The sequence below is a fragment of the Lactiplantibacillus sp. 30.2.29 genome (assembly GCF_018991255.1).
Classification (GTDB): domain Bacteria; phylum Bacillota; class Bacilli; order Lactobacillales; family Lactobacillaceae; genus Lactiplantibacillus; species Lactiplantibacillus pentosus.
On record NZ_JAGYGU010000012.1, the window covers coordinates 55,863 to 113,533 of the forward strand.

Here is a 57,671-nt window from a genome sequence, read left to right on the forward strand (position 1 = left end):
GGACTGCTGAGATGTGGGCGCAGTTATGGAATTTGATGTATTTCAATATTGGTGTACTAGTAGATCATGAGCTTGATTTTTGCATGGCCACTGATGATGTAAAGAAGTATAAAGAAACTAAGATTTTACATAATGCCGGCGTGGTTAAAAGTGATTCTGATCACTTATTTTTTAAGGGTCAATATGTACGAAAAACACCGTTCAAAACAGATTTAAGCTTTGTAGATGAACACCGGTGCTCAGCAAAGTATGTGCACGCAATTAATCAGGTCAAATAGAAGGAGAAATTAACCATGAAATTAACTTTAAACAACGTAGGAATTAAGAAGACTGTCAATGTAACTATCACTAACCGTATCGCCCGCAACGCCCTGCAAGTTGCCAAGACAGCTAATGCAAGTGAAGCGGCTGACAGTGAAGATGTAGCCTTATCAGGTCAAATTTCAATGATTGGTGAAGTCATTGACTTCTTGGCTAATGTTTTCAAACTCAATGAAAAACAAATTGATCGTATCTGGGACGCAGGCTTTGTTGAAACGCAAAACGCTTTTGCTGATGTTTCAGCCGCTATCTTTGGTGCACAGCCTATGTCTCCAACGGAGGAAAAGGCAAAAAAATAGCCGCCCGCAAAAGGCTGCGTGAAACAAAAAATGCACTTGAAGACATGGACTATAACTATCAGCAGGCCATGATTCAAATGGGTATTCCTATCAGTGTTTATGAGAGTGAAGACTTCTTCAAAATTAATCGGGTTATGCTGGCCAAACCACGTGAAGAGCGGGCACAAGACCCACTTGCTGCACTACGCAGTGCAGGCTTGTCAATTGGTGGTTCTATCAAAGCGTAGGAAGGGGGAAAATAATGGAAACAATTTCAGGCTATCGGTTCAGATTTGATATTGAACAGAGCAGCTTCAAGACTGCAATTAAGCAAATGCGGGAACAGTTGCGTTTCTTAAAAAGCGACACGAACGCAAGCTTCAAAGAAATGCGGTCAGCAGGTAACACTACTGAAGCATACAGTGAGAAAGCTAAGAAGCTTGCTCAGCAATTAAAAGTGGAGAAAGAAATTCTTCAGCAATCAAGAGAGCAGGTCAAGGAACTCACTAGTTCTTTTAACCGGCAGGAAGACACACTGAAGAAAGAATCTGAAGCACTTAGCAGCGTAGGCACAAAGCTAAAGTCCGAAAAAGAACGGCTTGAGCAGGTCAAGGAAAGTCTGGGGACTAATTCGAGCGCCTACAAGAAGCTAAAGAGTAATGTAGAGAGCCTAGAATCAAGTTATAAATCACAAGTGAACGTTGTTTCAAAGGCCAATTCTAAGTATGAAAATACACGCAAGTATTTAAATCAAGCTACTACTCAGGTAACAAGAGCCCGCAAAGAGATTGCGTCACTGACTGCGCAACAGCAAAGGGCTAATGAGAAGGCTGAACTTTACAAGACGGGCATTACTCAAGTAAAAGCCGCTATCAAGAGAACCAGAGAAGAAACATCTAGCTATGTAGACAAGCTCAAATCTGAAGGCAATGTCTATAGTGCTCAAAAAGCCAAGCTTAGCGGTCTGAAAAAAGAGCATACTTTGCTTGATGAACAACTGACCAAAGAAAAAAGCTTGCTTAGCAGTCTTAATGCCCGTTACGGCACAAGTTCTGATAAAGCTCAGGAACAGCGTACCCGCATTAATAAGCTCACCACTGCTTATAACAAGCAGGCAAGTGAAATGCGTAGCTTAAATAGTCGGTACGGTAAAATGTCCACTGGCATGACTAAAGTGCGTGACACGGCTTCTAAGACCGCTTCTAAGATAAGCTCTACTTTTTCACGTTACCGCAATGCAATTCTGACAGTTACGGCAGCAACTGCTGGGCTGGGGGCTGCAACGGTCAGCGGTACTAAGAAAGCTTCTGACTTACAAACCACTTATAAGACCGTTACAAACGTTTTAGTTAAAGGTGGTGAAAGTGCCAAGTCAACTGCTAAGCAGGTTGCAAAAATGCAGTCAGACGCAACAAAATACTCAGTGAAGTACGGTAAATCACAATCATCAATTGCTGAAGCTTATCTTGATCTGGTCAAACGTGGCCATACCGCAAAAGAAGCTGTAGCAGTTATGAAGTCTGAACTTCAAGCGTCTGTTGCAACGGGTGATAAATTCTCTGATGTCGTTTCAGTATCATCTCAAGTTATTGAGTCTTTTGGTATGAAGACCAACAATACAGCCAAGATGACGGCTAACACAAAGAAAGTTGTTAACGAATTAGCTTACACGGCTGATATGACCGCCACAGATTTTCATAGCTTAGGTAAGGGTATGGAGTATGTCGGTTCGATTGCAAAGACAACTGGCGTTAGCTTATCATCAACGTCTGCAATGCTTGGTGTGCTTAGTAATCGGGGCTTGGAAGCGGACAAGGCCGGAACTGGTGTCCGTAAAGTTTTGACTTCACTTTCAAGCAACGCTTCAGCACTCAAAAAGTATGGTATTCAAGTCAAAAACTCAAATGGTAACTTAAAGTCAATGAGCAACATTTTCACTCAGATTAACGACAAAACCAAAAATTGGGGCACGGTTAAGAAGAACGCATTCTTCAAAGCTATTTTTGGCACAACTGGAATGAATGCTGCTTCAATCCTTTCTGAGAATGCTAATCAACTTGGCAACCTAACTAAAAAAATTGGTGCTGCTGGTGAGAAGGGCACTTATGTTGCGTCACTGGCCAAAGCTAACATGAAGACTGCTAAGAATGCCTATGCTCAATTTAAGCAGGCAGGGCAAGCGCTGATCACTTTGCTGGGTAAAAATTTATTGCCAGCACTTTATAAGTCATCAAAAGAGTTAACAAAGACGTTTTACAATACGCAGACAATGGCAGGACTAAAGCAGTTAGGTAAAGCTGTGGGGAGCTTGGCTAATAAGATTGCTGATCTGTTCGGCTATTTAGCTAAGCATTCATCTGCGTTAGCTGGGATTGTTAACAATCTGGGTACAATCACTGGGCTGATTGCTAAAGGTGCATGGTCAGTTTTCGCTGGCACACTGAAGACTATCGGTACAATGTTTGGAGTTGTACATAAGAATGGCAAAAATTCTAGCGGTGTATTGGAAGACATCAACGGTATTCTAGGGAAAATTGCCAAACATCAAACAGCGCTAAAAGCTGTTGGTGGCGTATTGATTACATATTTTGCCAGCAAGAAATTACTAACATTTGCTACTTCACTAAAAAGTAAATGGTCAGGGCTTTTTGACTTGTTCAAGAGCTCAAAATCAAAGGTAGCTGTGACTGCTACTGAAGAAACTGCTGCAATTAACACTGAAACAGGTGCTGTGAAGCGTCTTACAGTGGCGTTAAAGGAAAAAGAAGCGGTAGGCTCTTCAAGTAGCGTCACCAGTGAAGTTGAAGATACGGTCAGTACTACGTCTACTTCTACTGGTAGTAGTAGCTGGTCAAAAGCTGAAAAGGAAACGGCCAAGACTGCTAAAAACGTAGAGAAGGCTGAAACGGCTACTGAAGGTGTGGTCACTAAAACTGGCCGCTGGTCTAAGTTGCTTACTGCTTCACGTAGTGTGGTTAGCAAGGTGGGTTCAGTCGCTCTGAAGGCAGTCAATGTTGTGGCGTTAGCTGCTGAAGGTATTAATCTTGGCAAGAATATTTATACTTCTTTGACCAGTTCTAACACAAAGACTAAAACTAAGGCTGGCGCAAAAAGTATTGGTACGGTGCTTGGCGGTGGAATTGGTGCGGCTCTGGGCTCTGTCGTTCCCGGTCTTGGTACGGTTGCTGGTTTAGCGTTAGGCGCTTCAATCGGTGACGCACTTGGAGGCAGCAAGACTACTAGCAAGCTTATCTCAGCTTCTAAAAAGAGCATAGATAAGCTGAATAAGTACAACAAGACTCACACGATTAAGACCGTGGTTAAGGCTGACGGTACAACTGAGACTGTTGTTAAGCTCACAAAAGCTGCTAAGAAGGCCAAAGAATTACAAAAGACCTTCAGCTCACTGCCTAAGTCGGTTCAAAGCTCTGTAAAGAAGGCTAACGCTTCCTTCAAGACAATTAACAAGAGCCGCTTGAAGCTCAGCGTCAGCTATGACAAGACCAGCTTCAACTCTGCTAAAAAAAGCATTATTGCTAGTGTCAACAGCTTGTACAAGCAAGTTAAGAATAGTAGTGCAAAACAGGCTAAGAGCCAACTTGCTCAGGCTAAAAGGATGTACAAAAATGGCCTAATTAGCAAGAGTGATTTAGCTAAAACAGAAAAGCTAGTCAAGTCGCATTATAGTGAGACTACTAAGAGTGCTAAAAACGCTGCTTCAAGTATTAAAAAGATTACCAAGCAGGAAACTAAGCGGCTGGAAACCGAAACTACGAACCGCAACAAAGCAATCAACAAGGTTGAAAGTAAATACAGCGGAAAACGTAGCTCAATGGCCACTGAAGAAAAGAGTAACATTGCAAAAATAAAACGTGGCCAGACAGTCACTCTTGACGGCATTGAGTACAGCGGTCAAAAGGGCATTAACAAGATTCAAAAGTCTTATAAAGCCAAACGTGAACAGCTCTCTGTAAAAGAGGGCGAAGCTGTTAACCGCACCAGCAAAAAATACGCAAAGAAACGGCAAAGTATTGTTTCTGCTTATGCTAAAAAGTACGCTGACAAAGAATCTGACCTAGCAAAAACCATTTCAAAGACGCTGACTAGTAGCAGTAAGAAGCAAGAAGCTATTATGTCTAAGCTGAAGTCTTCTAACGGTAAAATTTCAAAGCAAATGGCAGACAAATTGATCAGCGAATCATATCGAACAGCTAAGAAAAATATTCAACAAGCTGAAGATGATTATAAGTCTGAAAAGAAGACCGCTGCTAACAAGCGTGATGACATTATTGCGTTTGCTAAGAAGACTTACACAGGCAACAGCGATTATGCTGTTAAAATGCGTAAAAAGCTGACTGATGAAGCGAATACTCAGTACAAAAATTCTGTGTCTGCTGCAAAACAGACCAAAGAAAAAACTGAGTCTCAAATTTCTGCTCAAGAAAAGTCAGTTGTTAAGACGGCCAAGAGTCAATCTAAGGGCGTTACAACGCATATGGTCAAGCAAGGCAATAATACCATTGAAGCTGCCGGTAAAGGTGCAAGTGGCTCATCAAACATCTTCTCAGGCTTTATCAAATGGCTTAGCAAAATCAAATGGCTCACTGGTGTAAGTGGTTCAACTGCCAAGTACAATGCCACCATGACTAAAGTGGGCGGCATGACGTATGCAAAGGGTACTGGCAATGGCACGGTAGGTAAGACGGGCACGGCACTTGTTGGTGAAGAAGGTACAGAGTTAGCTTACAGTCCTACACGGGGTACCATGCGCTTGCTTGGTACTCAGGGGGCTGAAGTAACACAGGTCTACTCTGATGAACATATTCTGAATGCTAAAGACAGTGCCAAAGTTTTAAATGGTGGTTATGGTGAAGGCAAGGTATTACCCGGCTTTGCAAGCGGTACTGACACGTTGTCTAGCTTTGTAAAGTCACTCACTAAAAATGCAAGTAAGATATACAAGAGCCTAAGCGAGACAGTAAAATCTGCAATCAGTCACCCTATCAAAACAGTTGAGAAAATGCTGAGCGGCATGACTAGCATTAAAGTTCCTAATAAAGGCTGGGTGAAGTCAAGCACTTGGAATAAGGCATACAACAATGTTGGTAAGTCAGTCATCAAGAATGCTGAAAAGAGCTTCAAGAAACTTGCGTCAGCGATTAATGGTGGTAGCAGCGGCAACGCTAATAACCCCACTGGCTCAGGGGTAACACGTTGGAAACCGGTTATCAAAAAAGTTGCTGCAAATATGAATGTTGATCTAACTTCTAGCGGTATGTCAGCTGTATTGAGTCGAATTAAACAAGAGTCAAACGGTAGTGCCACTGTAGAAAATGACTGGGATTCTAACGCAAAAGCGGGAACTCCTTCAATTGGTCTGCTTCAATATATTCAGCCTACTTTCAAATCATGGTTGCCTACAAAAGCGGGGCATAAATACCCGAATAACATCAGACATGGTGCTTCTCAGATTGCCGCAATGTTTAATGATTCAAGCTGGTTATCTGATATTAGCGTATCTGGTGGGTGGGGGCCAACTGGCCATAAACGCTATGCTAACGGGGGTTTCAGCAATGTTGAGAAACTTGCTCACATTTCTGAAGGTAACCAATTGGAAGCCATTATTCCTATGAGTTCTCAAAAGGGTAGCCGTGGTTATGAGTTGCTTGGTCAAGTTGCCACAATGTTTGCTTCACGTGATAAGAATAAGTTGAGCGCAGCTAGTGGTACATCATCAACTTCAAGTGCTAGTGATTCTACCACCACAGCATTGCTTCAAAAAGTGGTAGATGGCCTTGATAATCTGTACACTGCGCAATATGATACAGCGCTGACTAAGAACGACATTTACAAGATTAACAAGAGTGTATCTAAGAAACAGACTAGGATTAAAAACTTTGCAACAGACTAGGAGGGGTGATCTTTGGAATTAACAAGCAGTGATTTTCAGTCTAATAACATTTTGAGTATTGGTACTTTGACCAATTATGATATGGGTTTCTTGGTAAATAAATTCACCAGAAACATAACGCCTGACATCACTGAAAATACGCAGACAATTCCCGGCCGTGTGGGACTGGGTTACATGTCTAATTCGTATGGTGGACTTCAGCTCACGGCTGAGTGCACTGTTATTGCAGATAAGTCTGATGACGTATATCAGATTATGCGTGATATTAGTGAAGGTCTTTGGAGTGATAAAGCTGATGAAGAAGAGCAGCCTATTACTTGGTCAGGTGACAACAATGATGGCATTATTGTTTATTTTGGCCACGTTACTGATATATCTACACCGTCATGGACTGATGAAGCAAGCTACTATATGGCAACTTTCACAATTACTTTTAAGTGTAGTGACCCACATGGCTTTGGTGCACAGCACTGGGTTTATCCACGTTACTACACTTCAGGTAAGCTTTTACAGCTAAGTGACGACGCTTTGGATATTAAAACGGTTGCTTCCAGTAACTATCTTGAAGATACCGTTAATGAAGTTGGTGATGACACTGATACTCAGCGTGACTACGGCAGTGATGACTATGCTGAAGGTGTTGCTGTAGAAAGTGCTAGTGTTGCTGATGACTTCATCACAGACGCTCAGGGCAGTGACGTGCAGCTTCAGTTTGACTACATCATAGACGCACCGTCTACTACAGCAGTTACATCTAGTGACGCTACAGGTGACGCAACTGCTACAACTTCAGTAGGATCAACCAGTGAAGTTTATGCCACATTTACGGTGACATACTCAGACGGCACTACACAAGATGTTACAGCAACAATTGCAATTGATAGCCCTGACGGTACAAGCACATATTCAGGGACGGCAATAGGGACAGCAACGCTTTCAAGCACACTGTCAATTGCCAGCGTTTCTGATTGCTCTTTGTACATTAACTTGTTTGCTGAACGTGTCACTCTGAGCGGTCTTCAGTTGATGATTCGGGCTCAACCTACGGCCACACACTTTGGTTGTTCATGGAATAGTGACGCAGACAGCGTGTCTAACACGTTCAATATTCAGTTAGCTGAGTACGATAGTAGCGGGGAACTTGTTGCCACTAATACTGTTGCAACGGTTACCCCTGACGCTGATGACACTGATGAATATGGTAATTATGAAGGCACGGTTGATACAGATTTTTCTTGGCCGTCTTTGAATAGTGCCACTGAAAGCCTGTATTTGTATCTATCTCAAGGAAACACGGACACTATCACCATTGACAGCTTCAAGTTCTACGTCACAAACTCAGACGCTACGATCACAACCCTATTTGATGACTCAGACACGGCTTACTACACTCAATTTATTTTGACTAACAGCACAACTTTCAGCGTTACGCCAGACGGGAATGCAACCACTGAGCCTGTATTCACCGTAGTGCCAACTGAAAGCATTAACCGTGCAGGAATTGTTTATGATGACGCATATAATAGCAAGCAATCATACAGCTACGTTGGTGAAGATGTTGATACTGAAACAGGTACTGAAGCAGCAACGGGTGATACGTTGATTCTTCATGACCCTATGGACACCAGAAACCGGTGGAGCACCTTAACTAGTACATCGTTTGAACTGGAAAACAGTTCAGTTGATGGTAAAATGGCCACGCTATCAACTAGCGGGTTCCGTGTGGCAACACATACGGTAAAGGTGTACAACTCAAGCGGTTCATATACTAATAAGAAAGTCGCTAATTTTGGGACAGCTAAGAACCATTCTTATACGGAATTTTACGGGCCGGTTGTCATGAGAACCCTTTCAACTGCACCTACTGATTGGCAAGTTGATGTGCGTATGTCAATGCACGTTAAGCAGTCTTATGCTAAAGGCAAAATTGAGTTTTACTTATTAGATGAAGATGGCGCACGCCGTGGCAAAATTATGCTGAAAGATAATACTGATAGCGGCAAGGTAATGGCACAACTTCAAATTGGTACACACTCTGCTCATACCCATCTTTATGAAGGCTATGGCACGACTTCTAAGGGGAAGGCTAGCACAAAAACGATCAAGTATTATGACAGCTCAACGACTAAGAAAACAGTGAAGAGCAAAGTGCGCTATAGTGCTTCTAAAATCAAGTCATACAAGGCTACACTGAAAAAACTTGAGAACAAGAAGAAACTGACTACAGCTCAAAAGAAACAGCTAAAAAAGTTGAAGGCGCTGGCTACAGCAAATTGGTACTACACAACCACTAGCAGCAAGAGTGTTGCTCAGGCTAAAACTGTGACAACGCCTGTAAATACTAGTACATCATCATTTAGTGATTTTTATGGCCTGTTCAGAATCAGAAAAGTGGGTAACAAGTACACCTATAAGATAGAAGAGCTTGATAGTAGCACGCACAAAGCCAAGAAGAACGGATTTTCAAAGAGCGGTAGCAAGACACTTTCATCTAGCTACGCTTTTTCTTTGGCCAAAATTGCTATGCACACGGCTAAGATGAACATTAAAGGCTTAGACACCTATGACAGCACTTCTAAGGGCAACGCCGTTTATTACAAAAATGATGTGATGTCTGGGTATGATTTGAAGGTTTATCAAGCCGTTGACACTGAAGATGTAACGCCAATTGCTGACAGTGACAACACACTTAAATTTGATTTTCAAGAGCACAAAATCTATAAAGATGACGCTGAATATATGGACAAGCTATCTATTGGTAGCTCTTGGCCAAGTCTACAAGGCGGTGAAGAGACTGAGATTGCTATTTCACCAACGATTGCTACAGCAGACTGGGCTATGACATATAGACCAACGTACAAGTAAGGAGATTTGAAATGTATTATGTTTTCAATAACGCTTTAGATAAAATCATCTCAACCGCAACGCCGGTGGGTGGCCATAGTCAGAGTGATTGGTTCGTGAATGATGAAATTCATACAGAGATTGCGTCTGAGGACTCCACCAGTGATGACGACACGTCTGTTAGTGAGATTCTGAATGGTAACACTAAAGAATGGAATAGCTATGTAACTATGGACGTGCCACGGCCGTCTTCACTTTATCCAATTATGGAAACAGGTGTACATCTAGTTCACCAAAACGCTGATGGGTATTTACACTGTTACCGTGTTTCTGAAGTGGAAGTTGACAGGTCAACTGGTCTGAAGAGTATTACGGCGTATGATTTGTTACTTTGGAATTTAAAGCACCTTGTACCTGATTCAAAGACAATGGTGAACCCTACGTCTCAAGACGTTATGGAGTACCTGCTGGGAGACTCAGACTTCGTCATCAATTCTGATGAATACACTGGTGAGAGTGAAGATGACAGCGGGCGTGCTAGTTATGAGATTAACGGTACTTCTACTGCGAACTCTTTACTACAAACTGCTCTTCAAGACTTTGATTTAGAGATTCGTTCGTATGTCGAAGTTAGTCAGGGTAAGGTAATCAATAAATATGTTGATATTGTCAGTGAGCTAGGCGATCAGAGCACGGGAAAACGAGTAGAATATCGTTTCAATGCTGAAAATATTCAGCGTGAAACAATTGATACAAGCTTAATTACTGCGCTTAAACCTCTTGGCGGTTCAGATGGCACTACAACGATTGCAGATGCAAATAGTGGTAGTGAGTGGATTTTTGACGCTACCGCGAATGATGAATATAACGCAGGCAATGCCAATTATCTTGAAGGTGTTACTTCAAATACCAACATTAACACAGCGGCGGGGCTATTGACGTGGGGGAAAAAAGTTCTGGCTTATTACAATCACCCACGATCAAATTACACTGTGACTATTTCACCTGATTTTTCTGCTGCGATTGGTGACAGCGTGCGGGTGATTGATCTTGAAGATGACCCACAACAAGCACTTTCTTCACGGGTAATTCAGCAAGTTGAATCTGAAGCAACTCCTTCAAGTAACTCAGTTGTTTTAGGCGAATTTACAACGTTAGCACTGATCACACCAAGCTTGATCAATTCACTAGAAAACAAATTGAATACCAGCATTTCTGATTTGATTCAGGATGCTCTGAGTGACAACACGGCTTTGGTGGCTACGATTTTACAGCCTGATGGTGCTGACTGGTCTTCTTCAGAATCAACTAAGCGGTTTATTGGCCATGTAGAAATTTATGGCACTGATGTCACCAGCTACTGTGAAGCGCCAGCTTTTGTATGGAATGTGTACAGCAGCTCAGGTAGTGCTGATACGGACTTTTATACGACTCACCGCAATGATGGTTATTTGCTGGAATTATCAAAAGATGAATTGAGCAGTGGTTCATTGACGCTCAGCATTAATACTGACTACATCAGTGAAACGAATGTGCTGGGAATGAATGAAGATAATGGTTCAAATCTATTACAATATAGTTTAAGTGATGGTTCGGATGATTCATATACTGGGAGTGCCAAGGCATTTCAATATGTGCAACCTATTACTTCAGGAACGTATAAAGGCTATTACATTGCGTCAAGGGCGTATAAAGATAGCCCGAGTACAACAGTATCTTTGTCAGTTACTCATGATTACGCAGTTGAATTTTTACTATTGGATAGCAATGGCACTTATCAATCATCAATGGTTCTTGACGGTAGCCGTCACGGTGCCAACTTTGGCATTCAAGTAGTTGATGACCTACCGTACATCTGGACGCAAGTATATGATGACTCCAACTACTATATCAGCCGTGTTAAGTATCAGGCGAACACTATTGTAGCCGTGGACAAGCTAACTACTTATTACAAGAGCGAGCGCCACATTACTTGCAACTATGACGCAACAAATAACATGGTTGGTATTCGTCTCACATATCTTGGTCAACTTTCAGTGATTGACGCAGATGAATTAATGAATGGCAGCACTGACCTCAAATACTCTATCCTGGTTACCGACTTTGGCTACTCACTTACTGATCAGACTTTTCAATCTTTCACTGTATATGGTGACTATGTTCTTTGGAATTCAGGAAAGGTTGACATGTCGGATAAGAGAATGCTTTATTGCGCCAATCTTGTAACTAATTCGTTAGTATTTAGCTATGAGTGGGGGCTGGCAGACATTGCGGCCAGTAATGACGTTTATGAACCAGAAACTACGTATTATGACGGCACTAATTTATATGCTGGTTTCAACGTCAAAAGTAGCACTACATCAACTGATAAAGTGGAATATTTGCAGCAATATCCGCTGACTTTTAGAACCGATAGCAGTGTTTCATTTAGTGATGATGATGATTCTGAAGATGAGACAGAATAAATGAAAGGAGGTGAAATAAATGTCAACTCTTGGCACTGTGTCTGTGTCAATCACAGACGCTTCAACAACTGCTGAAACTGCACAAGCAACTGCAGACACGGCAAACACAGGCGTCACCAATTTAAATACTAGCAGCATAATGTCAGTTATCGAAAAGCAGCAGCTTGAGTACTCTTTGACTGTGGCTACAATTCAATATACGGCAATTGTCACCACAGCTAAAAGCAGTAGTATTAGTACAACGGCATTAACCACAGCTTACAACGCAATGAATACATATGAATCAAGTCTATTAGCAGATTTGACGACTGCAAGCACGGTTGACCGCGATAACTTGACTACGTTGCAAAGTACATATAACACCGCCTATTCAAATGTTCAGACGCTGATCAATGATAGTTTTAGCGACTCAATTAGTGAAGCCGCAGCAAGTGCGGCAACAGCAAGTACGGCTGCAAGTACCGCTTCAGCGGCTGCAACCAGTGCCGGTGTGGTTGGTAGTAACGCTTCTAGCACGGCTTCAGTTGCTTCAGCAGCCGCAAGCCAAGCAAGTGCAGATTACACCACGCTTAGCACAGGAGTTTCAGACGGTTCATTAATTCACATCACAACTAAGACAGCTATTGATGAAGCTGTAATTGGAACGGCAGAGTTAGCAGACGCAGCTATTACTAATGCAAAAATTGGCAGTGTGTCTGCAAGCAAATTGACTGCGGGCACGATTGACTTCAGCACTATCACTGGTACAAACATCAATGCCACCAATATCACCACAGGGACACTAGATGTAGCACGCTTGAATGTCGGTAGTTTATCAGCCTTATCTGCTGATCTAGGGACAGTGACAAGCGGCACGATTAAAGGTAATACAATCACCGGTGGCACAATCAGTGGGGCTACAGTTTCTGGTAATACAATCACCGGTGGCACGATCAGCGGTACTACAATCACGGGCACAGTCATCAATGGTGGCACGATTAACAGCGGTGTGATCAACAGCGGGACTAAGAGCACTAGTAGCTATAATACCGGCGGCTATTACCCGCTCACTATTAATGCTAGTGGCGTGTACACATCTACTATGTTTGATAGCAGTGTGGGCTTGCAAGCCGCAATTGATCAAGCGTCACTCACAACAAGCGTAAGATACTTTACTGCTTCAAGTGACGGTACGTATTATGCAAATCAAACTTCACTGAGCAATGGCCAATTGACACTTACTGACGGTTATACAGCAGCTTCAGATAATACATTTTCAAGCGGCGTTACTGCTACTGGGAGTGTCAGTCTTAGCTCTGTGTATGGTATTAATTTGTATGGCAATACGCAGACTATCACTTTTAACGGCCTGATCACTGACACTAACAAGGGTATTACTTTTACTACATACGGCAACATTAAGAGTAATGGTAATCAGGGTACTTGGTATGTTGGTTATAGCAATGGTAGTCAAACCGCTAACTTTGGTATTGATTCAGCAGGAAGTAACCCTATCACTTTCAGCCGTGAGCTGTGGGTCAGCAATATGGGGCTGGGTCTTAGACATCAGGTCAGATCTAAAGACGGCGGAGGTATCTATTTCACTGACGACAGTTCAGCACGTGTAGACACTTACCACAAGAACATTTATTATTCAGGCTCTTCTTCAAAGTCATTGCTCTCTGAGAAGACTAATGTGACGGCCGCTGACGTTAATTACTGGTCAAATCTTGCTATGAGCATTGATCTGGCCACGTACAATTATGATACAGATGATTACACTGACCCGCTGCGCTTATCAGGGATTATTGATGACGTAAACGCAACAAAAGAATGGGTTTTACCTGAAGCATTCTATGCCCGTGATGAAGACGGCAACATAGTTGGTATTGATAACGGTGTGCTTTTAAACGCTGTACTAGCTTTATCGCAGGAACAGGCAAAGCAAATTGACGAATTAAACACTAACGTTTTAGCTATGGAGGCAAAAATCAATGGATAGTTTATTAATCACGAATTACAAACCAGACTATAACAACAACATCATGACTATTTCTTTCACTATTAAAAATCTTGCGATTAGCTCAGAAAGCACAATTGCAATGGACGACTTCAACACGGCAATTGCAAACGGCGTTGAAGCTATCAAGAAGATGGTTCTGAATAGCTTGATTACCGCACTCAGCGCAATGTTGCCTGATGACACAACGACTACTACCACAGCTGAAGAAACAACAACGACAACTACTGAAGCGACTGCTGATAATACGACTGAAAGCACTACTGAAGCAGAAAGCGGGGTGACTGAATAATGAAAGTTGACGGGCAAGCATTAGTTGATAAAATGCGTGAAAATTTTGCACAAAAAATTGCGATTAGCGAACAGGAAATTGCTATGCTTCAGGTTCAAAATGACAACCTGCAACATGAATTAAACGCTTTAAAAGGGAAGAAGGAATAAGGATTGAACGTTAAAAAGTTAATTAAGGGCGGGCTGTTAACTGCGGCCGCTCTTTTCTTTTTGTCTGGGTTAAAAGTTACCGCAAACGCCGCAACACAACCTGTGCTTGACCTTTCAGAATGGCAAGGCCAGATCACAACTAGCCAAGCCAAGCTTCTAAAAGGTGAAGTGAAGGGCGTCATCTTGCGTGTGCAATATGGCTCAAACTACAAAGATAAGTATTTTGTACATAATGTGAAGGTACTGAAAGCAGCAGGTGTTCCATACGGCGTGTATGCCTTCAGTCAGTATGTCAATGCAAGTGACGCTAAACAGGAAGCAAAAGATTTTTACAATCGTTCTAAAACATATGCACCAAAGTTTTACGTGAATGACGCTGAAGAATTGACAACGACTTCAGGTACATACAGCGCTGCAACCAAGGCATTCGCCACAGAATTGCAGTCGTTAACTAGTAAGAAAGTTTATCTCTATTCATATCAAAGTTTCTACACTACGAACATTAGTTCAAAGTCTGGTTATGACGGTATGTGGTTAGCAGCCTATCAGACAAGTGCACCTTCAACCAGCTTCAGCTACCAATTGTGGCAATACACTGACAGCCGTTACAGCACTTCACTAAAGGCTTCAACAGACGCTTCAAAGTTCACTGGTAGCAATAACTGGTTTGGCACCACTATTAACAAGTCAAATTATCCTTATGGTGGTCACATTCTGAAAGAAGTGGTACGTGTTAAAGCGGGCACTAAGTTTTATGGCACTAGCAAAACTATTGATAGCTCACTCACTAAGGTTAACTTGAGAGTACATTCAATCAAGACTGTGTACACGGGAAAATCAAATCAAGTTTTAACGCTATACAACGGCAGTACGGCAATTGGTCAAGTTCGCGCGCAAGATATTAAGGCCAGTTATTTTTCAAATCCTAAAATCACTAAGGCGAAAGTAGTGAAGAATAACGGTATCTGGACGTATAAAAACGGTAAGAGACAAACTCATATTAAGAAAGGTACGGTCTTAAAAGTAGATGGTTATGAAATTAACAGTGGCGGTTATCGGAGATTTAAACACTCTGGCCACAAGACTAATTTCACTGCTAACAAGGCTAATATTAAGGTAGTGAAGTAAATGGCACAGGGCGATATTAGTGATGAAACCCGTTTATTAATGGAGATTAAAGAAAATCTAGGCCGTCTAAACCAGAAATTTGACGATATGGGAAGCATTGATGAAAAGGTCAACCAAGCGTTAGCTTCTAGTAATGAAAACAGTCGTCGGATTGATCGACTAACAGCGATTCAAAATTGGCTGATTAGTGTATTGGTGGGCGGTGGCTTAATAACCTTATTAGTTTACATTGCAGAAAAATTTATTTAGGAGAGACAATGATGACAAAAATAAAAAAAGCAGTAACCAAATTCTTTCAGACCATTGCGGCAACTTTTAAGGCTAACTACACTAAAGCTTCTTACTGGGCCCAAATCATTGGTTCAGTATTAGTGATTGGACTGGCCGTCGCCACGGTATTTTTTAACGATAGTATTGATACCAATACGGTTTTATTGATCATTACCGGCGTCGGATCACTATTAGCATTTTGGGGCGTGATTACAGATAATTCCATTTTGGAGGATACGGGTAACATAATCAAAACCAAGTCGAACACGCTAGCTTCTACGGAGCAAACGGTCGTGGAAGCCTTGTCAGAAGCCCAGGCTAAGATTGCGGCAGCTAACTCAGCAGTGGCCAGTCAAGCCGCAGTCGAGGCATCACAGGCAGTAGTGGCGGCTTACAGTCAAGCTGCTAGTGCGGCGGCAGTTGGTGACACGGCCACGGCTAGTTCAGCAGCCACTTTAGCGTCATCGCTAGCGGCTAATTTGGATAGCAATGCGCAATCAGATGCCGAAACGACGTCAGAATCCGCCTCACAAGCAGGCGAAAAGTAGTATAATTAAATATTGAATTTGCTAATCTCCTGCGCTTCGGCGTGGGGGATTTTTAGTTTGGCAGAAGTATACAAAAAAGGACCAGTCAAGACTGGCCCAATGCTTAAAGTAAAATAGGTGTTTTTCTGTTATCCCCTCCCTAAAGGCCAAGGGAAAACGTTAATAATTATACATCAAAGCTGGCAAATGTAAAGAGGCTTATAGGCTACTTCGAGTATTGCGATAGCGTTGTCATTTCTCGATCAAGCTTTACAAAACGGTAAATAATAAGTATAATGCCAGCTGTCTCTAGGGTGTTTCTAGATGATAGTTATAACTTGATTAATTCCCCTGCGTTTCGGCGCGGGGGAATTTTCATGAATTTAATCAAGCCGGATTAGTATTATTGATATTAAGAAGATGTTGTGAAACTATGTAAACTTGGCCCCTCACAAGAGCGATACTAAAAGCGATACTGAGAAAACTTAATAGGGCCTAAACACAGTGGTATCAAAGGGCTTAGACGTTTTACTATGAAATCTTCTTGGCCGCACTAATGAATGTAAGAGCTCTTGAAATGCTGGGTTACTGGTGTTTTGAGAGCTTTTTTAGTATTCAAACCTATATTCGTTCGAATGATGTATTTTTGGATAATCGGGTAGGGATTAACGGCAGGCGTTGCAAGGAACAGAGGAGTTTTGAATGTCACAAGAAAAGTATTCTAATAATAAAGAATCTTCAGATAAAAATGAAAAACCAGTTAAACCAGTTAAACTAGTTAGACCAGTTAAACTAGCTAAACCGGTAGTAGACAAAAAATTAGTGCAACGCATTCGGAAGATGTCCGAAAGGGATGGTTGTACAAAAGATTTTGCAACAATTTTTGTGAAATGGTTTGATATTTACCCGACCCATATTAGTGTTACAACTTTGAAAATAAATGATAATCTCTATTGGAGTTGTAAGTATCAATGGGCACAATGGATAGCTTTCATTAGTTTGTACTTAATAGTATGGTTTTTTTATAGGAATGCAATACCAGCAATGTTTGTTTCTATTCTGGTATGCATGTGTGCATTTAGATATGCATATAACTTAGTCAACAGATGTGCGCGAAGTAAGCCAACTCAGAAAGAATTCGTTGACATACTAAAAGAGGTAGGAATAACAGATCTGACGATGTTACAGCAATATATTGATGATATGCAAATCATATATCCAAGTCGTAAATATGAGAACAAAAGAATTAATTATGTAGCACTTTTGTCACTGGTCGTTTCAGCAACTCTTTTATTAGCTGTTTTGACCAAAGATCACAATGAAAAGGCTGAATTTGTCGAAGGAATGCTTAAATTAATCGGATTGATCATATTCATTGTTGCTGCGATTAAAACTGCATGTTTACTTTTGGGCTACAATACTGCCAGCAAGAGCTCCAGACTTAAAGAATTAAGAGCTGAAATGATTCAATTACAGCATGAGTGGACATTGAGAAAGATACATCGCATCTAAATTAGGCGTACAGATTCATAATCAACAATTAAGCAGTATCCGTAATTATTAGTTACTGATATTATTTAGTTACAATTTTAGTTCGAATTTTGAATAATTGACTGAGTTTCAAGAAAGCATTAATCAGAAGAAACGAAGAGCGGTATTGTTAAGATTGTCTCATTTAGAGGATGGTGATGATTAAAAGCTGGCCAAATGAGATGTTTTCTCCTGAGTGTACTCAAAACAAAAGTGTTTTAACGATTGCAATCAGCTGCTCAGCGTTACACTCGATTAGTACCATCATTATTTTTAGCCGGTTTCAACAGCACCAATCCAAATGAGGTAAAACAGATGAACAAAGCAGAAGAACCGAAAGAACCGAAAGAACCCACCTATGATGAACTCATCCAAAAAATCTCACACAAGTCGTGGTTTGGCGGCATGAGTATGCCTACCAGGGAAGAAATTAATGCGCTACTAGCAGCGCGGTGGCGAGAACGTGATGAAGCGGAACGGAAGTTAAAAGCTTCGAAGCAGCATGAAGACTAACTGAATCTGAATACAAAGCCGGCTGTTCGTGGGGATCAGTCGGCTTTTGTAGTGAATAACACGTATTTTGAGATATGGGTTATCATGAATTATGAGTCTGCCATAACGGGGCGGTATTGCTGAATGCTTGGGTCGTTGAACGATTCAAGAAAGCTGACAACCAAAAATGGACATCACACTTAAGTGATATCCATTTTATTGAGGGCACCGTCCACATATTTCAGTGACTATCACCGCCCAGTGGTCTTAAGACCATATGATAGTTCTTCCATGATTAAATACTAGTATTTTGTAACCACCGAGTCAAGTAGTGTTTAACAACGCTGTCACTCTGCATGTATGAATTAGCTATGATACATAAATACCATTTGATTGCTTAAATCTTTGAATTAACGCAGACCTAGATTTTCAAGAACCAACACCCCTAACGTCCACCAACTTTGCCGTATTTTATATTTCAATCTCACGCTTACCAGCATTATAATGTAAACGGTTAATCGATTGGCTAGCAGTTAATGGAAGGTGAGGGGCAGTAATTGACTAAAATCAGCAGATTATGGGGTATACTCGGTAGTTTATTGGTTGGTGTAGGGCTGGCGCAAACGGCACATGCTGCTAATCCGCCACGGGCCGCGACCACCTATCCCATCCGTGCGATTCAAGTGACCCCAGCACGCGTTTATCAGATCAAGCGTCAAACGGGTGTTGGCTACCATCTAACGGTTTTGCCGGGACAGCGGGCGCAATTGCGCGTTAATTTGCATTTGAAGTATCATCCACAGACCAAGTGGACGCGAACTGAACAAGCTGACATCTATCGTCACGGTCAGCGGCAACGCTACTATTACGTGCATAACGCTGCTCATCAGAGTGGCTGGGTTGCGGCGGCCGACTTGAAACCAGTTACGACGGACGCCGTACAGTTAAAGGTCCCACTCATCAATCAGTTGCCAGAATTGCCGACGGGCTGTGAAATGACGGCGGCCACGATGCTGCTGCAGTATGCGGGTGTCCGAATCGATAAGTTGGCGTTAGCGGCGTTAGTGCCACGTAGTTCCAATCCTAACACGGGGTTTGTTGGCGACCCGACGTCTGAATACGGTGTCGGTCTCTATATTTATCCGCAGGGGCTGTTACCGACGATGCGGCATTTCTTACCAACCGCGGTCGATTTGAGTGGCGTCAGCCTGCTCACAATCAAACAACGATTAGCTGCTCGGCACCCCGTGGTCGTGTGGGTCAAAGGACTAGATGGTTTTGCCAGCCACACCATCACGTTAACGGGGTACACTGCGACGACGATTCGTTACAATGACCCCTGGAATGGCCAGCATGGCGAGCTGACCAATTCGGTCTTTGAAGCGATGTGGCAAGGTAATGGGCGCCGGTCACTGAGTTATTAAGAAATTAATACCATCGTTAACTTTAGTTACTGTTTCGTAATTTTAGGTTAAAAAATACGCTATTTGATACACAAAAACTGGAATTTGATACTGTATTGCTTTTGTGTATCAAAAAGGCCTTTGTTATATGGGCTTTTACCGCTAGTGTATTTTGGCACGGAATTTGCATGTATATTAGTGAGTGCGAAAAAGATTGCGCTTACAGTATCAAAAAACATAAATAGTTACAGGCAATTTTAGATATTATTTATTCGTTTTATATGACTGTAACGAAAAAATAGGAGGTACAAAGATGGTAAGCATTATCATTGCTAGTCACGGCGAATTCGCTAAAGGCATCTATCAATCCGGATCAATGATTTTCGGCGAACAAGAAAACGTTCAAGCTGTTACATTGATGCCTAGCGAAGGCCCTGACGACATCAAGGCTAAGTTGGAAAAAGCCATTGCTTCATTCGACGATCAAGAGCAAGTCTTATTCTTAGTCGACCTTTGGGGCGGAACACCATTCAACCAAGTCAACGGCTTGTTTGAAGCACACAAGGACAAATGGGCAATCGTTGCCGGTTTGAACTTGCCAATGTTGATTGAAGCATACGCTTCACGGCTTTCAATGGATTCGGCACACGAAATTGCCACCCACATCATTGAAACGGCCAAGGACGGCGTTAAGGTTCGTCCTGAAGCATTAGCACCTAAGGAAGAAAAGGCAGCTGCTGCAGCTACCAATAATGCTAATGCCGGTCGTCCAGGGACGATGGAATATGGTTTGGCACGGATTGACTCACGTCTCTTGCATGGGCAAGTTGCCACTGCATGGAGCAAGACGGTCAACCCAACTCGGATCATCGTTGCGTCAGATAACGTTGCGAAGGATGAGTTACGGACTAACATGATCAAGCAAGCAGCGCCTTCTGGTGTGAAAGCTCACGTTATTCCAATCAAGCAAATGATTAAGATTGCCAAGGATGACAAGCACTTTGGTGGTCAAAAAGCATTAGTCCTATTCGAAACGCCACAAGATGCCTTACGTGCAATCGAAGGTGGCGTGCCGATCAAGACCTTGAACATTGGTTCAATGGCTCACTCGGCTGGTAAAGTTCAACCAAACAAAGTTTTGGCCTTTGATCAAGATGACATTGACACTTACCGGAAACTCGAACAAGACGGCATCGAATTCGATGTTCGGAAGGTTCCAAGTGATGGTAAGGAAAACATGGATAACATTTTAAACAAAGCTGAAAACATGTTAAAGGAACAAAAGTAGTTTCAAGAATATCAGAAAAGATGGAGGATTAAATCATGAATTTGAACGTAATTCAAGTGATTTTAGTCGTACTTGTATCATTTTTAGCTGGTATGGAAGGTATTTTGGATGAATTCCACTTCCATCAGCCAGTTGTTGCATGTACCCTAATCGGATTAGTAACCGGACAATTAGTCCCATGCATTATCTTAGGTGGGAGTCTTCAAATGATTGCCTTAGGTTGGGCCAACATTGGTGCCGCCGTTGCACCTGATGCTGCGTTAGCATCAATTGCATCTGCAATTATCTTAGTTTTAGGTGGCCAAGGCCGTGCCGGGGTTACTTCAGCCATTGCGATCGCCGTTCCTTTGGCCGTTGCTGGTTTACTTTTAACCATCATCGCCCGGACGTTAGCAACTGGTATTGTTCACATCATGGACCGTGCTGCTGAAGAAGGTAGCTTTGCCAAGATCGATTTCTGGCAATGGGTTGCCATCTGCATGCAAGGTCTTCGTATCGCGATTCCAGCCGCTTTGATCTTAGCCGTTGGTGCCACTCCTGTTAAGGCAATGTTGAACGCAATGCCTAGTTGGTTGACTGATGGTTTGTCAATCGGTGGTGGTATGGTTGTTGCCGTTGGGTACGCCATGGTTATCAACATGATGGCTTCTCGTGAGGTTTGGCCATTCTTCGCTTTAGGTTTCGTCTTAGCCGCAATCAGTGACATTACTTTGATTGGTTTAGGTGCAATCGGGATTTCCTTAGCCTTGATGTACTTAGCACTTTCGAAGCAAGGTAACTCTGGCAGCAATGGTGGTGGCGCTAATACTGGTGATCCAGTTGGCGACATTATCGACAAGTATTAGAGAAGGAGGCAAACTGAGATGTCTGAAACTACAAATATTACTAAAAAAGTAACGTTAAGTAAAAGTGATCGTCTGCATGTTTGGTGGCGTTCAACGTTCCTCCAAGGTTCATGGAACTATGAACGTATGCAAAACGGTGGTTGGGCCTATTCATTAATTCCAGCAATCAAGAAATTATACACGACTAAAGAAGACCGTGCCGCAGCTTTGAAGCGTCACATGGAATTCTTCAATACCCACCCATACGTTGCTTCACCAGTTATTGGTGTTACCTTAGCGCTTGAAGAAGAACGTGCTAATGGTGCTCCAATTGATGATGTTACGATCCAAGGGGTTAAAGTTGGTATGATGGGACCGTTAGCCGGTGTTGGGGACCCTGTGTTCTGGTATACGGTTAAGCCAATTGTTGGTGCCTTAGCTGCATCACTTGCGATCTCTGGTAGTATCGTTGGACCAATTTTATACTTCGTTGTTTGGAACGCAATTCGGATGGGCTTCATGTGGTATACGCAAGAATTCGGTTACAAAGCCGGTTCTAAGATTACCGATGACTTATCTGGTGGTATTTTACAAGATATTACGCGTGGTGCTTCCATGCTTGGGATGTTTATCCTTGCTGCCTTAATTGAGCGGTGGGTTGTTGTGGACTTTAGTCCTGTTAAAGTCTCGACAATCAAGCAACAAGCCGGTGCTTACATCGACTGGGACAAGTTGCCAAAGGGCTCTGCTGGGATTAAGGAAGCCTTATCACAACAAGCCGCTGGACGTTCACTTGATAAATACAAAGTAACGACTTTGCAAGATAACTTGAATCAATTGATTCCTGGGTTGATGGCCTTACTGTTAACCTTCCTCTGCATGTGGTTACTGAAGAAGAAAGTTTCACCAATCGTTATCATTCTTGGCCTCTTCGTATTTGGGGTTCTGATGCACGTTATTGGTTGGATGTAAAATTCGGTTTCGTGGTATTGAAAGGATGGACTCGTTGGAGCTCATCCTTTTTATTTAGTTCGGCAGGTTTTGCATAAAGCAGGCCCTCGCCGTATAATCGGGTAGTAATAGAAGGTGATAGGAGGAGTGTCAGATGGTTCAATCAATTAATACGAAGGTTGACTTAGTCATGAATGGGAACTCGCATATGGGCTTGACCGACTATGGCAAAATCATGGTAGGCGACAACGGCTTTGAATTTTACGATGACAGCAATGTCCGTAATTTTATTCAGATTCCCTGGACGGAAGTCAACTATGTCGTGGTATCAGTGATGTTTGGTGGTCACTGGATTCCACGGTTCTCATTTCAAACGAAGCGTAACGGCATGATTACTTTTTCGGCCAAAGACCCGAAAAAGGTGTTGCGTGCCGTGCGCAAGTATATTGAGCCGGATCACATCGTTAAGTCGTTAACATTCTTCCAGGTCCTGGGCAGAATCTTTAAGGGCAAAAATAACAAGGACAAGTATCTGAAGTAGCTGCATGATACGGGTGGCAGCGCCTGCTATCGTGATTAATTGGACTACTATCACACGAGCTTACGTGCCGTTAGTCGTTGGACTGACCGTCGCGTGGGCTCGTTTTGTAATTCTGTGAAATGGTATAGGGGGGATAGGCAACTTGCCTTGACGGGCCTTTTGGGGGAATACCCCACTGACCTTTAAAAAGTCGATTATCAGCTAACTATGGTAGAATGTAGTGTGTTATAGTGTATCAAATCGAACAAAATAGTTGAGCCTGGTAAAAAGGAGTGGCGATTTTGACCAGAAAATCCAAAATATACGAATACGTCCGCGAGCACAGTGATTCGCACGGGCTAACAACGGAAATGGTTGCGACCGCGTTAATGATAGCGCGTTCAAACGTTAGTAAAGAATTGAATACACTCGTGCGCGAAGGCCAACTCCATAAGTTAGCTGGCCGGCCAGTCCATTATGTGCCGGCTACGGATGAATTAGCAACCGCGCCAACCACTGTTAGTGACGTAGCGAATGCCACGATGGCGAAGCGAATGCCGAATACCGGAACGACGACCACGGCACCTAAGTCAGCTGCCACCGATATTTTTGAAAATATGATTGGGTCGCACGAAAGCCTATCTAATCAGGTCGAACAGGCCAAAGCGGCGATTTTGTACCCACCGCGGGGCTTGAATACGTTGATTATTGGGCCAACTGGTTCAGGGAAGACTTACTTTGCAAACGCCATGTATCGTTTCGCGGAGAACCAACAAGTGCTGACCAATCCACAAGGGTTGATTACGTTCAACTGTGCGGACTATGCCCATAACCCTGAATTATTGATGTCGCACTTATTTGGTTACGTCAAAGGGTCGTTTACGGGTGCTAACGAAGATAAGGATGGGCTGATTCAGGAAGCAGACGGCGGCATGCTGTTCTTGGATGAAGTGCACCGGCTGCCACCAGAAGGGCAAGAAATGATTTTCTACTTCATGGATCATGGCACCTATTCGCGGCTGGGCGAGACGGCCAAGAGTCACCATGCTAATGTGCGCCTCGTCTGTGCGACGACCGAAGACCCCGAGAGTACCTTGTTACAGACCTTTGTGCGTCGGATTCCGATTACGATTCAACTCCCGGCCTTCAATCACCGTTCAGCGAAGGAACGTTTGGAACTGCTGAAAGCGTTATTATCATTAGAAGCCAACCGAATCAATAAGCAGATTCGGTTAACGGAAGACGTCGTCCAGGCCTTGTTAGGGTCGGTCACGTTTGGGAACGTCGGCCAGTTGAAGTCCAATATCCAATTGGTCTGTGCGCAAGGCTTCGTTAATAGCATCGAGAATGACAGTGAAATCACGATTACCATGGATGACTTACCACAAAACATTCGGAGTGGTCTGATGACGGTGGCGTCGAATCGTCATGAATTAGGGGCGATCTCAGAGTTGCTCGACCCAGTTCTGATCGTTAAACCCAACGATGGTCCGACACCGTTGCGGAATAAAAATGATAATTATGAGTTACCTTATAATTTATACGAAATTATTGGGGATAAGGCGTCCTTGCTTCGCCGTGAAGGGCTGGATAAGGAGCACATCAACCGCTTCATTACGACGGACATTAACTTGCATTTGAAGTCGTTTTATAAGCAGAATCAACTAGAAGTGTCACCGGAGAACAAACTCGCTGAAATCGTCGATCAAGACGTTATCGATTTCACGAAGACGGCCCAGATGACGATTCAGGACATGCTCGGTTATAATTTCAAAGATAACTTTATTTATGCGGTCAGTTTGCACGTCAGCTCGTTTATCAAACGCATTCAGGCCGGTAAACCGATGCGACAAATGAGCTCGGATATGTTAGCGATGGTGCGCGAATATCCGGCTGAAATCAAAGCGGCTGAAACACTCAAAAAAGGCTTGGAGGAACGTTATCATCTACCAATTCCACAGTCCGAAGTGTATTACCTCGCCATTTTATTGATTTCCTTGAAATCGATGCAGCTCAATGGCAAGGTTGGTGTGCTAGTAGCAGCCCATGGCATGAGTACCGCCTCTTCCATGGCGCAAGTCGTTGGTCAGCTCCTGGATGACTACGATATTCAAGCATTCGATATGCCGCTCGATATGGATCCCAGCGTGGCGTACGACCATGTCAAACGGCGCATTGAAAAGATGGATTCGGGCAAGGGTGTGTTGTTACTCGTTGACATGGGGTCGCTGACGACTTTTGGTGAACGGATTCAACAGGAGACTGGCATCGCCACGCGCACGATTGACATGGTGACCACACCGGTCGTACTGGAAGCCGTTCGTAAGGCCAGCCTGGTCGACAGCGATTTGGACTCGATGTATCAAGAACTGGTTGGCTTTAAGGGTTATTCGCGGATTTCTCGTAACTTGCCAACTGATGACCAGAAAGCGACCGTTAAGCCAGCGTTAGCGACGGATAAGACCCCGCAGCGCGCAATTATTGCGATTTGTGCAACTGGAGTGGGAACCGCTGAACGCATCAAGACGATTCTGGACAGTTTGTTAGCCCAGAACTTCATCGAAGGCATTACAGTCTTTCCAATTTCAGTCGTTGAAATGAAGACTCGTATCCAGCAAATTAGTCAGAATTATCAAATTATTGCGGCGACTGGGATTACCAAGCCGGAGCTCGACGTGCCGTTTATCTCCTTGGAAGAACTATTGCAGGGTGGTGGCGAGAAATTTATCGACCAACTAGCAACTGGGATGGATTCGCCACAGACGATGGCCGAGGAAGCCCAACAGTTGACACCAGAGCTCTGCGAACGGTATTTAGGCGACTACTTCACGTTCCTCAACCCCAAGAAGCTGACCGGGATTTTATGGGCGTATAGCGAAGTGATTGCCACCCATCTGGATGGTGAGATGAGCAACGCCTTTCGTATCGACCTCATCATGCATCTGGCCGGGGCCCTAGAGCGGACGGCCATCAAGGATGAGATTTCAGCCCCGACTGAAGAAATGCCCGATATTATGGCTTCCAAGTGGTATCCGATTATTCAAACAGCTAACCAGCAACTGACCGACCAACTTCAGCTAACCTTCTCAGCGGCGGAAAATTATTATATTGTGCAATTATTAGAGAGTCATCAAGCGCAAGTCCTGGTCAGTTGATACACTAACTTGGCATGGTTCTTGCATGTATCTTAATGAGTATTAGTTATAGACTGAGGAGGGAACACCGATGTTAGCATTTGTTGTTGTGAGTCATGGCAGCTTTGCCCGGGGGATCGTGGACTCATCGTACATGATATTTGGCAAGCAGGATAAGGTCCAGACGGTCACGTTTCAATTAGACGAAGAGCCCAGCGTCCTGACTGAAAAACTGATGGCGGCGGTCGACCGGTTTGATGCCGATGACCAAGTCCTGTTCATGGTCGACTTATGGGGTGGGTCCCCATTCAACGCGGCGAGCCGCATTGTCGCTGAACATACCGACCGAATGGGACTCGTCACCGGCCTGAATCTGCCAATGTTGATTGAAGCCTATACGGTCAGAGACAAACCAATCGACGACGTTATCGCCCACCTGGAAGAGACGGGTAAGATTGGTATCAAACATTTGAACTTATTAAAAGAAGACGAGGAAGATGAGCCACTATGACGATGGATATTCGCTTGGCGCGGATCGATAGTCGGCTCTTGCACGGGCAGGTCGCCACGGTCTGGACCAAAAGTGTCAGTCCTAACCGGATTCTAGTCGTGTCTGATGAGGTCGCCCGGGATGCACTGCGCAAGATTTTAATCGTTCAAGCGGCGCCACCGGGTGTCAAAGCGAATGTGATTACGGTCGACAAGATGATCGAGATCTATCATGATTCCCTGTTCGACAATGTCAAACCACTGATTCTGACGGATACGCCGCAAAACATGGCGCGCCTCGTTGCCGGCGGGTTGGATTTTAGCCAGACAGGTGTCGACATTGGCAGCCTCGCTTTTTCAACCGGAATGGTGATGGTCACCAATGCGGTCGCCGTCGGTCAGGCTGAAGCTGACGCTTTGTATGCGTTGGCCGCGGCCGGATTAAAAGTCTACGCCCAGAAGGTGCCGACGGACAAACAGGTCGATTTGATGCCCTTGCTGGCTAAAAACGGCTTTGCGGCACCTGGCCAACCAGAAACTGAATTGAAATAGCCGATTCGCCAATTAAACGATTCGATACGAGACTCGATTTGAGATAGTTACGTAAGAAGTCACAACCAATTCTTACGATAACTATCTTATTTTTGTTTAAGCGGCAGTGGACAAGTGAGAAGCGGCCCAAAATCAGCGCCGGTTTCTAAGGATTTACCAAAAATCCGGCTGGAAACTTTGACCGGCACGGTTTTATTGATAAAATTAAACTAATTGAAACGGAAAGTAGCGGGGGTTTAAAAATGCCAACTTATACAAAATTAACCGCCATGGGACAGTATGTTCCGGCACGCGTCGTTGACAATGACGAATTAGCGACGATCATGGATACGAGCGACGAGTGGATTCAAGCTCATACAGGAATCAAGACCCGGCACTATGCCATGAATGATGAGAATACCTCAGATCTAGCCACCCAGGTCGCCCAGCAGTTGCTGCAAAAGAGTGGCGTGGCAGCTAGTGCCATCGACTTGATTTTAGTGACGACGATTACGCCGGACGCGTTGACACCAGCCACCGCTTGTTTAGTGCAGGCGAATATTGGCGCCAGCAATGCCTTTGCCTTCGACCTTAGTGCCGCTTGTGCAGGGTTTACCTTTGGCTTAGCAACGGCGGATAAATTCATTCGTAGTGGCCAGTATCAGAACGTGATGGTTATCAGTGCGGAAGTCAATTCCAAGATGATGGACTTTCAAGACCGGACCGCGGCCGTCTTTTTCGGCGATGGCGCGGGTGGTGCGTTGTTGCAAGCAACGACGGATCCTGCAGAAAACAGTATTTTAGCTGAAAAGTTACAATCACAAGGTAACGCTGAAGTGATTCATTCGGGCCGCGTGCAGCCCATCACGAAAGTTGCAGCGGACAATTATCCGAAGACGGACGCGTTCTACCAAGCTGGGCGCGACGTCTTTCAATTTGCGACCACGGTCGTCCCAGAACAGATGCGTGGTGTGATTGCGGATGCTAAGCTGTCGACTGACGACTTGCAACACGTCATTTGTCACCAAGCCAATTTACGAATCATTGAAAAAATCGCGGCCAACTTAGCGTTACCAATGGCGAAATTTCCGCATAACGTTGAACAGTTAGGCAACACCTCCTCAGCTGGTGTCGCGATGGCGTTAGCGAGTGTATTCGATACCTTAACTGGACCAACGTTACTCACGGCCTTTGGTGGTGGGTTAGCCTATGGGTCCGTATTGATTAAGAAGTAGACGAGGGGTGCGAAAATGGAATTAAAAGATTTAGACCGATTAGTCGAGAAGTATGCGCGGCAAGGCTATCAACAAATTCGGGTCAAAGCCGGCGACTTGGAGATTGCCGTCACCAAACCGAGTGTCACTGCACCAGTAAACGCGGCAGCGTCGACAAACACAGTGACAAATCCGTCCGCTGACGATCAGGCGGCAGCCATCACGAACGAATCCGCCATCACTGAATCTACAACGACTGAAGCTGCAATCGGCGCTACTGACACGGCGAACGTCACGATTCCGAGTCCAATGGTAGGCGTCGTCCATTTAGCTCCGGACTTACAAGTTGGGCAGTCAGTGACGGCTGGTCAAGAATTGGGCCAAATCGAGAGTATGAAGTTGTTTAACCCCCTCGTGAGTCCGGCTGACGGCACGCTCACGGCGGTACTGATTGCGGATAACGCGACCGTCGAATATGAACAACCCTTATTTACAATGCGAAAGGATCGGTAGCTATGTTTCGCAAGCTGTTAATCGCGAATCGGGGCGAAATCGCCGTCCGGATTATCAAGGCCTGTCGACAATTGAATATTCAAACGGTGGCGGTGTGCTCAACCGCCGACCGCCACGCGGGCTATACGCGATTGGCGGATGAAGTGGTGTGCATCGGACCGGCTGCGGCAAGTGGCTCATATCTGAACGCCGAAGCTATTTTGATGGCCGCCATTAATACGCATGCGGATGCGATTCATCCGGGCTACGGGTTCTTAGCTGAAAACGCCGATTTTGCCGCGATGTGTGCGGAATGCGGCATCGCTTGGATTGGCCCCCAGACTGAACAGATCAAGTTGATGGGGGACAAAGCCCAGGCGAAGGCCTTTGCCCGTCAACAGCAAGTTCCCGTACTGGCTGGTCAATCGATCCAAGGCCTGGATTGGCCCGAAATCAAACAAGCCGCGATTGCGATTGGCTTCCCACTAGTTCTCAAAGCGAGTTACGGCGGTGGCGGGAAGGGAATTCGCGTTCTTAGTGATGCTCATGAACTCCATCAACAATTGCGGGCTGCGCGCCAAGAAGCGGCGGCGTCCTTTTTAAACGATGCGATGTACTTGGAGCAGTTCCTGACAACCGCCCGCCACATTGAAGTGCAGGTGCTAGGAACCGGTCAGGACCTCTTTATTTTGGGTGATCGGGATTGTAGTTTGCAACTGCATAAGCAAAAGGTCTTAGAGGAAAGCCCAGCTAGTATTTTGACGGCCGCACAACGGCGGAATTTGTACGAGTTATCGCGGCAATTGCTGGCGGGAACCCATTATCAGAGTTTAGGCACGATTGAATACTTATTCGCAGATGGCCAGTTTTACTTTATGGAAATGAATACCCGGCTACAAGTTGAGCACGGGGTGACGGAGCTGACCACCGGTATCGATATCGTCGCTGAACAAATCAAACAAGCGGCGGGGGTCGCCGTCACGTTTCCGGAACACGTTGGCCTGCAGCCGCAGTGTATTGCGATTGAAGCACGTTTGACAGCGACGTTACCAGTAACGCAGACAAAGATTGAAACGCTACAGTGGCCTGAAAATGTCCGTATCGATACGGATTATCATCAAGGTGACCACTTAGTCACGATGTACGACGGTCTAATCGCCAAAATCATGGTCACTGGGGCCGACCGTATAACGGCTGTTCACAACTTGCAGCGGGCGTTGGCCGCAGTCAAGTTGCAGGGACCAACGACCAATCTGGACTTTCTACGACAGACTGTCGCGCGACCAGCGTACGTTAACGACCAATACACGATTCACAGCTTAGCGCGTTGGGAGGCGTCCAAATGAGTCATTATCCAAGTCCAGGTACGTGGTCGGCCTGTCCTAATTGCGGCCGCCACGTCCATCAACGACAATGGGGCACGGATCAACAGTGTCCCTATTGTCACTATTGGCGACGATTGACGGCCACACAACGCATCCAACAACTGACCGATGCTGAGACGTTTCAGCCGTTTGAAATGCCTGAGCGGACCGTTGATCGACTGGCGTTTCCAGACTATCTGGCTAAGTTGCAACGCGCTAAGCAGGAGACCGGTTTAAGTGAAGCAATCATCTGCGGCACTGCCCAAATTGCCCAACAATCCTGCGTCCTGGCAGTCATGGATAGTCATTTTATGATGGGAACGCTGAATACGGCGGTGACCCGTCGGCTGCTATATGCGAGTGAACAAGCGCGTGCTCGGCAGTTGCCATTGGTGATCGTCACCGCTTCTGGTGGTGCCCGCATGCAAGAGGGGATTTATGCCTTAGTGGGCATGAACCTGATTTTAGCAGAGTTAGCCCGGCTGGCGCAGGACCAATTGCCATTGATCACCGTACTTACCGACCCAACGATGGGCGGCGTCTCCGCGAGCTTTGCCTTTGAGGGCGACTTAGTGTTAGCTGAAGCGGGCGCCAAGATTGGTTTCGCCGGGGCGCGGGTCATTCAACAGACAACCCCTGGCGACTTACCCGCTGATTTTCAAACGGCGGACCAATTGCTAGAAAATGGGATGTTGGATGCCGTCGTTGAACGGTCGCGCCTCAAGGCTTATTTGGGCCAGGCATTAGCGAATTACGGGATTGGGGGACGAGCCGATGGATAAACGATTACAGCGGTTACGCGCCGCTGACCGGGTAAGTGCCCCCATGGTCATTCAGGCACTACTACCGACGATGACGGTGCAGACTGGTGACCGAGTGCTCGGCCGTGACGCGGCGTTAACGGCGGGCTTCGGTCGAACGGTCACTGGTCAACAGCTTGCCGTCTTGGGTGTTGACCGGGGTGTCGATATTCAAAGTCGGCGTGAAAAAAACGGTGGCGCATTGACGGTGCCGGGTTACCGAACTGCGCTGCGGGTCATCAAGCACGCCGCCAAGTTCGGCTGGCCGGTCGTCAGTCTGATCAACATGCCCGGCGCGGATGCGAGTCCAGAATCGGAACGTCATGGTCAGAGCCAGGCGATTGCCGATATGATTGCCGCGATGGGCCAATTGACCGTGCCTAATCTCGTCGTCTTTTTAGGTGAAGGACATAGTGGTGGTGCGTTAGCTTTTGCAAACGCCAATCGTATCATTATGTTAGATGACGCGTTATTCAACGTCGCGTCACCGGAAGCCGTCACTGCGATTTTACATGGCCAACAAACTGTCAGTGATGCCATTGACTTGTTGCCAATGACGGCGGATGCGTTGCAGGCGCGCGGGTTAGTCGACCAAATCATCGCGCACGACCAGGCTGACTTGATTACTGTCATTAATCAAACGATTGAACGCCAGCTGGCACCTCTGAAATCCCTGACAGCTACTCAACTCGTTGCGCAACGTGAGCGTAAATTTAGGCAGTTCTTGGACAGTTGGCCGGTTAATTGATGCTAGTCAAGCTGGTCGGATCGCGTGATATAGCGGATTTGGCGTCAATATAATAAGATAAATTGTAAAAAGTCACCGATTAGCTAGTTGCTAGTCGGTGACTTTTTAGGAACCTGCAGGTAATCTTTAATCAGCACTGATGAAGATTTATGTCATCTAAACGCATTGTGCTAGTTGATTTCGCATGAATCCTGATTAAATCATGCCAATTGTCTGGATTATTGTTCGTCAGCCGGTGATCTCCTTATTCCGACTTCCGGGGCCGGCTGACAACGCTGGAACAGGGCGGACATCGATTTGAACTCACGCAGAACCCCACTGCGCAATTTCAAATACGAGTCTTCTTCTAGCCCGGGAAATTCGCCCGGACAAGAAGAATTTCGCCCTTGAGCATTGTCAGCCAGCCCCTACAGTCGGGAACCCGCTCGAATGGCGGATGAACGGCCACCTATCTGGGTGCAATTGACCATTGAATATTAGGTGTCGAGTCCTTTAGGCAAATCTTTAAGGTGGAATCGATGATGCTGTATAGCGTTTAAATACTGAGAAGATTACATGGATATTATTTGACTGGTTCCAATGGCAACTAGTCTTGATAGTAGTCGATAAAATTGCTCTGGTTTGGAATTCAATATTTTGTTATCTCAGTCAACTAGGAAAGATTCTGACAATTTCTGTGAATCTACCTGTCAAGAAACCTTAAATTACGGGTAAAAGGTTTGGCCATTGTTAGTGCCAGTCTGATAGTTGAATGTCAAAATAATCGTGTAGTAAGAACCAACGGCTAATCTCACAAAAAGTTGAGTTCGCACATATCCGCCTTTCGAATGTGATCCCCGGCCGGAAGGTGTTTCTGACAATGCTCAGTGGTGAAATTCCACTTAGCAAGCGTTTTTTGCTTGGTTAGTGGAAGGCCAGTATTTAAGACGTGGGTTGCCGGCTTAAATCTGTGTCCACCACGTTCCAGCGTTGTCAGAAATGCCTGTAGGCCGGATAGGACGAACATGTGCTGCAAGTTTACACTAATTTGCACTGTTTCCAGCGGGCCTCAGCTGGCAGCTTTTGAACTTGGAAAGTAGCATGATTTAATCAGTTTTGATGTTAAATGATAACTAGCCCAAAACGCGTAATCTAGACTTTTTCTGTTTCTGGCAATTTCGACTTTAATACAAAATAAAAAGGACGACCAGAGTGGCCGTCCTTTCAGTATTAATACTGATTAGTTGTCGTTGTTTGATCTTGAGTGGTTGTTTGGTCCTGAGTCGTCGTGTCTTGGGTCGTGCTAGTGCCATAAGTGGTCGTGTCACTAGTTGTGGTAGTGCTTGACGAACTAGAACTTGAACTGCTGCCGGTCGTAATAGAAGCCGTCTCAGAGAAGAGTGATTCTGAGATGCTGCTAGTAGAGAGGCCGAGCGCTTTTCGAATTCGTTTGGAATTCTTGTAACGTTCTGAAGCAGAAGCGACTTGATAGGAGAGACCATCAATCATGGAATCCGTCCCTTGAACCGTGTAGGACTTAGCGTGGTGAGAGGCGTTCTTGTACTTCGTATCGAGCGCGACCATATCGTTCCAAGTTAAGTCAGTCCGCATGTTTTTGGACAGTTGTTTAGTAATCTTTTCAATATTTGCAATTGAACCTAGTGAGTTAGATTGACTAACCATCGCCATGATGATTTGCCGTTGCCGTTTTTGACGACCGTAGTCACCTTGGGGGTCATCATAGCGCATCCGTGAGTAATCCAGTGCAGCGGCCCCGTTAAGCTTGATTTTGACACCCTTCTTAACATTGGCATGGCCGTACTTGAAGGTCATCTTAGGGGTAATCGTCACGCCACCCATGGCATTGATGATTTGCTTCAAGCCACCCATGTTGATCAGCATGTAGAAGTCGATTGGGACATCGAGCAGTTTTTCAACGGATTTGACCGCGCCACTCGCGCCACCAATAGTGTAGGCCGCGTTGATCTTTTCAGACTGGCCGTCGATCATGACTTGCGTATCCCGTGGAATACTAGTTAAGGTCATGCTTTCCTTTTTCGGATTGATGGTCGCGACGATCATCGTATCAGTCCGAGCAGAGAAGTTCTTGCCCCGGCCGAGCGCACCCGTGTCGGTCCCGAGTAATAGAATTGAGAATGGTTTGCCTTTCTTGATGACCGCGTCAACGTTCCGGAGCTTCTTGGACCCCGTCGATTGATAAGTCGTGTTCATCGTATCCTTAGCGGCATTCCAGGTCTTGTAGCCCCACCAGCCACCGGTGATGATTAGCAGGACGACCACGATCAATAAAGTAATTAGCCAAGGACGTTTTTTGTGTGGTTTCAAATGTGGATTGCGCGCCTGTTGCTCGCGGTAGCGGCGTTGGCGTGGCCCCATTTGATTATCGTTATTATTTTCAGACATATTCGTTCCTCATCACTTTAGATTTTTCCCTCAATAGTCATTTTATGCTGTTTGGCAAGCATTTGGTTCTTAAAATGGGTAACTTAAAAAGATTTTAATAATCAAAACTGCCGTTATCAGCGCAACACAATTATAGAACACTATAATTAAAATTGTGACCGCCGTCAAACGTTTCCATCTATAAATTAGCCTACAAGCCATCTAAAAACAGTGGTATACTTGAATAATTCTCATTGAATTATTATTTTACATAGCTTGGTTGCAGCCTGAATGGCGTGCAATACGGTTGAAGAGAGGAAGACCGAGTGTGCAGATTTTAGGAACCTTTGTGCAGAGTATTTCCGGGGTCATGACGATTATCGTGATGATTGCGGTGGGGTACTTATTGGCATGGTGGGGCTGGTTCAACGAAAGTGCCACCAAATTAATTGCCCGATTAGTCACCCAAATTGCCTTACCGGCCTATATGATTGCGACGATCACGAAGCAATTTACGGCTGAAAAATTGCTGTCGACGTTACCCGGATTACGTTTTCCAGTACTGAATATGGCGATTCTATTTGGGATTTCGTTTGGCGTGATGCGGGCGTTGAATATCAAGAAGGGCCATCGGGGCTTATTTTCGTCGATGTTTCTGAATTCGAATACGGTATTCATTGGTCTACCCGTCAACCAGGCACTGTTTGGCAATAGTGCATTGCCGTACGTGCTGGTCTACTATATGGCCAACACGACGATTTTCTGGACGTTAGGCGTGTACCTGATTCAGCGTAACGGCACTGGGTCAGCCAATTTTGATCTGAAACAAACGCTCAAGAAGATTTTTTCACCGCCATTGTTGGGCTTCATGATTGGGGTCCTGCTGGTCATCGCTCATATCAAACTGCCAAACTTTTTAATGGATGATTTCTCCTATATTGGTGGCTTGACGATTCCACTGTCGATGATTTTTATTGGAATCTCCATGGCCAATGCTGGTCTCAGCAGTATGCGTTTCGACCGCGATAGTATCGGAATTTTAATCGGTCGGTTCATCCTCGCACCGGTTTTGATGACGGTGATGTTGATTCCGATGTCGATTCCGTTAGAAATGAAGCAAGTCTTCATTTTACAATCTGCGATGCCGGTTATGACCAACGCGCCAGTCGTTTCCAAGCTGTACGGTGCGGATGCGGATTATGCGGCGGTGATGGTGACTGAGACGACTTTGTTAAGTCTGATCGTGATTCCGATTTTGATGGTCGTCGTCCAATCGGGATTGATACATTAACGATTCGGTGACCCATATCATTTTGAAAAACGGCTTAGTGCGACCTGTTAGTAGGTGGTGCTAAGCCGTTTGGCGTTATGATTGGATACTGAACTAACGATGCTTAGCAGGTTTAAGTTAGTTAAGGGTGTTGACTGATTAGTCCCGTTAAATCAGTTCCAATTTGCCGTGTGCGTTTTGACACGGAAACCGATTTCATTTAGTCGCACCCGTCAGCCGCCCCATCGGCAGATTTGAAAACTAACTGAAAATGGTGCTATACTGGAAAACGTTGCGTATTAAATTTTGATTAAGAAAGAAGCGAACGTTTCGTGAAGAAAGCATATCTTTACATTGCAATTTCAACCTTGATGTTTAGTTCGATGGAAATTGCGCTAAAGATGGCCGGCGGTGCCTTTAATCCCATTCAGTTGAATTTGATTCGATTTTTCATTGGGGCTGTCGTATTATTACCATTTGCCTTGCGTGCCCTAAAACAGACTGGTCGGAAGCTTGTGAGTGCTGACTGGCGGTTATTTGCGCTGACGGGGTTAGTGTGTGTCATTGTTAGTATGTCCCTGTATCAATTGGCGATTACCGTTGATCAAGCTTCGACCGTTGCGGTATTATTCAGCTGTAATCCAGTGTTTGCGCTATTATTCTCCTATTTGATCCTGCGGGAACGGATGGGACGTGCCAATTTGATTTCAGTCATTATTTCAGTCATCGGGTTGCTGATCATCGTTAACCCAGCCCATTTAACGAACGGGTTAGGCCTGCTACTGGCAATCGGTTCAGCGGTGACTTTCGGCTTATATAGTATTATTTCACGTTACGGTTCAATCAAACGGGGGCTGAACGGGTTGACGATGACCTGCTTCACGTTCTTTGCCGGGGCTTTCGAATTATTGATTTTAGCTTGGATTACTAAGATTCCGGCGATTGCGGCTAGTTTGAAATCAGTTGGCTTAAGTCAATTTTCAGCCATTCCAATTTTAGTCAACGTCAATATGAACTACTTCTGGTTGTTATTCTTCATCGGCGTCTGCGTCACGGGTGGGGGCTTCGCCTTCTATTTCTTGGCGATGGAACAGACCGATGTTTCGACCGCTTCATTAGTCTTTTTCATCAAACCAGGTCTGGCCCCAATTTTGGCCGCACTGATTTTGCATGAACAAATTTTATGGACGACGATTGTTGGTATCGTGGTGATTTTAATCGGTTCCGTCGTCACATTTGTTGGTAATCGATTCCGTGAACGTGGGAATACGATTGGTCAAACGGCGGCTGAATCAGTTAAAGCAGTGGAGGACGCTGATACTGAGGCCACTCATGCGGCACATGCCGTCTCAAATCAAGAAAACTAAGTTAACTGATAACGGCTGGATTGGCGGGTAAACCGCAGTCTGGTCGTTTTTTAGTGGTGGCTACGACTGATAAGATTGCGAGCCGATTTTTGTCAACCGTCGTGGGTCACCGGCCTGTAAAAACTGGTGGAATGATTGTGACTTTGAAAAATCGGCCAAATCGATTATGATAGGTAGTATTGAAGATGGTAGGTGGGAAAGAGAATGACAGAACTTGTACTGGTTCGCCATGGTGAGAGCACGGCCAATCGGGATAATACTTATACGGGATGGAGCGATGTTCCGCTCACGGCAGCTGGCATTGCACAAGCCCACGATGCGGGACAGCGATTGCGCGCCACTGGCATTCAGTTTGGGGCGGTGCATACGTCAGTCTTGCAACGTGCCATCGTGACGGCCAACATTATGTTAGATGAAATCGATCAATTATGGCTACCAGAGTATAAGACGTGGCGTTTAAATGAACGACATTACGGGGCGTTACGTGGTCAAAATAAAGATGCGACCCGCCAAGAATATGGCAAGCAACAGGTTCAACAATGGCGGCGGAGTTTTTATACCGTACCGCCGTTATTGGCACCGGATGAGCTCGACCATGACCGGCGTTATACGAAGTACGGTGCGGCGGTCGAACCGCGTGGTGAAAGCCTGAAGATGGCCTATGACCGAATCATGCCCTATTGGATCGATCAGATTGCACCACGACTGTTAGATGGCCATAATCAATTGGTCGTCGCGCATGGCAGTACGTTGCGCGCGCTGATTAAATACTTGGAACAAATTAGCGATACGGGCATCGATGGCGTTGAAGTGGCGAACGGGGTGCCTATTTGTTACCACTTAGACCAGCAGCTGAACGTTATCGGTAAGGACGAGTATTAATGTCGTACCGGCAAGTAGGGTGATTGACGGCTGTTTTAGATGGTATTGACAAAATTATTTATTAAGCGATTGTTCAATTAAAAAAGCCTAGGATTTCTTATTGCACGTCATTGGCGGCGATAAGTAAATCCTAGGCTTTTTTGCGTGGCTCGGTTTAATAAAGCCAGCGACCGTCGAAATACTTTGGCTGACTTGCGTATCTACTGTATTGCGTCATTAGCATCGTGTGAATTTTTTTCGTTCGGGATTGTTTCGGTCGGGGTTGCAGACGAATTGGCTTGTACGCTGTCACCGTTCCAACCTACCTACTTCGAAATTGAGACTGTTTTTTTTGAACTTTGGTCTTCCCATTCAAATACGCCTCTAAATCTACCAAAACCATTGATTTAAAAGATTGTTCTGAATCGTAGTGTAAGTCATTTGGATAAGGATTATTTTGTTTTAACGAGATCGCTGCTAACGCGGAAGGGGCTGGAATCATATGGCCGTTTTCTAGATAATCAGCGCCGTTAATGCCTAACCAATCGGTCGCCATTGCCATTGCATCCGGCACGTTTTTACCCTGAGTTGATGAATTTTTGAAATCCGGAAAAGTAATGAAAAATGGCGCGCTTTCGGAACTGTCGTAGTAGAACAATGCTGGATAACTCACTAACATAGCTGATTCCTCCTAGCTAAATATTGACAAAAGAAACCGTCTAGTGCAGACCGGATTCTTTTATAGTTTCTGGCTTGGTTAATTGATTCGACCCAACGTAGAGACGGTAACGGGCTGGTGGTAAGACTGGCCGACTTTACACTTTACGTGCGACCTTTCCATGCATGTGTCATTCAAACAAGCGTTTTGAGCGATTCTAACATTTCTTTTTGCGGTATTAATGTGTGTACGGGACTACTAACCGTCTCTATTATAGGTGTATTGTGCGCATAATTCGATTATTTGATGCGTATCACACGTATGACCAGCTTGTTTATGGCAATCCAGGGTAGCATTCAAATCCGATAGCACTAAAATCAGGCCAAAATCGTAATATCGGCAACTAAGGGGTTCGGCGCATGCTGGATCCCTTTTTACAGTTAAAGCATTTAATAAATGGTTCGCATAACTGATTATAAGCATTAATAATAATGAGCAAGAAGCATCCAAAGTTGCAGCTATGAATAAGAATGCTGATATATCAACGATTAAATAAGTTTGAAAGACTAGTATAAATATCGTTAATGTAACCATACACCCTATTTTTCATAAATAAATATAATATATCTCTTGTAATCAAATGCTGAACGCTGTAACATATCAGATGAACAAAACGGCTTGGTAGCGCAGTTACCGGCCTAAAAACTGATAAGGGAGCCTAGGCTGACGATGAGAAAACATAAAAAAGTATTATTATTAATGATAATGAGCCTAGGCCTCTGTGGGGTGCTGTTGATGGTTGCACCCCAAATCAGTGCTTGGATCAATCCGACGTCTCAACAGGTCGAGGCGGATACGGCAACCGGCCACGATAAGGCGCATGACCAAGTTTATTACAATGACAAGGTCGATAACTACCAATATAATTATTTAGATAACGGCACCAAAGTGATGGCTTACAAGGCACGCTTTAAGAGTCGGGTCATCACGTATCACATCACTAGTGATAACAAGGTCTATCATGCCGTTTGGTTAACCGCGGTAAAACGTTGGAATGCCACCAATACGGTCAAACTTGTTGCGGCTAAGGACGCCTCGAGTGCGCAGATCACGCTAGGTGAGAGTGAAGATGAGACCGGTACGACGGGCTCTGAAATCGGCCGGACTTGGCGGACCTATTACCAAAGCGGGTCGCAGGAGACGACTTGGATGGATAAAGCCAAGTGTGTGATTTACACGAATCGCTTCCCAGCTACCAATAACTCAGTGGAATACAAGCTATCGGTGGCCACACATGAACTCGGTCATGCACTTGGATTGGAACACGAAGATAATAAAAGCTCAGTGATGTATTATCAATCACACCGGGGTGCCCACATCTCAACCCGCGAAATCAGTACACTTAAACAGATGTATAAATAAATGTAATAGTAAATGCTATAAGTAAACGTAATACTGAAAAACAGACGCAAATCACCGCATTTTAGCGAGTGATTTGCGTCTGTTTTTTTATTTGATGGGACTATTGCGTTTCTCTTTCCCGGCTAATTTGATGTGAATCGTGATTAAAACGTGCCAATTCTTAAGTTCAAGAGCAGCCAGCTGAGGCCCGCTGGAAACAGTGCGGTTTTGCGTAAACTTGCAGTAATAGATTCGTCTTATTCCGGCTTCCAGGCATTCTGGGCAATGGCCGTGACGTGGTGGACACAGATTTAAGCCGAAAATCACGTCTTAAATACTGGTCTTCCACTAACCAAGCACAAAACGCTTGCTAAGTGGAATTTCACCACTTGGCCTTGCCCAGAATACCTTCCAGCCGGGATTGTATTCGAAGGGCAGACATTGCGGGTCCAACTTTAAATGGACGGATCATTGATTCTTAACAGACAGTTATCTTGAGATTCAACTGTAAGACTGGTTTCCGATCATCACCAATTTAGCAGACTATTATTGGCCAGACGTCCGCATTGCTGAACGTTATATGGATTTAGTCTAATCATCTGAAATCGCAAAGTGTAGATGCCAAAAGAAAGACAATGCTATCGACTAATTTCAAGAATAGTTACTATATAAAGTTAGTGAATAATCTGGCGAATAATTTTCCTAGTATTTGACTTTCATAAATTGATCGTCCATACAGACTCAATTTGCCTGGAGGTTCAGGGTTTAATATTCAGTGGCCAATTGTACCCAGATGGGTGGCTGTTTATCCGCCATTCGAGCGGCTTCCCGACTGGCCGGCCCGCCGGACAATGCTCAGTAGCCAAATTATTCTTAGCTGGAAGTGGGCTGCTTCCGGCTTAGAATAAGACTCGTATTTGAAATTGCGCAGCGGGTTTCTGCGTGAGTTCAAATCGACGTCGGCTACGTTCCAGCAATTGTCAGACGGCCCCGGAAGTCGGACTAAGGCGCGCATCGGCTGACGAACAACAAACTAACCAATTGGCACGTTTGAATCACGATTCATGACAACTTAACACGTGACTTAAAAGGGGAGTGTTGCGTTGCCTAATAAAAAAGCGTCGCCAGGATAATAATCCGTGGCGACGCATAAATTGTGGTCAATCATTGTTGCGTGGTAATCAACGACGATGATTGGCAGTAGAGCTTTCTAGTTTCAATTAAGCCAAAGCACCCATTGGATCCCAAGGGGCTAAGACAGTTGGTTCTTCAGCTTGAGCTTGTTTCAAGTTGTCAGGCAAGAATTCTTTGTTGACGACGACTTGGTAGCAGTATTCGTCCATCCAAGCGTCACTCATGACGAAGAAGCCCTTGGACCCAACTTTATCGCCCCAGCTGTTTTCAACCTTCCATTTAGTTGGTTGGCCGTCAACCAAGTCGACACCGGTGATAACCATGGCGTGGGTCATCAGACTTTCGCCGTAATCGAGGCGTTCAGCCTTGGACATTGCTAAATCAACGTCGAATAATTCGTCCTTGTTGTAGACGTCCGTTGCCATGACACCTTTTTGCCGGTCAGAGGATTTACCCACATCACAACCGAACCAGACACTTTGTCCAGCTTGTAATTGCTTGATGGCGAGTTGCTTGAAGTCGGCCATGGAGACGTTCAAATGCTTAACTTCACGGCCGCCCAAGACGTTCCCTAACATTTCAATCGTGTAGGTGTGGTTATATGGCTTGTCATCAGTTGGTGCGTTGATGATTGAAACGTAGTCATCTAAGTTCCAACCAACGTATTTTTCGAAGAAACTTTGCGGTGTCAAGTTTTGGTCAATGTGGTACTGTTTCTTGTCATCGCGGTATTCCCAGTCAAAATGTGAAACGGGTTCGCCGAAAGCATAGGCTAACATCCGGTAAACTTCATTTAACATCTTTTCTTTACGTTCCTGAATGGCGTCATCGCTAGTACCAGCAGCGACTAATTCACGCAATTCAACGGCATCTTTACGTAACTTTAAGTTAAGTGTGCTGTTGATTTCAGCGGATTTTGAACTGTTGTAAGTTTCTGGCATGACACTCTTAGGCACGATCCCGTACTTCTGAATAAGGGCAACGAGCATATCCCATTGGCCACCGTCTTGTTGTGGCGTGGTCATCAACCAAGCCACTTTACGGCTGCTAGTTGGTTGGTCGGCGGTTGCCAAGACGTTTTCGTAGAAGTAGTTGGCCTTTTCGAATTTGTCCCAGAAGAAGGTATAGTTTTGGGATAATTCGAAGTGCTTTAAGTTGAATTTTTCAGCTAATGAATGCCGCATGGTGTTTAAAGCGGCAAACATCCAGCAACGACCACTTTGTTTTTGGTTAGCGACTTCACCGGTATCCAAATCGATTGAAAATACGGGGGTCGTTTGGCTCATCGCCTGAATATCTTGACTGCTTGCTAAGATGCCGTTCTTCGTCACGCTACGTTCGATGACTTTGGCTTCTGGACGTTGGTCCAAATCGGCTTGAAAGTTAGCAATTTGATCCATACTGATTGCTTTACTCAAAAGATCACTCTCCTTTAATCTAATTCTCATTGTATCGGTTTATGCCGGGTGGGGCAAGCTTTCCGTTGGGATTAACTAGGCCCGGGTCTCAATGACTTCTGGACCGTTGGCGTGACCGACGATAACGGTGTTGACCATGTCCAAGAACAGCCCGTGTTCAACGACGCCAACCATGTGAATCAAATCTTCGGCTAAGGCGTGTGGGTCGGTGATTGGATCGATGTGCAGATCGATAATAATATTGTTAGAATCGGTCCGCACGAGTTCATCGTTGACTTTCCGGAAAACGGGATTGTAGCCGCGAGCCGCCATTTTTTCGAAGACGTGTTGACTCCCATAAGGAATGACTTCAACGGGGAGTCCAAAGGCGCCTAATTGGTGCACCATTTTGCTTTCATCAACGATCCACATGACTTTATCAGAATTGATGGCCACGATCTTTTCGAAGAGCAGGGCAGCCCCGCCGCCTTTGACACCTTGAAAATCGTCGGAGATTTCGTCGGCGCCATCAATGGTTAAATCCAGGTGGTCGACTTCATCAACGGACTTCATTGGAATTCCGAGTGCTTTGGCTTGAGCAGCCGTACGGTCAGAAGTGGAGACGCCGACGATATTCAAATGTTCGTTTTTGACCCGTTCACCGAGTGCATCGACCATGAATTTGACCGTTGAACCGGTTCCAAGTCCGACTTGCATGCCGTCTTTAATGTATTCAACGGCCTTTTGACCAACGAGTTGTTTTAACTGATCCTGATTCATAATTTGAGATTACTCCTTTGATTGAGAACTAGTGACTAAAACGTCGGCAGCTTCAGGGTGCCGATCAAAGTAAGCCTTGGCGTAAGTGCAGAGCGGCTGAATGTGTTTGCCTTCTGCTCGTGCGGCCTCGATGACTGCGCGGGTCAATTGCCCGGCGATGCCTTGGTGACCGTAATCGTCACGAACAAAAGTGTGTTCAATGACCCAAGTCTGGTCATCATTGATGGCCGGGAAGGTAATTTCACCAGCTAACTTGCCAGTTTCATCATTAAAATAAAAACGGTGTGCTTCACGCGTGAATTCCATTGATTTCACCACCTTGTAAAGGGTTTTATGCCTACCGTAATTAAACCGGTAAATGCCCGTTTTGTCAACGAAACTTCCGTGGATAATCGTGGAAGTTTAAAACGTGGATCTTACAGTCAGATTTTCCCTATCGCGAATTGGATAGTGAGATCGCATTTCGACTCGGAAACGTTGCCAATAAGTGAGTGATAGTGTACCAACCCAAGTGGTGAGCTTTGAGCACGAGTAAGATGTGTTGCAGTAGGGTCAGCATCTGATGGTCCAACCCAGGTAGTGCGTTTTGGACCCAAACAAGACGGATAATTGGCGACGACTAATTAGAGTAAACGCATCCATAACGAACCATTTAAATGCCGCTTTTCAGTCGGATGGATTTTCGACCATCAAACCACGAGCTGGCGGCTTAAGTATGGTAAAATGTGAACACTAATGGTTGCCGGTTGAAAGCGGGTAAAGCTGGGAAAAAGCGGCTGATGCGTATCGGCCTGAACCGAATGTTGATCTGATTGCTGGCTAGACGGTGAGCAACGAATCTCAGGGTTGCTCAGCTGGTAGCCACCTAACTAATGAAATTAAACGATGAAAGTGGGAATTGAAATGGCACGGGGTTTTAAAATTGTGAGTCAGTATGCACAAGCAGGATTACATTTACCGTATCGCGCGACGAAGCAGGCAGCGGGGTATGATTTTGAGGCAGCGGAAGACTTCACGTTACCGTCGATTTGGAAGTTGAATTTTATCAAGGTGTTGTGGCAATTGCATCGAAGTGAAACGGCTTCGACGACGGACTTAGACGCCGCTGCTAAAGTGCTGAAACCCTGGTTGGTTCCAACTGGTATCAAAGCGTTTATGAATGACGGCGAATACTTACTATTAGCTAACCGTTCAAGTAATCCGCTCAAACGCAATCTGATTTTACCAAACGGTATCGGCGTCATTGATGCGGATTACTATGACAATCCGAAAAATGAAGGCGCGATTTTCGTCCAATTGATCAACATGGGGATTCGTGATGTGCACATCAAAAAGGGTGAACGCATTGCTCAAGGAATTTTCACCCCTTATTTGACGGTGACGGATGAAGAAAATGTGACAACCACGCGTTCTGGTGGCTTTGGCTCAACAAATAAGTAGCGAATTAATAAAAAATCAATTAAGCTAGTGTGATTTAACGGCTTTAATGATTAATAATGGTAAAATAAACTTATGGTCGATTGACAGAAAAGACGGGTTTGACCCGTATTTAACGAGAAAATGGAGGCGCGCTTGAGTGGCAAAAGCTAAAACTCAGTTTGTTTGTTCAAACTGCGGTTATTCGACACCGCGATATTTAGGCCGGTGTCCGAACTGTGGTGAATGGAATACGTTGACGGAAGAACATTTTGATACGAAGCCAGACCGCAAGTCCCGGGTGAGCTTTGCCGGTAAGTCGACGAAACCACAACGGTTAAAAGGAGTTTCACTGACGAAGACGCCGCGCGTCAAAACCAAGTTGAAAGAGTTCAACCGCGTTCTAGGTGGTGGGGTCGTTCCTGGTTCCTTAGTGTTAATTGGTGGGGATCCCGGCATTGGGAAGTCGACGCTACTATTGCAAGTTTCTGGCCAGTTGGCTGAAACGGGGGGCTCTGTGCTATACGTCACGGGGGAAGAAAGTGCTGCGCAAGTTAAGATGCGGGCTGACCGTTTGGCCGTTAGTAGCGAAGATTTCTTCTTATATCCTGAAACGGACATGTCAAATATTCGCTCAACGATTGAAGAGACTCATCCGGACTTTGTCGTAATCGACTCGGTTCAAACGATGCAGGAGCCGGATATGGATTCAGCGATTGGCTCCGTTTCCCAGATTCGAGAAATTACGGCAGAATTATTACAAATTTCCAAGACCAACGGCATTACGATTTTTATCGTCGGTCACGTGACTAAGGGCGGTGCAATCGCCGGTCCAAAGATTTTGGAACACATGGTGGATACGGTGCTGTACTTTGAAGGTGACCTGCACCACACTTATCGGATTTTACGTGCGGTTAAGAACCGGTTTGGCTCCACAAATGAACTCGGTATTTTTGAAATGCGGACGGGGGGGCTTTACGAAGTTGCCAATCCATCCGAAATCTTCTTGGAAGAACGGCTCAAAGATGCGACTGGTTCAGCCATCGTCGTTTCAATGGAAGGCACCCGGCCAATCTTGGTGGAAGTTCAGGCGCTGGTCACGCCAACGGTATTTGGTAACGCCAAGCGGACAGCGAGTGGTTTGGACCACAACCGGGTCTCGCTCATCATGGCGGTATTGGAAAAGCGCGCGAGCCTGATGCTTCAAAATCAAGATGCCTATTTGAAGGCCGCTGGTGGGGTCAAACTAGATGAACCAGCGATTGACTTGGCGATTGCCGTCAGTGTGGCTTCCAGTTATCGCGACCAACAAACGCGTCCGAGTGACTGTTTTGTCGGTGAAGTTGGTTTGACTGGTGAAATTCGGCGGGTCAATCGGATCGAATCTCGGGTCGGTGAGGCCGCTAAGTTAGGCTTCAAACGTATTTTTATTCCGAAGAATAATCTGCAAGGCTGGGATATTCCGACGGGCATCGAAGTGATTGGGGTGGCGACCTTAAAGGAAGCGCTCCAGTTGGCATTACAACAACCAAATTACTAAAACAAAGGGGCTGACGCCATGAAGAAGTTAACGGTGCGACTAGTATTCATTGTCGTGGGGGGCACGTTAGGACTAACGTACTTACCTTATTTATGGACGATGCTGTTGTCGCAGCCAAATGTTTTGCTGAATAACGTTTTCACCAATTTCTTGTTGGGAGCGCTGATTTTATGGATTTTGTCGCTGTTTTTAGCGAATGCCGCGGTGCGGTTAGTGGATCGAGTAGAAAAGAACTTGTCCAAACAAAATCCGATGACATTACTGTTTGGCAGTATTGGATTCATTATTGGGTTATTGATCGCGGTTCTGATATCGCAATTATTCAGTCGTAGTCCATTATTCTTATTGAACACGGTCGTCCCAATAATTTTGATGCTATTTTTTGGTTACATCGGTGCTCGCGTCGGTACGACCCGAATCGATGAATGGCGTAAAGTCTTTAATTTCCGGCGACGTGAAAAAGAAGCCAGCCCGGAAATCACGGATGCTCAGCCTGACCAAAATTATCACCATTACAAGATTTTGGATACAAACATCTTAATTGATGGTCGGATCTATGACATTGTCAAAACGGGTTTCCTCGAAGGAACGTTGTTGGTGCCCAACTTTGTCCTCTATGAATTGCAGTACATCGCTGACTCGGCGGATAGTATCAAACGTGTTCGTGGCCGCCGTGGATTAGATATTCTGAACAAGCTACAAAATGAGAATATCATCCCAGTTGAAATGTACGAGGGTGATTTTGAAGACATCCCAGAAGTCGATAGCAAGTTGATCCAGTTGGCGAAAAAGGTCAATGGCGTGATCGTCACCAACGACTACAATTTGAACAAAGTGATCGAATTCCAAAACGTCCAGGTCTTAAACATCAACCAATTGGCCAAATCACTGAAGCCACGGGTCATTCCGGGTGAAGAGATGAATGTCATGGTGGTTAAGAATGGTAGTGAGCGCCAACAAGGGGTCGGCTACTTAGACGATGGAACGATGGTCGTCGTCGAAGATGGGAAGTTCTACATCAACGAAAAGGTCGACGTGGTCGTCACCAGTGCCCTCCAAACGGATGTGGGCCGCATGATTTTCGCCCGGTTAGCCCATTCTAACCGCGGTATTCCGGACCATGCCGATAGTAATAGTAACAAACACAATAACAATAATAGTAATAATAATCGCAACAGTAACCACAGCAATGGTAACAACAATAACCGCAACAACCGGCGCTAACCTTACTGATAACAGTAGTCTCTCTTTTGGGGGCTGCTGTTTTTGTATTCTGTTTTTCAAAAGACTGTTTTCTGTGCTGGAAGGCAGTGATAGTTATCATTATGCTGTAGTGATTGTGTTCTGGTCATCTGCCGGTGCGCGCCTTAGTCCGACTTCCGGGGCCGGCTGACAACGCTGGAACAGGGCGGACATCGATTTGAACTCACGCAGAAAAGCGCTGCGCAATTTCAAATACGAGTCTTCTTCTAGCCCGGGAAGACCACCCGGACAAGAAGAATTTCGCCCTTGAGCATTGTCAGCCAGCCCCTACAGTCGGGAAGCCGTTCGAATGGCGGATGAACGGCCACCTATCTTGGTACAATTGATCACTGAATATTAGGAGACAGGTCCTTCGAGTAAACTTTCAATCGATATTGATAATGCTTTATGGCATTTTAGTACTGGGAAGATTACTGAATATAATTCACTAATTTCAATGGACACTAGTCTTGAATTTAGTCGATAAAATTACCTTTGTCTAGAATTTGAGGTTTGGCTGTCTAAGGCGATCAGAGAAAGCTCAGAAAAGTTCTGTGAAACGCCAATTTGAAAAGTTCAATATGGGTAAGGGAGTTTTGCTATCATCAGAAACTAGTCTGACAGTCGACTATCAAAATGACCGTATGCAAAGAACCAGCGATTAATCCGACAAAAGTTGGGCCCGCAAATATCCGCCTTTCGAATACCATCTCGGCTGGAAGCCGGCGTAGGACGCAACTATCACAGCAAGTTTACGCTAATTCGTACTTTTTCCAGCGTACCTCAGCTGGCAGCTTTTGACTTTGAAGTTTGCTTTTAGATTCCATCCGAATCAACCACAACTAATCCAACCGTAGCAGCGGCCCAACCCAAATGATTTTGAGGTTTTTACAACGGGTTCGGTCTGAAACCTTAATTTTTAGTGGTAAACATGGTAAACTGGAAAAGCAAGTGAAAGTCGCAGTATTCTGGTGTTAACTGGAGCGCGGCGTAACATTTAAGATGAAAAAATATGAAAGAGGCGTTAATCACATTGGCAAAGAGTAAGATTCGTGTGCGTTACGCACCAAGTCCAACTGGCCATTTACACATTGGTAATGCTCGGACTGCATTGTTTAACTATTTATTTGCCCGGCATAATAAGGGTAAGTTTATTCTTCGGATTGAAGACACCGACTTAAAACGGAACGTTAAAGACGGTGAAAAGAGTCAGATGGATAACTTGACCTGGTTAGGAATTGATTGGGATGAAGGTCCAGATAAGGGCGGCGACTTTGGCCCTTATCGTCAATCTGAACGTAAGTCAATCTATGATCCGTTGATTCAACAATTAATTGATGAAGGTAAAGCGTACGAATCTTACATGACGGAAGAAGAATTGCAGGCCCAACGTGAAGCCCAAAAGGCTCGCAAGGAAATGCCACACTACGTCTATGAATTTGCTGGTATGACGGAAGAAGAAAAGCAGGCCAAGATTGCGGCTGCTAAGGAAGCTGGTATCCAACCAGTGGTCCGTTTCCACGTCCCAGAAAACCAAACGTACGCTTGGGATGACATGGTCAAAGGCAACGTTTCGTTTGAATCCAAGACGGTCGGTGGCGACTTTGTCATTAAGAAGCGCGATGGTATGCCAACGTATAACTTCGCCGTGGTTGTGGATGACCACATGATGGAAATCAGTCACGTCTTTCGTGGTGATGACCATGTGGCTAACACGCCTAAGCAATTAATGATTTATGAAGCTTTCGGTTGGCAACCACCGAAGTTCGGTCATATGAGTTTGATCATCAATACTGAAACGGGTAAGAAATTGAGTAAGCGTGATGAAACGGTGCTTCAATTCATCGAACAATATCGTGAATTGGGCTACTTGCCAGAAGCCATGCTTAACTTCATTATCCTCTTAGGGTGGTCACCAGTTGGCGAAAGTGAATTGTTCACGAAGCGCGAATTCATTAAGATGTATGATGAAAAACGTTTAAGCAAGTCACCAGCTGCTTTTGATGCCAAGAAGCTCGAATGGGTCAACAACCAATACATCAAGAAGGCGGATGACAATGAAGTCTTTGCGATGTCAATTCGTCAGTTGATCAAGGCTGGTCGGTTGCCACAACGCCCAGATATGAGTCAAATCGAATGGACGCGGACGTTAGTGTCCCTCTTCAAGAACCAAATGAGTTATACCGGACAAATCGTTGACTTAGCCGACCTGTTCTTCAATGGTCCCGCTGATATCAATGATGAAGCCAAGGCAGAACTTGATAATGACACGGCATTGCCAGTCTTGAAGGAATTCCGTCAACGCATTGAAAACATCGACGTTTTCGAAGCGACGGCCATTCAAAAGACGATCAAGAGTATTCAAAAGGATACGAAGATCAAGGGTCGTGCCCTATACATGCCAATTCGGATCGCCGTTTCGCATGAAATGCACGGGCCAGAATTACCTGAAACAATCGAATTACTTGGTCGCGAAACGACTAAGAAGCACCTTGATGCCATGATTGCGGAATTAGCGAAGTAGGTTCTACAATCGCAATCGGTATGTGAGTCGTCAGGCGGTGTACCGAGGTGTTTCAATTAAAAATTAGTGCGATTGTCACGATAATAACCGGATGGTCGGAAGCTCATCATGAGTGCAACGATAGTCGGTAAGACTCGCGTGGCAGCACGTGAAAGTGTCTTTTGTATGGCGGGATTGGATTCCGCAGTATGAGGGGCGCTTTTTCATTTGTCATCCAAACATGGTAAACTATCATCAAAAGTAACACGTATTGTGGGAGTTAATTTGTCATGCATCATGATTAAAACGTGCCAGTTATTAAGTTCAAGTGCTGCCAGCTGAGACCCGCTGGAAACAGTGCCAGTTACCGTAAACATGCAGTGATAGGTGCGTCCTAGGCCGGCTTCCAGGCATTCTGGTCAATGGCCGGAACGTGGTGGACACAGATTTAAGCCGAAGTCCACGTCTTAAATACTGGTCTTTCACTAACCAAGCCAAAAACGCTTGCTAAGTGAAATTTCACCACTGGGCCTTGCCCAGAATACCTTCCAGCCGGGATGGTATTCGAATGGCAGACATGTTCGGTCCCAACTTTTGATGAACTGTTCGTAGGTTCTTAGTAAACAGTCATTTTGATAGTCAACTGTAAGACAGTTTTTTGTAGTCTTCTCTAGCTTGCCTGAAATGATAAAGTCTGAACTTCTAACAGATGGCAATTCTATCGACTAATCGTTCTAATCGCAAGACTAGTTGTTACTGGAATTTCAGATCATCTCATCAACATTTAAATATAACAAACAATCATTGACACTGATTAAAAGTTCGCATAAAGATCCAGTCTTTTAACATTCAGTGGTCAATTGTGCCAGGATAGGTGGCCGTTCATCTGCCATTCGAGCGGCTTCCCGACTGGAGGGGCTGGCGGACAATGCTCAGTAGCCAAATTATTCTTAGCTGGAAGTGCTTTTCTTCCGGCTTAGAATAAGACTCGTATTTGAAATTGCGCAGTGGTCTTCTGCGTGAGTTCAAATCGACGTCGGCTACGTTCCAGCGTTGTCAGCCGGCCCCGGAAGTCGGACTAGGAAGCGCATTGGCTGACAAACAGGACGCCAACTTAGCACGTTTTAATCATCTTTAATGCCAAATCATAACTAACACAACGCGTAAAGTAACACGTCTCAATTGAAAGGAGTTGTCGCCAATATGCTAAGCGTTTTTAATACGTTAACGCGCCAAAAAGAACCGTTTAAACCAATTACCCCCGGAGTTGTGAAGATGTATGTCTGTGGGCCGACTGTTTATAACTATATTCATATCGGGAATGCCCGCTCCGCAATCGCCTTTGATACGATTCGGCGGTATTTTGAATACCGGGGCTACCACGTCGACTATGTCTCTAACTTTACGGATGTTGATGATAAACTCATCAAGCGAGCCGCTGAGGACCATACCACGGTTCCCGCTGTGGCGGACCGGTTCATTCAAGCTTTTATGGAAGATACTGCGGCGGTCAATATTGAACCGGCGACGGCTCATCCCCGCGCATCTGAAAATATTCCAGAAATTATTGCGTTTGTCCAAGTCCTGATTGATAAGGGCTACGCATACGAATCAGCTGGTGATGTCTACTACCGGGCCCGTAAGTTCAAGAATTATGGGCAACTCTCAGATCAACGAATCGATGACTTGGAAGTTGGTGCGAGTCAACATACAGCGGATGAAGAGACTGATCGTAAAGAAGATCCAATCGACTTCGCCCTTTGGAAAGCGGCTAAACCCGGTGAGATCTCGTGGGATTCCCCATGGGGTGCTGGACGACCGGGCTGGCATATCGAATGCTCCGTGATGTCGACCAAGTATCTCGGCGATACGTTTGATATTCACGGTGGTGGGCAAGACTTAGAGTTCCCACATCACGAGAATGAAATCGCTCAAAGTGAAGCCAAGACTGGGCAGAAGTTTGCCAACTACTGGCTGCATAACGGCTTTGTGACGGTTGGTGACGACAATGAAAAAATGAGCAAGTCACTGGGCAACTTTGTGACGGTCCACGATATCATCAAGACGGTCGATCCCCAAGTGCTGCGCTTCTTCATGGCAACGACGCAGTATCGGCGGCCAATTCAATATACGCAGGGCAACCTGGACGAAGCTGCCAATAATTTGGATAAGTTGCGGAATGCTTATCGTAATTTAACGTTCCGTCTCAAGGACGCGACGACTGGGGCTGACGAAACGGTCAGTGCACAGCTGAAGACGTTGACTGATAATTTCGTGACCGCAATGGATGATGATTTTAATGTCCAAAACGGGGTCGCAGCAGTTTATGAATTAGCCAAATTGGCCAACGTGTATGCCGCTAAAACGACCGTCCAAAGTGACACCTTGACGGCATTAAGCGAGACCCTTGAGGCGTTAGCCGGCGTGTTTGGCGTGACCTTAGCAGCTCCCGCCAATGCCAGTTTGGCAGACGACGCGATTCAAGCGCTGATCGATGAACGCGAAGCAGCTCGGCAAGCCAAGGATTTTGCCAAGGCCGACCAGATTCGTGACGACTTGAAAGCGCAAGGGATCATTTTAGAAGATACGCCTCAGGGTGTGCGGTTTAGAAAGGAATAATATGCAAGTTGATTATCAGCAATTAAATGGGATCGCGCTCGCGTACCTCGGTGACGCGGTGTATGAACCATTTATTCGCCAACACTTGATTGAAAGTGGTTATACGAAGGCGACTAAGTTACACCATCATGCGACACATTACGTTTCAGCCAAGGCTCAAGCGGCGTTGATCGAACGGATGCAGGCCGAAGAAGTTCTGACACCGACCGAAGTCGACGTGTTCAAACGGGGCCGGAATGCCAAGAGTCATACGTCTGCCAAACACACGGACGTCCTGACTTATCGTATTTCGACGGGGTTTGAAGCGGTATTTGGGTATTTACAACTGACCCAACAGACGGACCGAATCGCAGAACTCGCGCAGTGGTGCATTAAACAAGTGGATGAAGGGAGGGTTTCCAGTGTCAAATAATGAACAGGACCAAACAGCAGCTGACTTTGTGATTGGTCGCCACCCAGCAATGGCTGCCATTAAGAGTGACCAACAAATCAACAAAGTCTTTATTCAAAGTGGGTTACAGGCGGATGTGCTGAATGATATTGCTAAAATTGCCAAAAAACGGAATTTGATCGTGCAATATGTGCCCAAACAAAAGTTAGACCGGTTGACCGATAATGCGAACCATCAGGGGGTCGCAGTCGGAGTCGCCGCGTTTGAATATGCGACGATCGATGACTTGTTTGCCGTGGCGAAGGCCAAGGATGAAGCCCCATTTTTCTTGATTTTGGATAACATCGAGGATCCCCACAACCTCGGTTCAATCATGCGAACAGCGGATGCCGCCGGGGTACATGGGATCATCATTCCAAAACGCCGGGCAGTCGGCTTGACCAGTACGGTGGCCAAAACGTCGACGGGTGCAATCGAACACGTCAAGGTGGCGCGGGTCACGAACTTGGTTCAGACGGTCAAGCAACTGCAAGAAGCCGGCCTCTGGATTTTTGGAACGGATATGAACGGAACGGATTACCGCCAGTGGGATGCATCTGGTGCAGTCGGCCTCATTATTGGGAACGAAGGCAAGGGGATTTCCCAATTGTTGAAGAAAAACGTCGATGAGATGCTGACGATTCCAATGATTGGTCATGTTCAGAGTTTGAATGCCAGCGTGGCAGCTAGCCTCTTGATTTATCAAGGTTATACGTCACGGCATCCACTGGGAAAATGATATGAAACAACAACTATTGATTGTTGATGCTTATAATATGATTGGTAATTGGCCCGAGCTCAATCATTTGAAGCAAACGGACCGCTTACCACAAGCCCGCGATGAGTTAATCAGCATGTTAACTGAATATAAGAAAATCACGGGTCTCAATATCAGCCTAGTATTTGATGCGATGTACGTCCCAGGTAACTCTAAGAGCTATCGCCAGGCGGATTTGGAAATCATCTGGACGAGTAAGGACCAGACGGCGGACAGTTATATTGAAAAGTATGCGGCTGAAAAACAGTCGCGGGTGCTGCAAGTCACGGTCGCCACGAGTGACCAAGCCGAACAGTGGGTGATTTTTTCTGAAGGTGCCCTACGTGTGCCGGCCTTAGAATTACGCAAACGGGTCCATACAGCACTGAAGGAAGTCCGTCATACAGCTGTTCGGACGCAAGACTTAGGGTCGGTGCGCAAATCACCTTGGAACGAAGCCCAGTTGACAGCGCTCGATCAGTTTCGTCAGCAGTTGGAACGCAATCACGTCAAACATCACCATAAGTAGGCGCTGAACAGGTCACTAGTTTGGGATTAGTGGATGCCTGGTGTTAGGTGATGAGGAAGATGTGCGCACGGACAATTGTCGGATGCTTAGTGTCGCTGCGCATGACGCAAAGTAACAAAGTGAGACGTTTTAAAATGGTTACGTCACGCGGATAATCTCGACACTGAGCTGCGATGGCAATCAGGACTGCAATATCGTGATATCCACCGCTCTTGTGTTAACGTCCCGGTTATTTTGATAAGGCGACATTGCCAATTTAATACCCGTCAAATCAGCTCAAAATAAGAACCTTCGTTCGCTTGTGGTGCCGCGGATAACCCCGTATATTGAGTGTTACAGATGCTCAGGGGTGCGGTTTCTGAAACTAAGTGGAAGTAGGAACGTCATATGGATGAGCAACAATTAATTGCGTTAGCAGCAACTGGAGATAGTCTCAGTATCCAAATTTTGGCTGTACAATATCAACCGGTGGTTTGGCGGTTGCGACAGCACTACTACGTTCCAAATTTTGAGACGGATGATTGGTGCCAAGAAGGACGGATTGCCGTTCATCGGGCCGCTCAGAGGTATCAGCGAGCTCAGGATTGTCCCTTTGGCGCGTATTTCCGGGCATTGTTGACTCATCAGATTATTGATTGTATTCGGCGGGCGCAAGCTCAGAAACGTCGTCCGGACGGTGAGCGAGTCCCGCTGGATGTCAATGACGAACAAGCCGTTGGTGAGTTACAAGCACCGACAATGTCGACACTGGATATCGTGCATGTCCGCGAGCAGATTCGGGGGTTTGGCCTAATCTGTTCGACATTTGAAGGCGCCGTTTTCGCCGATTTGTTGGCAGGATGTTCGCCTGAAAGCATCGCGGCACACTACCATGTTGAAGTACCACAGGTGATCAACGCAATTGACCGCTGTCGCAAAAAGTTGCGGGCGCTCTTACGCTCAGCATCCTGAAATTGACATTCGAAAAGTTCCATGCTAATGTTATACCTGATTTATCATGGAGGTTTTGTCGATGGCACAGAAAAAAGTTGCATTAGCATGTACCGTTTGTGGTTCTCGGAACTACACGATCGATGCTAACCCAAATCGAACTGACCGCTTAGAAGTTAAAAAATTTTGTAAATGTTGTGGCAAACATACACTTCATCGTGAAACGCGGTAGGGGGATTAGAAATGCGCTTATTTAAATTTTTTGGTCAAGTTGGACGTGAAATGAAGAAAGTCACCTGGCCAACTTGGCGCGAGAATCGTCGCGACTCATGGACAGTGGTTTCAACATCCTTGTTCTTCGTGGCATTCTTCGCACTGTTTGATTGGATTATTCAATTATTATTACAGATGTTAACAAGCTGGCATTAATGGCTTTTTGAATCATAATTTGTTATAATAATGGCAATGAAAGAAAACTTCGTGTAAACGAGGTTTTTTTATTTTGCCTCAAGACATTTTTAAAGGAGAATCGTAATGGTCGAGTCTGTTGAAAAAAGATGGTATGTCCTACATACCTACGCTGGTTATGAAAATAAGGTTAGTTCTAACTTGGAATCCCGGATTCAATCCATGGGAATGGAAGACAACATCTTTCGGGTCGTTGTCCCTGAAGAAGAAGCCCATGAAGTGAAGAATGGGAAAGACAAAGTTGAAATGAAGAAAATCTTCCCAGGCTACGTGTTGGTTGAAATGGTTATGACGGACCAAGCTTGGTACATTGTTCGTAACACGCCTGGTGTCACTGGGTTCTTAGGCTCTCATGGGCAAGGTAGTAAGCCAACTCCATTGTTGCCAGAAGAAGCTGAACAGATCCTTCATCAATTAGGAATGAGCGCACGTCATACGGAATTGAACGTCGAAGTTGGCGAACAAGTTACCATTATCGACGGTGCCTTCTCAGGTCTTTCAGGTGAAATCACTGAAATTGATAATGAAAAGATGAAGCTCAAGGTCAACATCAACATGTTTGGTCGTGAGACGAGTACGGAATTAGACTTTGATCAGGTTGATCAGATTCAATAATTAATCTTAAGGATAAGTAAGCTGGTGGACCATCTTGGCAGAAGTGATTTTAGTCATCATCGGCGTCATTGTGCTCGGCGTCATCAGTCGAATTTCGTTTAAATTTTGGCAATACGGTCGTCCTCAGCATTTGAAAGCAGCCAAGCCCGCGCAGACGGCGGATGATAGTGCGGTGACCCTGTTTATCCCCGGATATGCGGGTAATCGCTTTTCATTCGGTGGCATGCTTCAACGCTTCACGGCCGGTGAGATTGCCAACAAATCGTTGGTGGTCATGATTGATCGTCATAATCACCCGCACGTGACTGGCGAATTAGATGACTATCGACCAATGGTGCAGCTAATCTTTGCGACCCCGCGCGTGGCAGTCCGGCAACAAGCCGCGGGCGTCTTGGCGGTCGTACAATATTTAATTGCTCATGAGCATGTCCAGACCATTAATTTGGTCGCACATTCCATGGGTGGCGTGGTGCTCTTTCAATATCTGACGACGGCAGCTAAGCTCGTGAATTTGCCGGAGGTCCGCAAAGTCGTTACAATTGGGGCGCCATTCAATGATAGTGAAGTTGGTCAAAATACGTATCCGATCGAGAACCACCCCTTAACTGCGACTGGCCCGACCCAGACGACGCCAGTTTATAATTACTTCTTGCGGACGCTGCAACGGTTGCCCAATACGATCTCGTATTTGAATATCGCGGGTAACATCGGTGATGCTGCGCAAAGTGATGGGGCAGTGGCACTCAACAGTGCGTTATCGCTACGATTTTTATTGCGGCCGACACGTGATCAGTATCAAGAATTTGTCGTTCATGGTAAGAATGCGCGCCATTCACGGTTGCATGAGAATTATGAAGTGGACCGACAAATTGTTCAGTTTTTATATCCGGATACCACAAAAAAGGTTGATGGTGAAAAATAGATATGCTACAATGATGTTTGTGCGTCACGTATGCACGTTTACGTGGGAGGAGCAAAAACTCAGCTCCATTTACCACATCACGGACTAAGGAGGAATGTCTCGTGGCTAAAAAAGTAGCTAACGTTGTTAAATTACAAATTCCTGCGGGCAAAGCAACACCTGCTCCGCCAGTTGGACCAGCTTTAGGTCAAGCAGGTATCAATATCATGGGCTTCACAAAGGATTTCAATGCTCGTACCGCTGATCAAGCAGGTATGATTATTCCCGTTGTGATCACAGTGTACGAAGATCGTTCATTCGACTTCATCACTAAGACCCCACCTGCTGCCGTTCTATTAAAGAAAGCTGCCGGTGTTGAACATGGTTCCGGTGAACCTAACACGAAGAAGGTTGCAACTGTAACCAAGGATCAAGTTAAGCAAATCGCCGAAACTAAAATGCAAGATCTAAACGCAGCTGATGTTGAAGCAGCAATGCGCATGATCG

50 protein-coding genes (2 of these 50 cut by a window edge) are annotated in these 57,671 nt (G+C 45.3%); 45 read left to right on the forward strand and 5 right to left on the reverse strand.

What is annotated here, in order from left to right; all coding sequences use genetic code 11:
• The 27 genes from KGF65_RS08265 to accA form a co-directional block, all read left to right on the forward strand.
• Positions 1 to 278 carry the 3' end of a hypothetical protein gene (locus KGF65_RS08265; RefSeq protein WP_216748327.1) on the forward strand. It extends 607 nt beyond the left edge of the window, so 278 of the gene's 885 nt are visible here — the last part of the coding sequence; the start codon falls outside the window, past its left edge; it ends in the stop codon at positions 276 to 278.
• Positions 279 to 293: 15 nt separating this feature from the next.
• Positions 294 to 620, forward strand: coding sequence for a phage tail tube assembly chaperone (locus KGF65_RS08270; RefSeq protein ID WP_216748328.1), 327 nt, complete (start codon positions 294 to 296; stop codon positions 618 to 620).
• Between the two features lie 44 nt (positions 621 to 664).
• Positions 665 to 847, forward strand: a complete 183-nt coding sequence (locus KGF65_RS08275) for a hypothetical protein (RefSeq protein WP_050339227.1) — start codon at positions 665 to 667, stop codon at positions 845 to 847.
• Positions 848 to 861: 14 nt separating this feature from the next.
• The gene (locus KGF65_RS08280; RefSeq protein WP_216788194.1) at positions 862 to 6,510 is read left to right on the forward strand and encodes a phage tail tape measure protein; all 5,649 of its coding nucleotides are present in this window, start codon (positions 862 to 864) and stop codon (positions 6,508 to 6,510) included.
• Positions 6,511 to 6,522: 12 nt separating this feature from the next.
• Positions 6,523 to 9,375 carry a phage tail domain-containing protein gene (locus KGF65_RS08285; protein ID WP_216748330.1) on the forward strand — a complete coding sequence of 951 codons (2,853 nt, stop codon included), beginning with the start codon at positions 6,523 to 6,525 and terminating at the stop codon, positions 9,373 to 9,375.
• Positions 9,376 to 9,386: 11 nt separating this feature from the next.
• Complete coding sequence (locus KGF65_RS08290) at positions 9,387 to 11,819, forward strand: phage tail spike protein (protein WP_159257440.1); 2,433 nt, start codon at positions 9,387 to 9,389, stop codon at positions 11,817 to 11,819.
• Between the two features lie 19 nt (positions 11,820 to 11,838).
• The gene (locus KGF65_RS08295; RefSeq protein ID WP_216748331.1) at positions 11,839 to 13,800 is read left to right on the forward strand and encodes a hypothetical protein; all 1,962 of its coding nucleotides are present in this window, start codon (positions 11,839 to 11,841) and stop codon (positions 13,798 to 13,800) included.
• On the forward strand, positions 13,793 to 14,110 hold the full coding sequence (locus tag KGF65_RS08300) for a hypothetical protein (protein ID WP_216748332.1): 318 nt from the start codon (positions 13,793 to 13,795) through the stop codon (positions 14,108 to 14,110). The genes KGF65_RS08295 and KGF65_RS08300 overlap by 8 nt, the downstream gene beginning before the upstream one ends.
• The gene (locus tag KGF65_RS08305; RefSeq protein WP_156182995.1) at positions 14,110 to 14,259 is read left to right on the forward strand and encodes a hypothetical protein; all 150 of its coding nucleotides are present in this window, start codon (positions 14,110 to 14,112) and stop codon (positions 14,257 to 14,259) included. Before KGF65_RS08300 ends, KGF65_RS08305 begins: the two co-directional genes overlap by 1 nt.
• 3 nt (positions 14,260 to 14,262) lie before the next feature.
• Entirely contained in the window at positions 14,263 to 15,387 is a 1,125-nt protein-coding gene (locus tag KGF65_RS08310; protein ID WP_216748333.1) for a GH25 family lysozyme, read from the forward strand.
• Positions 15,388 to 15,636 (forward strand): hemolysin XhlA family protein, encoded by a 249-nt coding sequence (locus tag KGF65_RS08315; protein ID WP_216748334.1) that lies wholly within the window; start codon positions 15,388 to 15,390, stop codon positions 15,634 to 15,636. It abuts the gene before it with no gap.
• A gap of 11 nt (positions 15,637 to 15,647) precedes the next feature.
• On the forward strand, positions 15,648 to 16,205 hold the full coding sequence (locus KGF65_RS08320; RefSeq protein ID WP_216748335.1) for a holin: 558 nt from the start codon (positions 15,648 to 15,650) through the stop codon (positions 16,203 to 16,205).
• Positions 16,206 to 16,886: 681 nt separating this feature from the next.
• Positions 16,887 to 17,696, forward strand: a complete 810-nt coding sequence (locus KGF65_RS08325; protein WP_216748336.1) for a hypothetical protein — start codon at positions 16,887 to 16,889, stop codon at positions 17,694 to 17,696.
• A 333-nt stretch (positions 17,697 to 18,029) separates the two neighbouring features.
• Positions 18,030 to 18,227, forward strand: a complete 198-nt coding sequence (locus KGF65_RS08330; protein WP_050339214.1) for a hypothetical protein — start codon at positions 18,030 to 18,032, stop codon at positions 18,225 to 18,227.
• Between the two features lie 536 nt (positions 18,228 to 18,763).
• Positions 18,764 to 19,630, forward strand: a complete 867-nt coding sequence (locus tag KGF65_RS08335; RefSeq protein ID WP_101874027.1) for a C39 family peptidase — start codon at positions 18,764 to 18,766, stop codon at positions 19,628 to 19,630.
• Between the two features lie 292 nt (positions 19,631 to 19,922).
• Positions 19,923 to 20,897 (forward strand): mannose/fructose/sorbose PTS transporter subunit IIA, encoded by a 975-nt coding sequence (locus KGF65_RS08340; protein WP_003637738.1) that lies wholly within the window; start codon positions 19,923 to 19,925, stop codon positions 20,895 to 20,897.
• 35 nt (positions 20,898 to 20,932) lie between these two features.
• A complete protein-coding gene (locus KGF65_RS08345; RefSeq protein ID WP_050339213.1) occupies positions 20,933 to 21,742 on the forward strand; it encodes a PTS mannose/fructose/sorbose transporter subunit IIC in 810 nt (269 codons plus the stop codon).
• Between the two features lie 18 nt (positions 21,743 to 21,760).
• Positions 21,761 to 22,693: a PTS system mannose/fructose/sorbose family transporter subunit IID gene (locus KGF65_RS08350; protein ID WP_050339212.1), complete on the forward strand. Its 933-nt coding sequence runs from the start codon at positions 21,761 to 21,763 to the stop codon at positions 22,691 to 22,693.
• 133 nt (positions 22,694 to 22,826) lie between these two features.
• Positions 22,827 to 23,213 (forward strand): DUF956 family protein, encoded by a 387-nt coding sequence (locus KGF65_RS08355; RefSeq protein ID WP_101874025.1) that lies wholly within the window; start codon positions 22,827 to 22,829, stop codon positions 23,211 to 23,213.
• 281 nt (positions 23,214 to 23,494) lie between these two features.
• A complete protein-coding gene (locus tag KGF65_RS08360) occupies positions 23,495 to 26,347 on the forward strand; it encodes a sigma-54-dependent transcriptional regulator (protein WP_216748337.1) in 2,853 nt (950 codons plus the stop codon).
• Between the two features lie 70 nt (positions 26,348 to 26,417).
• The gene (locus tag KGF65_RS08365; protein WP_003637743.1) at positions 26,418 to 26,837 is read left to right on the forward strand and encodes a PTS sugar transporter subunit IIA; all 420 of its coding nucleotides are present in this window, start codon (positions 26,418 to 26,420) and stop codon (positions 26,835 to 26,837) included.
• On the forward strand, positions 26,834 to 27,367 hold the full coding sequence (locus KGF65_RS08370) for a PTS sugar transporter subunit IIB (RefSeq protein WP_101874024.1): 534 nt from the start codon (positions 26,834 to 26,836) through the stop codon (positions 27,365 to 27,367). Before KGF65_RS08365 ends, KGF65_RS08370 begins: the two co-directional genes overlap by 4 nt.
• Positions 27,368 to 27,609: 242 nt before the next feature.
• A complete protein-coding gene (locus KGF65_RS08375; RefSeq protein ID WP_216748338.1) occupies positions 27,610 to 28,581 on the forward strand; it encodes a ketoacyl-ACP synthase III in 972 nt (323 codons plus the stop codon).
• A 15-nt stretch (positions 28,582 to 28,596) separates the two neighbouring features.
• A complete protein-coding gene (locus KGF65_RS08380) occupies positions 28,597 to 29,073 on the forward strand; it encodes a biotin/lipoyl-containing protein (RefSeq protein WP_101874022.1) in 477 nt (158 codons plus the stop codon).
• A 2-nt stretch (positions 29,074 to 29,075) separates the two neighbouring features.
• On the forward strand, positions 29,076 to 30,398 hold the full coding sequence (locus tag KGF65_RS08385; protein WP_088770028.1) for an acetyl/propionyl/methylcrotonyl-CoA carboxylase subunit alpha: 1,323 nt from the start codon (positions 29,076 to 29,078) through the stop codon (positions 30,396 to 30,398).
• Positions 30,395 to 31,198, forward strand: a complete 804-nt coding sequence (locus KGF65_RS08390) for an acetyl-CoA carboxylase carboxyltransferase subunit beta (RefSeq protein ID WP_050339204.1) — start codon at positions 30,395 to 30,397, stop codon at positions 31,196 to 31,198. The genes KGF65_RS08385 and KGF65_RS08390 overlap by 4 nt, the downstream gene beginning before the upstream one ends.
• Positions 31,191 to 31,964, forward strand: a complete 774-nt coding sequence (gene accA / locus KGF65_RS08395) for a carboxyltransferase subunit alpha (protein ID WP_101874021.1) — start codon at positions 31,191 to 31,193, stop codon at positions 31,962 to 31,964. Before KGF65_RS08390 ends, accA begins: the two co-directional genes overlap by 8 nt.
• Positions 31,965 to 33,173: 1,209 nt before the next feature.
• On the opposite strand, the gene KGF65_RS08400 is transcribed toward accA, so the two are convergent.
• A complete protein-coding gene (locus tag KGF65_RS08400) occupies positions 33,174 to 34,367 on the reverse strand; it encodes an LCP family protein (protein ID WP_088770025.1) in 1,194 nt (397 codons plus the stop codon).
• Positions 34,368 to 34,674: 307 nt separating this feature from the next.
• On the opposite strand from KGF65_RS08400, the gene KGF65_RS08405 reads away from it, so the two are divergent.
• From KGF65_RS08405 to KGF65_RS08415, 3 genes are all read left to right on the forward strand, one after another.
• Positions 34,675 to 35,637, forward strand: a complete 963-nt coding sequence (locus KGF65_RS08405) for an AEC family transporter (RefSeq protein WP_216748339.1) — start codon at positions 34,675 to 34,677, stop codon at positions 35,635 to 35,637.
• A 311-nt stretch (positions 35,638 to 35,948) separates the two neighbouring features.
• Positions 35,949 to 36,983 carry a DMT family transporter gene (locus tag KGF65_RS08410; protein WP_216748340.1) on the forward strand — a complete coding sequence of 345 codons (1,035 nt, stop codon included), beginning with the start codon at positions 35,949 to 35,951 and terminating at the stop codon, positions 36,981 to 36,983.
• 204 nt (positions 36,984 to 37,187) lie between these two features.
• Complete coding sequence (locus KGF65_RS08415) at positions 37,188 to 37,865, forward strand: 2,3-diphosphoglycerate-dependent phosphoglycerate mutase (protein WP_101874018.1); 678 nt, start codon at positions 37,188 to 37,190, stop codon at positions 37,863 to 37,865.
• A gap of 301 nt (positions 37,866 to 38,166) precedes the next feature.
• Here KGF65_RS08415 and KGF65_RS08420 read toward each other — a convergent pair whose 3' ends face one another.
• Positions 38,167 to 38,523, reverse strand: coding sequence for a type II toxin-antitoxin system HicB family antitoxin (locus tag KGF65_RS08420; RefSeq protein WP_253954406.1), 357 nt, complete (start codon positions 38,521 to 38,523; stop codon positions 38,167 to 38,169).
• 708 nt (positions 38,524 to 39,231) lie between these two features.
• Here KGF65_RS08420 and KGF65_RS08425 point away from each other — a divergent pair.
• Complete coding sequence (locus KGF65_RS08425; protein ID WP_050339198.1) at positions 39,232 to 39,924, forward strand: matrixin family metalloprotease; 693 nt, start codon at positions 39,232 to 39,234, stop codon at positions 39,922 to 39,924.
• Between the two features lie 1,199 nt (positions 39,925 to 41,123).
• Here KGF65_RS08425 and KGF65_RS08430 read toward each other — a convergent pair.
• The 3 genes from KGF65_RS08430 to KGF65_RS08440 all read right to left on the reverse strand — a co-directional run bounded on the left by KGF65_RS08430 (position 41,124) and on the right by KGF65_RS08440 (position 43,520).
• Positions 41,124 to 42,455, reverse strand: a complete 1,332-nt coding sequence (locus KGF65_RS08430) for an aminopeptidase C (RefSeq protein ID WP_065674502.1) — start codon at positions 42,453 to 42,455, stop codon at positions 41,124 to 41,126.
• Between the two features lie 75 nt (positions 42,456 to 42,530).
• A complete protein-coding gene (rpiA, locus tag KGF65_RS08435) occupies positions 42,531 to 43,214 on the reverse strand; it encodes a ribose-5-phosphate isomerase RpiA (RefSeq protein WP_088770021.1) in 684 nt (227 codons plus the stop codon).
• A 9-nt stretch (positions 43,215 to 43,223) separates the two neighbouring features.
• The gene (locus KGF65_RS08440) at positions 43,224 to 43,520 is read right to left on the reverse strand and encodes a GNAT family N-acetyltransferase (protein WP_003637758.1); all 297 of its coding nucleotides are present in this window, start codon (positions 43,518 to 43,520) and stop codon (positions 43,224 to 43,226) included.
• 597 nt (positions 43,521 to 44,117) lie between these two features.
• On the opposite strand from KGF65_RS08440, the gene KGF65_RS08445 reads away from it, so the two are divergent.
• From KGF65_RS08445 to rplK, 14 genes are all read left to right on the forward strand, one after another.
• Positions 44,118 to 44,654, forward strand: coding sequence for a dUTP diphosphatase (locus tag KGF65_RS08445; protein WP_050339195.1), 537 nt, complete (start codon positions 44,118 to 44,120; stop codon positions 44,652 to 44,654).
• Between the two features lie 136 nt (positions 44,655 to 44,790).
• The gene (gene radA / locus KGF65_RS08450) at positions 44,791 to 46,170 is read left to right on the forward strand and encodes a DNA repair protein RadA (protein ID WP_216748341.1); all 1,380 of its coding nucleotides are present in this window, start codon (positions 44,791 to 44,793) and stop codon (positions 46,168 to 46,170) included.
• An 18-nt stretch (positions 46,171 to 46,188) separates the two neighbouring features.
• The gene (locus KGF65_RS08455) at positions 46,189 to 47,394 is read left to right on the forward strand and encodes a PIN/TRAM domain-containing protein (protein ID WP_216748342.1); all 1,206 of its coding nucleotides are present in this window, start codon (positions 46,189 to 46,191) and stop codon (positions 47,392 to 47,394) included.
• 1,051 nt (positions 47,395 to 48,445) lie between these two features.
• Positions 48,446 to 49,936, forward strand: a complete 1,491-nt coding sequence (gene gltX / locus KGF65_RS08460; RefSeq protein WP_088771263.1) for a glutamate--tRNA ligase — start codon at positions 48,446 to 48,448, stop codon at positions 49,934 to 49,936.
• Between the two features lie 1,182 nt (positions 49,937 to 51,118).
• A complete protein-coding gene (cysS, locus tag KGF65_RS08465; RefSeq protein WP_088770020.1) occupies positions 51,119 to 52,534 on the forward strand; it encodes a cysteine--tRNA ligase in 1,416 nt (471 codons plus the stop codon).
• 1 nt (position 52,535) lies between these two features.
• Positions 52,536 to 52,946: a Mini-ribonuclease 3 gene (locus tag KGF65_RS08470; protein WP_003637764.1), complete on the forward strand. Its 411-nt coding sequence runs from the start codon at positions 52,536 to 52,538 to the stop codon at positions 52,944 to 52,946.
• Entirely contained in the window at positions 52,918 to 53,703 is a 786-nt protein-coding gene (gene rlmB, locus KGF65_RS08475; RefSeq protein WP_216748343.1) for a 23S rRNA (guanosine(2251)-2'-O)-methyltransferase RlmB, read from the forward strand. The genes KGF65_RS08470 and rlmB overlap by 29 nt, the downstream gene beginning before the upstream one ends.
• Before the next feature lies 1 nt (position 53,704).
• Complete coding sequence (locus KGF65_RS08480; RefSeq protein WP_050339190.1) at positions 53,705 to 54,250, forward strand: NYN domain-containing protein; 546 nt, start codon at positions 53,705 to 53,707, stop codon at positions 54,248 to 54,250.
• A gap of 387 nt (positions 54,251 to 54,637) precedes the next feature.
• Positions 54,638 to 55,201 (forward strand): sigma-70 family RNA polymerase sigma factor, encoded by a 564-nt coding sequence (locus tag KGF65_RS08485; RefSeq protein ID WP_216748344.1) that lies wholly within the window; start codon positions 54,638 to 54,640, stop codon positions 55,199 to 55,201.
• A 61-nt stretch (positions 55,202 to 55,262) separates the two neighbouring features.
• A complete protein-coding gene (rpmG, locus tag KGF65_RS08490; protein ID WP_216748345.1) occupies positions 55,263 to 55,412 on the forward strand; it encodes a 50S ribosomal protein L33 in 150 nt (49 codons plus the stop codon).
• Between the two features lie 11 nt (positions 55,413 to 55,423).
• Positions 55,424 to 55,609 carry a preprotein translocase subunit SecE gene (secE, locus tag KGF65_RS08495; protein ID WP_003637769.1) on the forward strand — a complete coding sequence of 62 codons (186 nt, stop codon included), beginning with the start codon at positions 55,424 to 55,426 and terminating at the stop codon, positions 55,607 to 55,609.
• 105 nt (positions 55,610 to 55,714) lie between these two features.
• Entirely contained in the window at positions 55,715 to 56,263 is a 549-nt protein-coding gene (gene nusG, locus KGF65_RS08500) for a transcription termination/antitermination protein NusG (RefSeq protein WP_003637770.1), read from the forward strand.
• A gap of 43 nt (positions 56,264 to 56,306) precedes the next feature.
• Entirely contained in the window at positions 56,307 to 57,185 is an 879-nt protein-coding gene (locus KGF65_RS08505; protein ID WP_225083420.1) for an alpha/beta hydrolase, read from the forward strand.
• 101 nt (positions 57,186 to 57,286) lie between these two features.
• Positions 57,287 to 57,671 carry the 5' portion of a 50S ribosomal protein L11 gene (gene rplK / locus KGF65_RS08510; protein ID WP_003637772.1) on the forward strand. 41 nt of this gene lie beyond the right edge of the window, so 385 of the gene's 426 nt are visible here — the first part of the coding sequence; it begins with the start codon at positions 57,287 to 57,289; its stop codon lies beyond the right edge, outside the window.

Coding starts and splice junctions, on each gene's coding strand:
- KGF65_RS08365 (WP_003637743.1), top strand. CDS start 26,418: ATGTTAGCATTTGTTGTTGTGAGTCATGGCAGCTTTGCCCGGGGGATC.
- KGF65_RS08350 (WP_050339212.1), top strand. CDS start 21,761: ATGTCTGAAACTACAAATATTACTAAAAAAGTAACGTTAAGTAAAAGT.
- cysS (WP_088770020.1), top strand. CDS start 51,119: ATGCTAAGCGTTTTTAATACGTTAACGCGCCAAAAAGAACCGTTTAAA.
- KGF65_RS08390 (WP_050339204.1), top strand. CDS start 30,395: ATGAGTCATTATCCAAGTCCAGGTACGTGGTCGGCCTGTCCTAATTGC.
- KGF65_RS08440 (WP_003637758.1), bottom strand. CDS start 43,520: ATGGAATTCACGCGTGAAGCACACCGTTTTTATTTTAATGATGAAACT.
- KGF65_RS08385 (WP_088770028.1), top strand. CDS start 29,076: ATGTTTCGCAAGCTGTTAATCGCGAATCGGGGCGAAATCGCCGTCCGG.
- KGF65_RS08315 (WP_216748334.1), top strand. CDS start 15,388: ATGGCACAGGGCGATATTAGTGATGAAACCCGTTTATTAATGGAGATT.
- rpiA (WP_088770021.1), bottom strand. CDS start 43,214: ATGAATCAGGATCAGTTAAAACAACTCGTTGGTCAAAAGGCCGTTGAA.
- KGF65_RS08485 (WP_216748344.1), top strand. CDS start 54,638: ATGGATGAGCAACAATTAATTGCGTTAGCAGCAACTGGAGATAGTCTC.
- KGF65_RS08425 (WP_050339198.1), top strand. CDS start 39,232: ATGAGAAAACATAAAAAAGTATTATTATTAATGATAATGAGCCTAGGC.
- nusG (WP_003637770.1), top strand. CDS start 55,715: ATGGTCGAGTCTGTTGAAAAAAGATGGTATGTCCTACATACCTACGCT.
- secE (WP_003637769.1), top strand. CDS start 55,424: ATGCGCTTATTTAAATTTTTTGGTCAAGTTGGACGTGAAATGAAGAAA.
- KGF65_RS08370 (WP_101874024.1), top strand. CDS start 26,834: ATGACGATGGATATTCGCTTGGCGCGGATCGATAGTCGGCTCTTGCAC.
- KGF65_RS08325 (WP_216748336.1), top strand. CDS start 16,887: ATGTCACAAGAAAAGTATTCTAATAATAAAGAATCTTCAGATAAAAAT.
- KGF65_RS08380 (WP_101874022.1), top strand. CDS start 28,597: ATGGAATTAAAAGATTTAGACCGATTAGTCGAGAAGTATGCGCGGCAA.
- KGF65_RS08345 (WP_050339213.1), top strand. CDS start 20,933: ATGAATTTGAACGTAATTCAAGTGATTTTAGTCGTACTTGTATCATTT.
- rlmB (WP_216748343.1), top strand. CDS start 52,918: ATGAAGGGAGGGTTTCCAGTGTCAAATAATGAACAGGACCAAACAGCA.
- KGF65_RS08445 (WP_050339195.1), top strand. CDS start 44,118: ATGGCACGGGGTTTTAAAATTGTGAGTCAGTATGCACAAGCAGGATTA.
- rpmG (WP_216748345.1), top strand. CDS start 55,263: ATGGCACAGAAAAAAGTTGCATTAGCATGTACCGTTTGTGGTTCTCGG.
- KGF65_RS08480 (WP_050339190.1), top strand. CDS start 53,705: ATGAAACAACAACTATTGATTGTTGATGCTTATAATATGATTGGTAAT.
- KGF65_RS08455 (WP_216748342.1), top strand. CDS start 46,189: ATGAAGAAGTTAACGGTGCGACTAGTATTCATTGTCGTGGGGGGCACG.
- KGF65_RS08420 (WP_253954406.1), bottom strand. CDS start 38,523: ATGTTAGTGAGTTATCCAGCATTGTTCTACTACGACAGTTCCGAAAGC.
- KGF65_RS08400 (WP_088770025.1), bottom strand. CDS start 34,367: ATGTCTGAAAATAATAACGATAATCAAATGGGGCCACGCCAACGCCGC.
- KGF65_RS08290 (WP_159257440.1), top strand. CDS start 9,387: ATGTATTATGTTTTCAATAACGCTTTAGATAAAATCATCTCAACCGCA.
- KGF65_RS08355 (WP_101874025.1), top strand. CDS start 22,827: ATGGTTCAATCAATTAATACGAAGGTTGACTTAGTCATGAATGGGAAC.
- KGF65_RS08330 (WP_050339214.1), top strand. CDS start 18,030: ATGAACAAAGCAGAAGAACCGAAAGAACCGAAAGAACCCACCTATGAT.
- KGF65_RS08375 (WP_216748338.1), top strand. CDS start 27,610: ATGCCAACTTATACAAAATTAACCGCCATGGGACAGTATGTTCCGGCA.
- KGF65_RS08275 (WP_050339227.1), top strand. CDS start 665: ATGGACTATAACTATCAGCAGGCCATGATTCAAATGGGTATTCCTATC.
- KGF65_RS08270 (WP_216748328.1), top strand. CDS start 294: ATGAAATTAACTTTAAACAACGTAGGAATTAAGAAGACTGTCAATGTA.
- KGF65_RS08470 (WP_003637764.1), top strand. CDS start 52,536: ATGCAAGTTGATTATCAGCAATTAAATGGGATCGCGCTCGCGTACCTC.
- KGF65_RS08305 (WP_156182995.1), top strand. CDS start 14,110: ATGAAAGTTGACGGGCAAGCATTAGTTGATAAAATGCGTGAAAATTTT.
- KGF65_RS08340 (WP_003637738.1), top strand. CDS start 19,923: ATGGTAAGCATTATCATTGCTAGTCACGGCGAATTCGCTAAAGGCATC.
- KGF65_RS08320 (WP_216748335.1), top strand. CDS start 15,648: ATGACAAAAATAAAAAAAGCAGTAACCAAATTCTTTCAGACCATTGCG.
- KGF65_RS08295 (WP_216748331.1), top strand. CDS start 11,839: ATGTCAACTCTTGGCACTGTGTCTGTGTCAATCACAGACGCTTCAACA.
- KGF65_RS08300 (WP_216748332.1), top strand. CDS start 13,793: ATGGATAGTTTATTAATCACGAATTACAAACCAGACTATAACAACAAC.
- KGF65_RS08415 (WP_101874018.1), top strand. CDS start 37,188: ATGACAGAACTTGTACTGGTTCGCCATGGTGAGAGCACGGCCAATCGG.
- accA (WP_101874021.1), top strand. CDS start 31,191: ATGGATAAACGATTACAGCGGTTACGCGCCGCTGACCGGGTAAGTGCC.
- KGF65_RS08280 (WP_216788194.1), top strand. CDS start 862: ATGGAAACAATTTCAGGCTATCGGTTCAGATTTGATATTGAACAGAGC.